Genomic DNA, 57,144 nt, shown 5'->3' on the forward strand with positions numbered 1-57,144 from the left:
AGCGCGCCGACATCACGCTGGCCCGTCCGCCCTACAATGTCGTTTCGATGGACCAGCGGGACCAGCTGCGACTCGTTTTCGAAGCGTTGGACGCCGATGATCGGGTCCGGGTCATCGTTCTTGCCGGTGAAGGGCAGCATTTCTCGTCGGGCGGCAACATTCGCGGCTTTCTGGAGGCAAGCCCCGAGCATGTTGCCCATCTGGCTTGGAATGTCGCAGCACCTGCGCGTTGTTCTAAGCCGGTCATTGCGGCGAACCGTGGCTACTGCTTCGGTGTCGGCTTCGAGCTTTCCCTTGCCTGCGATTTCCGCATTGCAAGTGACACGACGCTCTACGCGCTTCCGGAGCAGAAGCTTGGCCAGATACCCGGATCGGGGGGGTCGGCCCGCCTGCAGAAGATGGTCGGCATAACCCGGACGAAACACATTGTCATGCGCTCCAAGCGTATTACCGGGGAGCAGGCCTATGACTGGGGCATTGCTACCGAAGTGGTTCCGGATGCGGAGCTCGAGAGTACGGTCGATGGGCTGGTCGAGGAGCTGATCGCGTTCTCGCCGCTCGCCCAGCGCACTGCCAAGAAATTGCTCAACGACACGGACGACGCGAACCTGTCGACCGCCATGGAACTTGAAGGCCACTGCTACAGCCGGCTGCGCACGTCCGACGATTTCCGCGAGGGCGTGCATGCCTTTCATGAAAAACGCGAGCCGAAATTCATCGGCAGCTAGCGAGGCCGTGCCGCAGCCTGCGGTCCGGAGATCTTTTAACGGCCAGGATGTCGGCACGCGAAACAAGCCGGCCGCCTGGCAAAGCAGGGAGGAATGGAATGGAAAAGTCTTCAATCATCGAACCGGGGCCCGGCGTCGCCGCCGGATTGCGCGACCTGTTCAAGTATCTCAACCTGAAGACGGCGAGCGCGGGTCTTGTCGCGGCGATATTCGGCTGCTCGGGGCCTGCCCTTATCGTCATGGGCGGTGCGAACAAGGCAGGTCTCAGCAACGGACAGACGGTCGCCTGGCTATTCGCGATCTATTTCCTGGGCGGGCTCATCAGCATCTTCCTGGCATTGCGCTACAAGCAGCCGGTGACAGGGGCATATTCGATTCCGGGTGCCGCTCTCGTTGCCGGGTCACTCGCAACATTCTCGTTCGATCAGGCGGTGGGCGCGTTCATCATGGCCGGCGTCATTGTCTTCCTGCTGGGTATAAGCGGACTGATCGGACGCGTGATGCGCTGGCTGCCCATGCCAATCGTCATGGCCATGATTGCGGGTGCGTTGATTCGATTTGCGACCGGTGCGGTTTCCGCGCTTGGAACGGCACCCGTCATTGCCGGAGCTACGATTGTCGCGTTCTTTTTCTCGATGCGCTTTGTCAAGGCGATCCCGCCGGTGTTGGCGGCATTCGTCGTCGGACTGATCGTCGCCTTCGCAACGGGTTCGGTCGGCGGCGGTAGCGCGGAGATTTCCTTCGTGATGCCGGAATTCACCACGCCTTCGTTCACCATTGATGCGTTCCTGGCCATCTCCGTACCGCTTGCCCTGTTGGTCATCGGTGCGGAAAACGCCCAGGCAACCGGTGTCCTGATGGCTGAAGGCTACCGCCCGCCGATCAACATGATGACGATCATCTCCGGGATCGGCGGCATTGCGGCGGGTTTTCTCGGCGGTCACAACGCCAATATCGCCGGTCCGATGACTGCGATCTGTTCCTCCGAGCAGGCGGGCGAAGACAAGGAGGGGCGTTACGCCGCGACGGTCGTCAACGGAATCCTGTTCGGTGCGTTCGGCCTGGTCGCCGGGGCGGCTGTGCCCGTTGTCATGTCGCTTCCGCGCGCGCTGATCGGCACGGTTGCAGGTCTCGCCATGATCGGTGTTCTCCTTGCCGCTTTCCAGAACGCCTTCGGCAAGTCGCTAGGAAACCAGACCGGAGCCTTTGTTGCATTGGCGGTGGCCATGTCGAACATCTCGCTCTTCGGGATCAGCGCACCCTTCTGGGCGTTGGTGGCCGGCGTATTCGCATCGTTCCTGGTGGACGCCGAACGTTCGACGCCCGAAGTGGCGAAAGTGTCCGACACCGTTTGAACGAGAAATCCGGCTCCGCATGGCTCATCTGTACCGCAAGGAGCGAGCCATATCCGGACATGAAAAAGGCGGCGGGCAAATCCATTGCCCGCCGCTGCCTTGTTACCCTTTGTGCCCTTGACCGTTTTGACCATGGCAGCCAGGGGATCGGATGGCACCAAAGTGCGCCGGGCAAGCCCATGCAGAACGGCTTTGTCGAAAGCTTCAACGGACACCTGAGAGACAAGTGTCTCAACGAGCATCTCTTCACCAGCCATCGCCACGCTCGTGAGCTTGTGACCTGCGAGCGAACTTTCATCCAGCCGCGACCGAGCCCGGTTGGTATCTGCGCCTATCCGTGCGGTTTGCGCAATCGCCTGACGCGCGGTGCGTCCTGGCGCGGCGACCGGAGATTGTACTGTGAGCATTCCTTCGCAAGGGCACTGCACAAGTGCCGGGCACTGATTGATGAGTCGGAGTCTGCAGGTTCGCCGGATTTGCCAAATTCAGCGGGATATCCGGGCGACGTCTCCCTTTCCTTGTCGTGCCCATTGCCAACGTCGTCTTGATCGAATCTGTCTGCAGGGCATTGGAAACTCGTCGCGGAGGGGATAAACGTCGCATCCCTGTCGGGTACGGGTTCAGTCGAGTGCTCGCCGTTTCTTGCGGATCTGGCGGCAGGCTGGCTGGAGATGGTGTCGCAGAATGCTGAACCTCAGGTTCCTTGAAACTTTCGTTTGGGTCGCCCGGCTAGGGAGTTTCACCCAGGCGGCTGATCGGCTGAACACCACGCAGGCCGCCGTATCTTCCCGGATCGCGTCGCTCGAAGCGGAACTCGACGTCAAGCTGTTCAACAGGGAATATCGCTCGGTTCGTCTGACACCTGCCGGGATGCGGGCCTTGCCACAGGCGGAAGCGCTTGTGAATGCCGCCTGCAAGTTCGAGGAGGACATGCGTGGCACCGAAGGCTTGCGCGGAACGGTGCGCATCGGCGTAATCGATACGATTTCGCATACATGGTTGGTCGACCTGATCCGGCGATCGAAGCAGTTGTTCCCCCACATCAATGTCGTGGTGATCGCCAAGACCAGCCTGGACATGCTTGAGATGCTCGAGGAGGGCGGACTCGATCTCGGCATTCTCATGGGGCCGCTGCAGGACGAGGACTTCGTCAATATCGAGCTCTGCAGTTATGCCTGTCTCTGGACTGCGGCACCGTCATTGGGGCTCGGTGGCGGCTTCGTCGACATCGGTCGCCTGATGGATTTTCCGATTGTGTCCTTTCCCAGCGGATCTCAGCCACGAGCCGCGCTGGAGCGGTTTTTTGCCGGCGTTCCCTCGGACCGGACGGTTTTCTACGAGGGTAATCTCTCGACCATGATCAGGATGGCAGAGGACGGTATTGGTGTCGCAACCATCCCGCCTCCGGTTATCGCGCGGGAACTTGAGCGGGGTGCGCTGGAACTGCTGGACGCCGAGCAGCCAATACCTCCGATGCGTTTTCACGCGGTCTATCCCCGTTCTCCGGGAACGACTCTGGTGCCCTCGATTGCGGAACTGGCGCGGGATGTGGCGCTTGAGTTCTGCAACCGGAGCAATCCCGATTGGGCATGGCAGCGCAAGATCGGCCCTGGCGGGATGGAGCAGTGAGGTTCGCATAAAAAAATCTTGTCGGACCGAAAAAATAATCCCGTTGGACAGCTTGACCGCGGTTCCACATACCAGTGCCCCAACCGGAACAGGCACAATATGTGAGGCGCATGTGAAAATTTCCCTCGTTCAGATGAATTCGCAGTCGGACAAGTCGGCGAACATCGCCCAGGCCGAAAAGCTCGTGGCCGAGGCGGTTACCGAGAAGCCGGATCTCGTCGTTTTGCCCGAATACTGGGCAATGCTCGGCGATCAGCCGGCGGAATTTCATGCAAGCGCGGAAACCTTCCCCGACGGTGAGGCATATCGCGCGCTGCAGGGAATGGCGAAACGTCATGGTGTCACCATTCACGGTGGCAGCATGGTCGAAAAGTCCGGCAATTCCTTCTTCAACACCACGGTGGTGTTCGATCCGGAAGGTGAGGAGATCGCCCGCTATCGCAAGATCCATCTTTTCGATGTCGACCTTCCCGATGGCATCAGTCACCGTGAGAGTGCCACCATCGCGCCCGGTCGCGACTTGGTGACCTACGAATGCGCCGGCCACAAGGTCGGTTGCGCGATTTGCTACGACCTGCGTTTCCCCGAGCTTTTCCGGGCACTGCGCGATCAGGATGTCGACGTGATCGTTCTTCCTGCGGCCTTCACCCTTATGACCGGAAAGGACCACTGGGAAGTGCTTTCTCGGGCTCGTGCCATTGAGACGCAGACCCATTTCGTCGCCGTTGGCCAGACGGGCACTCATGCGGGCGGCAAGAAGGCCTGTTTCGGCCATTCCATGCTGATCAATCCGTGGGGCCATGTGGTCGCGCAAGTCGGTGATTTCGTCGGCGTGGCCGCCGGCGTGGTCAATGACGATTACACCCGGCAGGTGCGTACCAACGTGCCGGTCCATCTCCATCACGTTCTTTGAGGTGTCCGATGTTTGATATCCAACCTTTTCCGCAGCAGATAGACGCCTCGCTTCTCGAGAAGCTCGCGGGCGTCGAGACGGCTACCGTCGGGCATGTGCTGCATAGCCAGTTCGCGGATCGCGAACTGCGCGCGGTCCTTCCTGAAAAGCGTATCGCCGGTACGGCCGTGACGCTCAGGATCCCGCACGCGGATTCGACCCTTTTGCATTACGCGGTTTCCCAGGCGCGTCCGGGCGATTTCTTCGTCATCGACCGTGGCGGTGACACGATTCACGCCTGCTGGGGTGGCGTCGTGACCAATGTCGCCAAGCTGAATGGCGTGGTTGGTGCCGTGATCGACGGTCCGGCCACCGACTTCAACGAGATCCGCCGTTGCGACATGCCGATGTGGTGCCGCGGACCGTCCCCGATCACCACGAAGCTTCTTGGAATTGAGGGCGGCTTGAATGTGCCGGTTTCGGTCGGCGGCTGCGTCGTTGAGCCCGGTGATGCCGTGCTGGCCGACGAGAGTGGTGTGCTTTTTCTCAAGCCGTCGCAGGTGGAAGAGATCGCCGATACCGCACTCGGGATGCAGGCGCGCGAGCTCGAGCTCCTGAAGAAGCTCGAGGGCGGTGCGTCACTTGCCGAACTGACGGGTGCGGCCGGGCTGGTGGAAGCCAAGCGCCGCGCCTGATGAAGACCGTGAAGGGGCAGGTGGCGAAGGGCCCCTGCCCACGGGGAAACCAGTTGGCGCCGAGGAAACGCGCCTGAATATCGGGAGGAAGAGAAATGAAGTCTTGCAGCATGAAATTTGTGACACTGGCGCTCGGTCTGGCGCTCGTTGCCGGCGGCGCTGAAGCCGATACATGGAGAATGGCGCACAAGATGCCGGCGGAGTCGATCGAGGGGCAGATGTTTCAGGCCTTTGCCGACGCGATCGAGGAGAAGACCGGCGGAAAGATCGAGGTTCAGGTATATCCGAACGAGCAGCTAGGTTCGGACGACGCGATTCTGGAGCAGCTCCAGCTCGGCACGGTCCATATCTACCCCGAAGGCGACAGCTACCTGCAAAAGTGGTTGCCGGAAATGAAGTATGTCGGGGCTCCGTTCCTCTTCGATGACCGTGAACATTGGGCGCGTTTCATGAACAGCGATCTCGTTCAGGGTTGGCTGGAACAGATCGAGGACGAAGCAGGCGTCGCGGTGATTGGCGAGTCGTCCAAGATGGTTCGCGGGCCGTACAGGGTGATTGTTTCTTCTCGCGAAATCGGTGGGCTGGAAGATATCGAAGGCCTGAAGCTGCGCATGCATCCGGACGAGCTGGCGGCCGCTGCCTGGCGTCACCTTGGTGCCGAAGTGCGGACGCTGGCGTGGACCGAGGTATATGAGTCCATCGGCCGCGGCATCGTCGAAGCGGTCAACAGCCCGGTGTCGCTTGTCGAGCCCATGCGGTTCTATGAAGTCGCGCCTTACGTTGCGCGCCACAACGAATTCCCGCAGGGCCTCGCCTACATGACCAATGCCGAAGTCTGGAGTGGACTGGACGAGGAAACGCGAGCGCAGCTTCTGGAAGCCTATGATGAAGTCGCGGCGGAGTTCGAGCCGAAGGTGTCCGCGATCGCGACCGAGTCTCTGGAGAATATGGCTGGCGAGGGCGTGACCTATGTCGAGCTCGATACCGCGCCATTCGTCGCAAAGATGGCGGAGTTCTACGCCGATCTTGATGCCAAGGGCGAGTTGCCCGAAGGCTTCCTCGATGCCGTGAACGCGACCCGGGACGCGCAGTGAAGCTGATGGTGGCGCTCAACCGGCTTCTCGACGGCGCCGAGCGTGTTTTCCTTGCCGGGGCGAATGCGCTTCTGATGATCATGTTGGCGATTAACATCGCCAACATCCTTTCTCGCTTCGTCTGGGACAAGGGGATCATCTGGGTCTTTCCCTGGACGGGCGTTCTTTTCGTTTGGGCGATTTTCCTGGCTTTCTTCGTGATGTTTCGAAAGGGGCAGGACATTGCCATCGACGCCCTGACCAGGAGCTTCGCGCCGGCGGTTCGGGCCTGGACCGATATCGTGATTTCGATCCTTTCGATCGGGCTTCTCGTTATCATCCTTGCCCAGGTACCGACATTGCTTCCCAAGCAGGTTGGTAAACTCGATCTGGTCGGATTGCAGCGCTATTGGCTTTCCGTTCCCTTCTTCGTTTCGTGCCTGCTGATTGCCTTGCATTACGTGACAACGATTGCTGCGCGCATTGCCTTTCTGCGCAATGGGGAGGATGGGAAATGACCGCTGTAGTCCTTTTTGCGATTTTTCTCGCGCTGGTGGCGCTGAGAAGCTCGATCATCATTGCAATCGGCCTTTCTGTCGTCGCGGCGCTGATCGTGAGCGGGTTCTCGGGCATGCTCTGGATCATCCCGATGAAGGTGCTGGAGAACGCGACCAATGCCTCGCTTCTGGCCATTCCGTTCTTTGTCCTCGCCGGCAACCTGATGAATGCTATCGGCATTACGGAGCGGATCTTCAACCTCGCCAATGCGCTTGTCGGTCACATGAGGGCCGGTCTGGCCCAAGTGAACGTGCTGGCGTCGGTGCTTCTCGCCGGCGGTACCGGCGCTGCTGTTGCGGATATTGCAGGACTCGGCGCGGTCGAGATCAGGGCCATGCGCGAACGCGGCTACACAGCTTCCTTCGCTTCGGCGATTACCGTCGTGTCCGCGATCGTCGCGCCCTTCATACCGCCTTCCGTGCCCCTGGTCGTCTATGCGTTCCTGTCGAACACGTCAGTCGCCCGGATGTTTCTGGCCGGGCTCGTTCCGGGGCTTCTGGTCGCGGTCAGCCTGATGTTGTTCAATCGTTACCTGGCAACGCGCACGGACTTTCCCACGCAGCCTCGTGCCACCGGCGCCGAAGTGCTCAAGCATGCACGCTCCGGTCTCCTCGCGCTGGTTGCGCCGGGGATCATCATGGGCGGCATTCTGAGCGGGTTGACCACGGCGTCCGAAGCGGGGGCCCTGGCGTCCGGCTACATCCTTCTGCTCGGCGCGTTTTTCCGCACACTGAACTGGAAGGCAATCTATGCCGCGCTGACCGAGACGGTCCTGGTGACTTCGATGATCATGATCATCATCGGTTTTGCCGGAGCCATGGGGTGGCTGATGGCGATCGAGCAGATCCCGCAGGATCTCGCACGTGCGCTTCCCGAGCTCCTGGATTCGCGCTACGCGTTTCTGGCCGCCATCGGCGGACTGGCATTGGTCCTGGGGTGTTTCATCGACGGCGTGACGATCAAGCTCCTGCTGGTGCCGATCCTGTTGCCGCTTGTCGACGCCTTCGTGGTCGACCGGGTGCATTTTGGCATCGTCCTGGAGATGTCGCTGATCATGGGTATCGCCACTCCGCCGCTGGGCATCGGGCTGTTCGTCTCGGCGCGCCTGTCCGGTGCGCCGTTCGAGACGATCGTGCGGGACGTGTTGCCGTATTTCATTCCCCTTCTTCTGGTTTTGGCGTTGCTTGTGTTGGTTCCCGGTTTTTCGTTGTGGTTGCCGAATCTCGTACTGGGACCGGTCTGACAAGCATCGTGATTTCAGCCGCGGCGGTTCATGTTTTCCGCGCTACGCCGCCGCGGCCTGTCGTATTCGGCAATGACGCCTCAGTGTGACATAGGCGGTGAAAAAGTCGGCCACGGTAGCGGTGGGATAGTCCGGCCGCAGGCGGCGCAAAGACCGGCGATCTCAACTGCGCCAGTAACATTTGCGGCATCAGCCAAATTCTCCAATCCTTTCCCGATAATGCAAGGACCAATTCGAGCGCTGAAGCCAAGGCTTCAGAACGATTAGTTCTTTATTTTCGGCTTTTTCCTTTGCTGACAGCAGTATTGGCACGATCGCATCGAGTGCCGGTGATTTCGCTTCAATGATCTCGGCGAGATCGCGCGTCGTCAGCCGATGTTTCATGCCATATCGCGCGGGAATGTCTGATTTACGCGAGTGGCCCATCAGGCGCTTGCGTGTCACGTCCTTGATATCGGTGCTGTCCACCAGGTCAGCGAACCAGTGTCGGGTAGAGTAGAGCGTGACATCCTTTCGCTCGATCTTGAGAACCTTCTTGAGGTATTGCCAGCTTTTCGTGATCGGTTGCCCCCACCTCAACGCGCCATTGGGTTTCACATACGGTTCCCATTCGGGAAACAGATATGGGCATCCGATTTCTCTGAGTTCTTCAATCCGCTCCAACAGACCAAGATCCAGGATGAGCGGATGGAGCGGGACGACACGTTGTGAAGAGGGTGTCTTGAACCGCTTCAAATCCTTTTTCGCAATGCGTCCCTTGGATGGGTTAAAGCCGCGAAGATACAGGTAGTAAATGCCGTCCCGTTCTTGGATGTCGTTCAGTTCGAGCTGACCGAGTTCTCCCGGACGAAGGCCCGTCAAGAGAAGCAGCACGTATGCCCAATAGATGTGAGACTGGACGAAATAATTGCCCGGTTTCCAGATGTGCCGTGCGCTCTCGCAGCCAACGAAAAGCGGCTGCGAGAAAATGTGAGCGACTTCGGCGTCATCGAATGAGTCACGGGGAAGGGAAACGAGATTCTCGCCACTCACATGGCTGAATACAGGTTTGTCGTAGGGGTAATAGCCTTTCCCGATGAGCCATCCAAAAAATTTCGACAGAGAATTGTGATATCCGTTGCGCAACCGGGCTTCGGTAAGGCGCTCCAGACCTTCCCATCCGTGGAGTTTCGCATAGTTGTATCTACCGGAAAGCGTGCGGGCATAGGGTTTCGGGATATTCCGTCGGTTGGGAATGTCAGGCAGCATCCTGTCGAGCTCCTCGACCCGAGCTTTGTCAAAGTCGGACACGACCGGATCTCCCATCTGATCGATGATGAATTGGACGACCAGTTGGACATCGGCTCTCGCGTCAGCATTGCCGCCGTTTTCGGTATCCTCACGAACAAACTCCTCAAGGGCATCGGAAAACTTTTCGCAGTATCGGGAGTGGTTTGCTGCCGCGTATGTTTCGGTTTGTTTCGTCAAGTCCGAGCCAGAGGGCATTTTCGTAACCGGGACCGACATCGGGGGGAGGGGCGGCTCCGAAGGTCGTATCGGATATTGGCCGGGGCTATCGGAGTTCCCTTTGAGCGCCGAGAGGGCGCTATGGTGGTGCCGGAAACTCGCCGGTACGGCACCGACCTGGAGCGCCGCCTGCATGTCCGCCCTGCCTCGCTCATAAGCTTGGACCTTCTCGGCCTGGCGTAGATAGGCTTCGGCATCCACATTCTGAGCGACGAATGCCTTGAACAGATCAAGGTAATCGGGCTCAAGCATGGTCGGATCGCACCCGGCGGCCTTGGCTCGACGCGTCAGGTTTTTCAGCAGTTCCTCGTAGTTTCGTCGGGCTTGTAGCCGTTCTTCGGAGAGGGGCCAGGCGTCTTGCAGGTAATTGCGCAGTTCCCGGACATTTTTCTGGAAGAGGGATACGAAGTCCGTGCTGTCATTCATTCGATGAACCCAGCCAATCGTCTCGGCAAGCCTGATACGGGCCTGACGATAATCGGTGGTTCTTAACGAGACTCTATAAAGCTGCTTGCCGAGAAGACGAGCTACGGTCGGGTTGAGCCGGACTTGAAGATAATAGCGTCCCTCGCGCCGTGACAGATAGGAAGCACAGGCCATGGCATCTCCGCGTACATTGGTGCGAGATGTCTCACAGTCTCCGGAACCCCTGTTCCGTGTAACTGCTTGATTTCATTGCCTGGAAATCAATGGTAGCGGAGGAGGGACTTGAACCCCCGACACGCGGATTATGATTCCGCTGCTCTAACCAACTGAGCTACTCCGCCACGGCGGCGAGGCGTGCTGCCCGCCGGGTCGCGCGGATATAAGGGGCACCCATCGGAACTGTCAAGCGCACAATCGCAGCTTGCCGCCTTGTTTTGAATGTGCAAACGCGCTTAAAACGCGTCCATCCATCAAAACCATTCCGGACATTGTCATGCCCAGCAAAAACGGTCCCAGGCTCGCCGTCATCGGTTGCGGTTACTGGGGGGCGAACCACGTGCGCACGCTTGGCGAGATGGGCGCCCTCCATTCCGTGTCGGACATCCATCTCGATCGCGCGGAAATGCTCGCCCAGCCCTTCGGCGCACGGGCCTGCAAGCCGGACGAGATTTTCGCTGACAACGATGTCGATGCCGTCGTCCTCGCGTTGCCCGCGCATGTGCACGCGGAATATGCCCTGCGCGCGATTGCCGACGGCAAGCACGTATTCGTCGAGAAGCCGCTGTCCCTGTCATCGACCGACGGCGCCAAGGTCGTCGAGGAGGCGGCGACCGCGGGCAGGGTTCTGATGACGGGGCATATCCTGCGTTATCACAACGCGTTCGTGGCGCTTGCCGAACGCATCGCCGCCGGCGATCTCGGCGAGATTCGCTATGTTCAGAGCCATCGGCTCGGTTTCGGCAAGTTCCATGCCCGGTTCGACGCGTTGTGGGACCTTGCGCCGCACGATCTTTCGCTGATGCTCACGCTGGCCGGCGGCGAGCCGGAGCGGGTGCGGGGCGTCCATCGCGGCGTATCGATAGGTACGACGGATATCGCCCATGTTCATCTCGATTTCGCCGGCGGCATGGGCGCACATGTGCATGTGTCCCGCCACAGCCCCTACCGGGAGCGCCGGTTCACGGTCATCGGGTCCGAGGGCATGGCGGTGTGGGACGATCTCGAGGACTGGCCGCGCAAGCTGGCGCTGTATCGCCACTCGATCGACCCGAAGGGAACGAACTGGGATTTCTCGCTGAGCGAGCCGGAATACGTGCCGCTTGAACCGAACATGGCCCTTACCGACGAACTGGCGCATTTCATCGACTGTATCGAAAGCGGAAAGACGCCGCTGACCGACGGTCGGCAGGGCGTTGCCGTCCTGCGGATACTGGAGGAGGCCGGGAGCTAGCGCCCCGCCTGTTCACCGCAGGTTACAAAGGCGCAAACGGATTGATGCATGTCCCCTTTACGTCCGGCGCGCATCCGCGATAAGCGGCGGGCGGGCGACGAGGAAATGAGGGCCGCCGCACTGCTGCGGGCCCGGAAACTGGGGTAGTTCATGCAATTCATCGATCTCGGCGCGCAGCGGACGCGCATTGAGCACAAGATCACTGCCGCCGTCGACGCGGTCGTCAAGAGCGGGGCATACATTCTCGGACCCCAGGTCGGTGAATTCGAACGACGGCTGGCGGAATATGTCGGCGTGAAGCATGTCGTAGGCTGCGCCAGCGGAACCGATGCCCTGCTCATTCCCCTGATGGCGAAGGGAATCGGGCGAGGGGATGCCGTGTTCGTGCCGGGCTTCACCTTCGCGGCCACAGCGGAAGTCGTCGCGCTGGCGGGCGCAGAACCCGTGTTCGTCGATATCGATCCGGACACCTACAACATGGATCCGCGTTCGCTCGAGGAGGCGATCGCCATGATCGAGACCGAAGGCCGGTTGCAGCCGAAGGCTGTCATCCCGGTCGATCTGTTCGGTCTCGCTGCCGACTATACCGCCATCGGCAGGATTGCCGCCCGGCACGGCCTGATGGTCATTTCCGACGCGGCGCAATCGATCGGCGGCGAAGCCGACAACAAGCGATGCGGAAGCTTCGGCAATGTCGCATCCACGAGCTTCTATCCGGCAAAGCCGCTTGGGTGCTACGGAGACGGCGGCGCGGTGATGACCGACGATGACGAACTTGCCGAAGTCATGCGTTCCATCGCGTTCCACGGAATGGGCACCAGCCAGTACGACAATGTCCGGATCGGCCTGACTTCGCGCCTGGACACGATCCAGGCGGCGATTCTGATCGAGAAGCTCGCCATTCTCGAGGAAGAGATGGAAGCGCGCCAGCGCGTCGCGGCGCGATACCACGAAGGGCTTTCGGACCTCGTCAAGGCGGCGTCGAACCCTCCCGGATGCCGGTCGGCCTGGGCCCAGTATGCGATCGAGCTGCCGGAGCGCGACGCGTTGCAGGCGCATCTGAAGTCGCGGGATATCCCGTCGGTGATCTACTATGTGAAGCCACTGCACAAGCAGGTCGCCTACGAGCGGTTCCCCGTTGCGCCGAACGGCTTGCCTGTTTCGGAGGCAAAGCCGAAAACCATCCTTTGTCTCCCGATGCACGCCTATCTTTCGGAAGAGGGCCAGGAACGGGTGATCGGGGAAATACGCTCATTCGTTACGGCAAACCCCGAACGGATCCCGGCGGCCGAATGAGTCTCAGCCGGCCTCGGCCATGGCCGCATCGAGCCGGGCCAGCATGGCCTCGGTTTCCGGCGAGCGCTCGGTGCGGTCGATGAAACCGCCGCCGAGAACGCGGGCGCCGGCACCTTCGCCGTCATAGAGAACGCAGGCCTGTCCGGGCGCGACGCCACCTTCTCCCGACGAGAGACGGACCCAGGTGTTGCCGGCCTCGTGGAAAATCCGTGCCGGCGCAGGCGGCCTCGTGGAGCGAACCCGCGCCATCACTTCGCGTCCTTCAGCGGGAATGTCGTCGAGCGCGCCGTCCCCGATCCAGTTCGTCTCGCGCAAATGCACGATGCGTGTGTCGAGCGCTTCACGCGGGCCCACGATGACCCGGCGCGACCGGGCATCGAGCCTGACCACGTATAGCGGCTCCCCGGTGGCAACGCCGAGACCCTTTCTCTGGCCAACCGTGTAGCGAAGAATGCCGTCATGACGCCCCAGAATCCGGCCATCGACGTGGACGATGTCCCCGGAAAGAGCGGCATCTGGGCGCAGTCGGGCGATCACGTCGGCATAGTTGCCGTTCGGAACGAAACAGATGTCCTGGCTGTCCGGCTTGTCGGCTACCAGGAGACCCATTTCCGTCGCGTGCCGGCGGGTCTCGTCCTTTGTCATTTCACCCAGCGGAAAACGCAGGAAGTCGATCTGCGGCTGGGTCGTCGCGAACAGGAAATAGCTCTGGTCGCGATCTGCGTCGACCGGACGGAAGAGTGCGCGATGCTCGCCGACCTTGCGGGACCGGATATAATGTCCCGTTGCGAGCGCGTCGGCATCCAGGTCGCGAGCCGTCTTGAGCAGGTCGGCGAACTTGACCGTCTGGTTGCACGCAACGCATGGAATGGGGGTTTCTCCCGCCAGGTAGGAATCCGCAAAGTTGTCGATCACCGCCTCGCGGAACCGGCTCTCGTAGTCGAGAACATAGTGAGGAATGCCGAGCGTCTCGCAGACGAGACGTGCATCGTCGATATCCTGGCCGGCACAGCACGACCCGGTCTTGCGGACGGCTTCCCCGTGATCGTAGAGCTGCAGGGTGATGCCGATCACCTCGTAACCCTCGGCGTGAAGCAGACCGGCAACGACCGAGGAATCGACGCCGCCGGACATGGCGACGACGACACGGGTCTTTTCCGGCGGCTTGTCGATATCGAGCGAATTCATCGTGTCGCCTGGTTGTTGCGTACCGGGCGGATATAGCTTCGTGGAGCCGCCAGTACCAGACATGGAAACGAGATTCCGGCGCGGCGGCTGCCTGCCGCAGGCATTACCAAATGCCTACCGTTGCCTTAGGTGTTTTTTAAAGCTGTGGCCGTAATGTGGCATCGTTAATGGTCTTTGAGTGTGTAGTGAGTGCAATGACCGACCAGATTCGACCGCGCGTCAAATATGTGATTGGGCCGGATGGCAGCCCCTTGACAATCAACGATCTGCCGCCTGCTTCAACCCGGCGTTGGGTGATCCGCAGAAAGGCCGAAGTCGTGGCCGCCGTTCGCGGCGGACTCCTGAGCCTTGAGGAGGCATGCCAGCGCTACGCGCTGACGGTCGAGGAGTACCTGTCCTGGCAGGCTTCCATCGACGAGCACGGCCTTGCCGGGCTGCGCACCACGCGTATTCAGCAATACCGCCACTGAACCTGCGTCGTCCAGGCAGCAGCGTCATCCACGACACGCCATCTCGAAAACCTTGGGGGCCGTTCGCGGTCAGCGGAGCATCATCGTTGCTGCTGCTGCCGTGACGACGGAGGTGGCGTAAAACCACAGGCCCGGTTGGGTGAACGCATCGGCAAGTCCGGATGTCTTGGCGGCGAATATCACCAGCGCGACAAGCAGAACGTCCATCATCGACCATCTCGATATGGCGTTGAGCAGACGATGCATGCGCTCGCGGGCAGACGAATCCCGGTTTGCGGAAAGCAGCAGGGCTTGGGTGGCAAGGATCTTCCCGGCAGGGAACAGGACGGAAAACGCCGCTATCAGAAGTGCCAGGAACGCGTCATCGGACAACCACAGTTCGCGGATCATCTCGATCAGCGATGGCGTGCGACTGAAAAAGACAAGGTGCTCGAACCGGAGCAATGGCTGGGTGATCCCCAGCGCGAGGCTGAAGGCGGATATTGTCAGGAGCAGCCCGGTGACGACACGCATGCAGCGCTCGTAGTCGGCCCCGGTCGACAAGGCAAGCGCGCAGAGGGACGGATGCGCGACCTAGCCGATCATCTCCTTGCGCTGATCGTCGGCGCCGGAGGAGCTTCCGGCACGTGCTTCGCGCACCTCGAGGCGTTCCGCTTTCTGCAGTTCCGCCTCGGCCTCGAGCAATTCCGCCTCGGCAGCTTCCTTTTGCTGCTTGAGATCGCGGATCGAGGTCATCAGGTTGTCGCGGCGCGTGCGTGCGGCCTTGGCAAAGGTCGGATAGGCAAAATGGTTCTGATCCGTAATGCCGGATTTCTTTTCCTCCGCCACGATCTGCGCGTCCAGCTCGCTGGCCATCCGTTCGAATTCGGAAATCATACTCTCAAGCTGCATGACCTGGCGATGCTTCTCCGCAACCTTGAACTGGCGGAGACGAATCATGTTGTCCCTCGGTTTCATACGCAAAACTCCTAGAACCAAACGCTAGCGGTCACTCGAATTCGACGGACGCGGATCGTATCCGCAAGCCATAACCGGCTTTTGGTAACACTTCGTTTACGTCCTCCGTTAATGATAGGCCGCAACCTTTAAGGCAGAGTAAATCCAAACTGCCATCCGGGGTGAAAGTTTGGTGAGTCAATTGAATCGCTTAGAGACGTTTTTTCATGCGGAAAGTCCGGTAACGCCGTTGAAAAAATCTAGCGATTTCAGGTGCCTGAGAGAATGGATTAATAGAGAATGAAGTCTTGCGGAACCGGAATATGTTTTGTTAACCATTCCATGGCAGCCTAGACGCGGGCCAATGTGATTCTGCCTCAGGATCGGACGGACGCGATCATCGGGCAGGAGAAGGGGAAAGAAATGCGAGTTTTGCTCATCGAGGACGACAGCGCGATCGCACAGAGCATCGAACTGATGCTGAAGTCGGAGAACTTCAACGTCTATTCGACGGATCTTGGAGAAGAGGGTGTCGACCTTGGAAAGCTCTATGACTACGATATCATCCTCCTGGATCTGAATCTGCCTGACATGTCCGGCTACGAGGTGCTTCGCACGTTGCGCCTCTCCAAGATCAAGACCCCCATTCTCATCCTGTCCGGCATGGCCGGTATCGAGGACAAGGTGCGCGGTCTCGGGTTCGGTGCGGACGATTACATGACCAAGCCGTTCCACAAGGACGAGCTGGTCGCGCGCATTCACGCCATTGTCCGGCGGTCGAAAGGGCACGCGCAGTCGATCATCACGACCGGCGACCTCGTGGTCAATCTCGACGCCAAGACGGTGGAAGTCGGCGGCCAGCGTGTGCATCTGACCGGCAAGGAATACCAGATGCTCGAGCTGCTTTCCCTGCGCAAGGGCACGACCCTGACCAAGGAAATGTTCCTCAACCATCTCTATGGCGGCATGGACGAGCCGGAACTGAAGATCATCGACGTCTTCATCTGCAAGCTGCGCAAGAAACTCGACGCGGCGTCCGGCGGGGTCAATTACATCGAGACTGTATGGGGGCGCGGCTACGTGCTGCGCGAGCCGGAGCAGGTTTCGATGGCCGAAAGTGCCTGATCGGCCCTATTCTCTCTCATCCTGATCGAACAAGGCCCGGCCTGGATTGGCCGGGCCTTGTTCGTTTCGGCGTTGCCCATCCCCCGCGCGAGGACAGGCGGTTCAAGCCGCGTGCTTGACGGTCTGAAGACGGCTGATGAGCTGGTTGCGATCGAACGGCTTCATGAGATAGTCGTTCGCGCCGGCTCGTTTCGCCCGCGTCATCTGCGCCAGGTTCATCTCGGTCATCATCACGAAGATGGTCGGCTGCTGAACGGCGTGCATGGCGCGAATGTGGCGAATGAAATCGGTCACGTCCATGTCGGCCAGATCGTTCTCGACGATAACGACTTCGGGCGAATAGGATGAAAATGCGGACAGTCCGGAACTGCCGGTTTCGGCGTCGTAAACCTCATCCCCCGAGGTCGTCAGTATCCGTTTTGCCACCTTGCGAACAACGCCGGACCCATCGACTATCAAATAACGAGTCATTTGATACCATCCTTTCCATTCCTCCGCTCACGCGGAAAGTCCCCACAATCGCGAAGGACCATATCCGAAAAAATTGAAGGAAGCCGAAAGTCGCTATCCGGCAATTTCACCTTTGCCGAAACGATCGGTTAACCATGGTCCGATGGCCGATCAGGCCGCCGTGAAGACGATTTTCTCGTCGTCCGAGGCGATGTCGATCTTCATGCCCGCATCCGATGCCAGCAGCAGCGTGTAGTAGGCCTGTACGGAATGCGCATCCACCGGCTCGTCGAGCGGCGCGCCATATTGCATGGCGGTATGAAGTTCGTCGAACTTCGTGGGAACGCGAAGAAGCCTGCCGGCGGCCGTGACCGTGAATTTCAGCGAATCCGGCAGACCCTCCAGCACGATATCGAGATTGCCGCCGCGGGGTATCGCGGCATTGCCGATCAGGACGAGGTTCAAGAGCAACTTGACCTTGTTCTTCGGAAGGTAGCCGCGATCGCCTGTCCATGTGAACTCGGGCTTCTCGCCCTTCATGAACTCTTCGGCCACGGCCTGAGCGTCGCCCGTGTCTATTTCCACGCCGGCAGAACCGGCCGCGCCAAAGGCGATGCGCGCAAATTGCAGCCTGGCCGACGCGTTGCGTGCACTGGTCCGGATCAGGTCCATCGCCGCCTCGTCCGTGCCACCCTCGTCCAGCAGTTCGAGGCCATTGTTTATGGCCCCTACAGGCGAGATGATGTCATGGCAGACCTTGCTGCACAGCAGCGCTGCGAGATCCGACGGCGACAGCGTGAAAATCGACGGCATGGTCAGGCTCCGGTTTGCCGCTTCGCGGCGAATCAGTGTTTCGTCCATCGACTGGCGTAACATCGGCACTTTCGGACAGGCAAGAAAGCCGGGTTTTCACCATCGGTAGCGGGTGTCCCCGTTTTCCGCGGAAAAGCATTAATGATGCGTAAACTCTGGAGGCGTAAAACCAAGCCTGAAGAAAAGAGTCCGTTAAACGGACCGGGCATTCGCATTGCAGCGGCAGGCGGCTGACAAGGACGGCAGGAAGGGACAAGATTTTCCCGAGCGTTGGAAGGAACCCCCATGATCCAGCTTAGCAAATCCGCGCCAAATGTCCGCGTCGCCAGGGTCCCGAGATTCGTACCCCTTCTGCTGGCGATCGCGGTTTCCGTCATGGTCGCCGCGATGCCGATGAAGGCGCGTGCCCAGGCCGCGGACACCTACACGGTCCAGGAAATCATCGATGCCGGGCACACGTTCTTCGGCGCGACATCGGGCGGCCTTGCGTCGGTGATCGAGAAGATTTTCGCCAGCTACGGCCTGCCCAACGGCTACATCCTGGGACAGGAGGGCTCCGGGGCTTTCGTCGGCGGCCTGACCTACGGAGAGGGCACGCTCTATACGAAGAATGCCGGCGATCACACCGTCTTCTGGCAGGGGCCGTCGGTGGGCTGGGATTTCGGCGCCGACGGCAACCGGACGATGATGCTGGTCTACGACCTGCAGAGCGTCGACGGGCTCTATGGCCGTTATGGCGGCGTTTCCGGATCTGCCTATCTCGTGGCCGGAGTTGGGTTCCACGTGCTGAAGCGCGGCAATGTGTTGCTTGTGCCGGTGCGGACCGGCGTCGGCGCACGCCTCGGCGTGTCGGTCGGCTATCTCAAGGTGACGCCCATGCCGACCTGGAATCCGTTCTGAGTAGAGTTTCCCCGGATCAGGCCCGGCCAGCGAGAAAGGAATTCGCCGGCTCTCGCGGTGTACCTTTGCACTGGATTGTTGGCCCTTTCCGTGGCAGATGCTAGCCTGCCGCCCAAGGAAACAGGCCTTGATCCAATCGGTACTCATATTTTCGCTCGGCTTTCTTGCAGCCGTATTGCTGGCGCTCCTCGTCGCGCCGGCAATATGGCGTCGTGCTGTCTTTCTGACGCGCAAGCGCATTGAGTCGGCATTACCACTGTCCATCAACGAACTGAACGCCGAGAAGGACATGTTACGCGCTCAAAACGCAATCGCGTTGCGGCGCGTGGAGATGCAGGTCAAGTCACTGCGCGAGGAAAATGTCGCCCGGAAGGCGTTGACCGAGGAGCAGAATGCAAAAATCCATGACCTTGAGAAGAAACTCGCCGGCAGCGAGGCCGAGGGCGAGCGTCTGAAGGGCGAGGTCGCATCGCTTGTCCAACGGGTACATGAACTGACCACGGAACTCTCGGATGTTTCGGTCGCGCTGGAATCGACGCGTACCGAACTGGAAATTCGCACGGACGAGTTGAAGAGCGCCAAGGGCGAAACAGCAGACCGCGAGCGCGAACTGGAGGCGAGGAGCCAGGACATCAGCAATCTCGAATTGCGGATCAGTGCGCTTCAGGCGGAGATCGCCGAACGGGATATCCGCATAGGCGAGTTGAACGAGGACGTGGCAGGGCTGAAGGAGGTGCGCAGGGACCTGCAGCGGGAGATTCGCGAACTGGGCGCCGAAGGCCGGGCTACCGGCAGCACGTTGGCCGCCGAGCGCAAGCGGTTCGCACAGATCGAAGCGAAACTGGAACAGTCCATATCGCAGGTATCCACGCTGGAAGAGAAACTCGAACGGCGCAGCAAGGAGTTGCAACGTTCGCGCGAGGAAAATGATTCGCTGCGCATCGCTCTGCGCGATCTTGAGCAGAGGGCAGAGGCGGCAGAGCGCCAGAACGAGGCGCATGAAAGCCAGATCGCCGAGATGACAATACGCATCGACCGGTTGATGTCCGCATCGGAGGAGGAAAACGGGAACGAGGATTCGATGGGAGAATTGCAGCTGAAGTTGGCCCAGCAGTCGGTCGCGATCCGCTCCCTTGAACTGGAACGGGACCAGTTGAAGCGCGAACTGGCCGCGGCCAAAGCCGATGGTGACTCCGGAAACGGCGATACCGTCCTGCGCGACAAGCTCAACCAACTGGCGGCGGAGGTCGTTGCGATGGCGGCGCGGCTCGAGGGGCCGCAATCCAGGATCAATGCGCTGCTCGCCGAGGACGATTCGACATCTGCCGGTGAAGTCGTCAGCCTGGCGGATCGCATCAAGGCATTGCAGCGCGCGGTCGATGTTCAGCGCAACAGCGCATGAGTCCCGGTCAATCTCCCCGCGCCGTTCTCAGCTGATGAAGCGCGACGGCTCCGGCCGTGGCCACGTTCAGGCTGTCGAAGCCCGGCGCCATCCCGATCGACAACGTTTCCAGGCGGGTGAGCCATTCCGGCGCGAGTCCGTGGCCTTCGCTGCCGAGGACAAGAGCCTGGCGGCTGGCTGGTTTCCAGTTCGCGATGTCGATCCGGCCGGCAGGTGAAAGGGCGGCGACAGCGACGCCATTCCGACCGAGCCGTTCAACCGCGTCCTGCATCGATGCAGTCCGGAAGAACGGGACGCGCAACACGCCGCCGACCGATACGCGTACCGCCTTTCTGTACAGCGGGTCGCAACATTGCGGATCGAGAAGTACGGCATCGACACCGAATGCGGCGGCATTTCGGAATATGCCACCCATGTTGTCGTGGTTGGAAATGCCGGAGAGCAGCAGAACGGTTCTCCAGCTCGCGGGCAGCGGTTCCGGGGGGATGGCGATGTTGTCGGGAATGCGTGCGATGGCGAGTATGCCGCGATGAATGTGGAAGCCGGCAATCGCATCCATGACATCCTGCGCCGCGCAATAGACCGGCACGCTTTCGGGCATGGCCCCGATCAGGTCAGCGATCCCGCCAACACGGTTTTCGAGTACGAGCAGGGAATGGACAGGAAAGCGGTCCTGGGCGACGAGGACCTGCAGAACGGTCTTGCCTTCGGCAATGAAATGGCCGTGACGGCGCACGAGATCGCGTTCGCGGATATCGCGATAGGCCTCAATGCGCGGATCGGCGGGGTCGGTTATCCGCGTCAGGCGACTTTCGGAAACAGTCATGCGGAGGCGCCGGTTTTCTCGCGGGCTTCCCGTGCCATCGCGGCCAGGACGCTGCGCAGGTCCTCGGCCCTTTGCAGCGGGCTCGGAAACCAGATGCGGGCAATCCGATCGCCGTCGACGAGTTCCATGCCTTCGGCGTCGAGCGTGGCCAGCTTCCAGCGGCCGGCATCGGCTTTCGCGAAGACCCTGGCGTACAGGTCAATCGCTTCCCCGTGATCCTCGTTCATGTGGTTTATCGCACTTTCCTCGATCCCGGCGATGCCGGCGATATCGCCGCGTGGTGCAAGGTCTTCCGCTGTCAGCTCGTAGGCCTTGCCGAAACCGCCGTTCATACTGGCCCTGGAGATGGTAAGCCGGAAGAAGGCAAAGTCGCCGAAGTCTGCATAGAGTGCAGCTTTCGGATGACGCGCCAGATAACGGCGGCGAATCCGGTCGTGATCGGCCGTGCCGCGTTCGACCGGACGGGCACGCAGGAACAGCGATATGCGGGGATGGGCAAGCGGGTCGCCCTTGCCGACCTCGCCAACGAGGAGTGAGCAGTCCGGCGCCTCGACAATGGCGCGGGTGTGCCATGCCAGCGACGAGACGAGAATGACCGGGGTTCCGTCGAAGTCGGTCGCAAGCGCAACGCGGCTCGCTCCCGGAATGCCTTTCTCGCCCGGCATCATGACGGCAAGCGCGCCGTGACGAGCAGTCGCAACGAGCGTGCGAGCGAGCCGTATCGCCTCTTCGTCGGTTTCGCGGACGAGCTTCTGCTGTTTGTCGGGGCCGTTCTCGCTGGCACTCATGACATTAGATCTTTCTATCTGTTGATGTCGTGGTCCGGCGCATGGCCGCTTGCGCCGGGAGGGGTTATGTCATCCAAATCTGGATAGCGAAAGGCAAGCCGGAAACACATCCGATGGCGAAGCTCTATTTCCACTACGCGACAATGAACGCCGGCAAGTCGACCATGTTGTTGCAGGCGTCGTACAACTACCGCGAGCGCGGAATGCATACCTTGCTCTTCGTTGCCGGCCATTACCGCAAGGAGGAGGATCTCGGCTACATTTCCTCTCGCGTGGGGCTGGAATCGGATGCCGAGATGTTTCGTTCGGGCGACGATCTGTTCGAGCGGATCCGCGAGCACCACCAGTCGAAGACGACGCACTGTGTCTTCGTCGACGAGGCGCAATTCCTCGAGGAAGAGCAGGTCTGGCAACTGGCACGTGTCGCCGACCGTCTCGGCATTCCTGTCATGTGCTACGGACTCCGGACGGATTTCCAAGGCAATCTCTTTTCCGGGTCCCGGGCATTGCTGGCAATCGCCGACGAACTGCGCGAGGTTCGAACGATCTGCCGGTGCGGGCGCAAGGCCACAATGGTCGTTCGCCTGGGGCCGGACGGCAAGGTTGCCAAGGACGGCGACCAGGTGGTGATCGGCAAGGATGCCTATGTGTCGCTGTGCCGTCGTCACTGGGAAGAGGAGATGGGGCACATTCCGGCCGAAGACATGATCGGTTTTTCCAAGCCCTGACCTCGTCCCGCTTGAAACTTCCAGAGTCGGTCGCCACAGTCTATACCCGTATGACCTGAGGGAATCCGGCCGAACCGGCCGGGAAACGGAGACCGTGTACATGGCGACCTTGCAGAATTTTGATGCCGAGATCGAGAAGACCAAGCAGGTCGTCGAGGACATGCGCTCCAAGATCGAACAGTCGGGCGTTGTGCTCGACAAGTTCGCGAAGGCCGACAAGGCCATAGGCGACGCCGAATTCGATATCGAGAATGCCCGCATCCAGGACGTGCTGAAGCAGCAGAAGGTCATGGAGGCGAACATTGCCGACCTGATCATCGGCCTGGAGGACGCCACCAACGTATTCGGGACCGAATTCGAATCGATGAAATCCTATACCGGCTTCGAAAAGCTGGTCGGCCTGTTTTCCAAGCAGCGCATGCAGCGGATGCGTTCGGAACGCGTGCGCAACATGTCATTGGCCGGAAACCTGCAGGAACTGCTCGCGAAATCGGACACCATCGTCGGCATACTGACAGATCAGAAGAACATCCTCGATACCCGGTATGCCACGTCGGAGGACAGCCTCAGGACTGTCATCGAACGTCGCAAGAAGACCATGGAAGAACTCGAGACGACACAGAAACGGATTGAGGAACTGAATCCGCTGTTGCTCGATCTCGAAAACCGAATTGCGGCAACGACCAACCAGAAGGACCGGACGGAACTGGAAGGCGAACGCTCGAAGCTGGCAACCGAGTACAACGAGAAGCAGGCGCTGGAGCAGACGTTGCTGGCAGAGAGCCAGACACTTGAACGCTATACCTCGATGTTCCAGACCTTTGTCGATTCCCTGAACAACCAGATCGCGGCCCAGCAGACGCTGATCAACAAGCTGACCATCGATACCGAACAACGCATCGTCCTCTACAAGGCGCTGGAAGACTCGCTGAAGACGGCGGCGCAGCAGGATGTCGCGCACAAGATCAACACGCTTGGCAGCCAGGTCGATACCGCGGCCGAAACGACGATGGCCGGCATCGGCGCCGCGGCACAGAAGCATATCGGCGACCTGCTCGAGATGCACGAGAAGAACATGGTCGCGACGCAGGACATCCAGAGGCGCAAGAAGCTGGCCGACGACGCATTCGCCCGTCGCTTCGACGATGTCATGAAGAAGCACAACGCCGCGGACTATGTGCGCCAGTAGGGGCACGAGTTTGCCGCGGGAGGCATTCGAACCGTGAAAGCGCAACGATCCGCGTCGACGCCGGTCGACCGCTATTTCGCCTCCATCGGGGCGGCACTGGACGGGCTCGGCGTATTCCTGCGTGACGATTCTTCGCCGCTCTACAAGCACGGCCTCATCGCGAGAATCGTGACGGAATACGTCCAGCGACTGGCCACATCCTTCGACTGTTGGCAGCATCATCTCGACTACGCGAAATCCTTTCGGATCTCGCGCGCGGAAAGCGGGTTCCCGGTGTTCCAGAACGTGTTGGAGCTGGAGAACGACCGACGCACGGCCAAGGCGCGGCTCGGCGAGATTGCGGATCCCGCCACGCTGCGTGAAGAGATGGCGGACTTCATCCTGCGTCACAAGGCGTTTCCCGCGGAGTTGCAGCAATTGATGGCCGAGCGGCTCTACCTGGAAAAGGTCCAGGAGGGACACGTCTTCTCGCCGCTGGTGTTGCCGGAAACGGTGAAGGTCTCAGTCAATCCGAAGACAATGCGGCCATACTATCTCGTCCACTGGGGCGCTTTCGACGGCACGTCGAACCTTCCGCTGGTCTACAGCGTCATGGTCGAGGATTCTTCCACCGACCTGGTGAAACTTCTGGTCACGAAGGATGGCAAGCTCGATAGCTCGGTAGACATACCGCTTCCCGTAGGCGGGCTGCTCAACCCGGAGCTGGCGCGCGAGTTCGATGCCTTCGTGGAACGCAATTCCGCCTATTCGCTTTCGCCGTCGACAATCGCCACCAATCTGGACACGGATTTCGACGTGCTGCACCCGAAGCAGTTGCGGCGCATCGTGCTCGGGCCCTTCTACTCGGCCGGCATCACAGCGCACAACCAGCGGGTCAATCACATCCTCGAACAGGTTGCAGACCCGTTGAACGCCTGGCTGCTGACATGGACGATACAGGACGTCTATTCAAAGGCCGAGAAGCCGGCGCGCAAGGGGCTGTGGTCATCGGAACCGGCGCGGGAAGAGTTCCACATAGAGACGAGCGATCTCGAAGCTGCGCGGATGGGCGTATCTGCATACGAGAAGCACGCCCTGATTCCGCATGAGGCGTACCAGGCGCTCTATGCAGCAGGGGAGACCGAGAGCGTCTTCAAGGGCTACCAGACGCATATCATTTCAGGCGGGCAGGTGATTACCGATGTGTGACCGCAGCATGTCCGGAAAGCGAGCGGGAGAACCGGAATGGATATCGGCCTGACGCGGATCGACGAGGACGACATTGCGAAACATCGCGCGGTCGCGCAGTCGTTCGTCACGCGCATCGTCGTGATGGAGGAGAGCGGAGGCAAGTCCGACACGGCGCTTGCGGGAACCGGTCGGCGTTTCGTCTCCACGGTTTCCACCGGTGGCGTGCGGCGCACCCGCGAGGTGGAACTGGCCAGGCAGATCGCCGGGGTCAGGCCCGATGATCCGATGTTGTCGCCGGTGCAGCACGGCCTGCTCTACCGGACGCGACGCGGTATCGCGATCGCGCTTGCAGTCGCGGAGCTGTTCGCACGCCAGACGGAGCTGGAAAGCCTGCAGGCGCGCAACCTGTCGTCTCCGCTGCAGGGCGATGACGCGGAGCGGTTCAAGACGCTGGTCAATGCCTCGGCCTATATCGCGGCCTTCACGCTTTCGGCCTATCTCCTGCAGATGCTCGACGGAGGCACGGAGCCGGTCAACGATCCCGACGAGCCGGACTTCCTGTTCGACACGGCCCAGGATGCGCTGAAGTCGCTGGTCGCGGGACTGGCCAACGCCATCGACGGCGCGGCTGACGAGATGACCATGCTGCAGCGGGCGAAGGCATTTGCGCGGGTCTCCGTCGACGGACTGCTCGGACGGCGCGGTCGCTTCACCGGACTCGGTTCATTCGAGGACAGCCATATACGCATCGAGGCGGACGATTTCACCATCAACGGGTTCGACGTGGCGCCCGGCCAGCGCCGCAAGCCGCTGGCGATGCAGTTCAAGAAGCCGAACGAGATCATCGGCAACCATATTGCCAAATACCAGGCGACGCGGCTGGCCAAGATGCTGATGGCCTATGATTTCGAGCGGCAGCTCAATCCCTTCGTGGAACTGGGCGGTTTCCTGTTCACCTTCATCGGTGACGGCGCGCCGGGAACCGGCAAGACTATCCTGATCCAGATGATCGCCGGGCTGATCAACGACTACTGCGAGGTTGCGGGCTATCCCTTCCACTACGAGAATTTCGGCGTCGACCAGATCTCGTCCTACCAGGGCAAGTCGGGCCAGAACTGCAAGGAGTTCGTCAACACGATCGTCAACCCGAAGGCGATCGGTTTCGGCACGATCGACGATATCGACCAGGTCGCGGCGCGTCGCTCAGACGACCGGGCCTCGGCCGGGCAGCACGAAGTGACCGCGGTGCTGATGGAAAGCTTTGCCGGCGCGACAACAGTGGTGCGCGGCAACTGCTCCTTCGGCATGTTTTCCAACTACCCCGAGAACGTCGACGATGCGTTGCGCCAGCGGGCTGGCGCGCGCTGGCTGGTGGACGGGCCGCAGACGCTTGACGACTATATCGACATCTTCGTGCTGCTGGCCGGCAAGAACCATTCTATCCCGCTCGGCGATCACGACCTCTACGCGGCGCAGGTCATCAAGAAGGCGGTGGCGGAAGCCTATGAAGGCCATGACAGGCCAAAGGAGGAGGGGCTTCTGGCCGTCTACGAGCGCTTCATGGAGGAGCGCGGCGAACCGAAGACGATGGCCGATGTTGGCGACTACCTGCATCGCATCAAGCAGGCCGAGCCGCGCTTTACCGGCCGCGCGATCAAGAACATCACCGACGCGATCAAGATGCGGGCGATGGATTTCGACCTGCCGGACGAGTGGTTCGAGACGCCGGAGGCATTCATGCACAAGTCCTACGACGAGAAGAAGGCGATGATCGAGGAACTGCGCGGCCCGTTCACGATGAAGATGGTCATGCAGGAGATCAACCGCTACGCCGATTCCGAGTTCCGCTACACCGACAAGTCGGACGCGGCGGCCGTAGAGGCCATGATCCGTAATGAACGGCTGCGCGAGCGCGCAGCAAGGGAGATCGCGGACCTGAAGTCCAAGGGGCTGTGGAACGGCGCATGAAACGCCTCTACGACAACGACCTGATCTATGGCCGGCTGCTGAAAGTCAGCCAGCCGCACCTGATCGAGCGCTACAACAAGGCGTTGAAGGCGTTCGGCCTGCCGGAGACGAAGCTGGAGGTCTTCGACATCGACAAGACCGGTTTCTCGCCGCAGGTGGCAGACGAGCTGGGCGATCCGGACTACCTCGATCCGAACGGGATCAACCGGCGTTTCATCATCCTGACGCCGTCGCAATCGACGTTTCCGGTGGTGCATACGCATTTTTCCAACACCGAAGCGCTGATATACGAGTTCTTCACCGCGAACGCCCGTGCGATCAATGCGCTGACGATCAAGGACGTGATCTATGGCGAGATCGACGACAATGTCTCGCGGGTCAACGACATCGAGGACCTGCTGGGAATCGAGCAGGTCGAGTTCAACGTCCTGTCGGCCGACGACGTGCTCGGCAAGGCTGCAGAGCTGCGCACGCTGGTGGACCGGCTGAAAGGCGAGCCGGACGCCTGGCGCAACGACGCCATGCTGGAACGCATGGTCGAACTGGCGAGGATCGCCGGCGACATACGCGAAAACACGCTGGTGCCCGACCAGGTCGTGTTCCGGCACGACGCCTTCTGGACCAGCCATTTCGGTGGCTGCTACGTCTTCGTCGACGAGAAGATGACGACGGTGATCGCCGATCCGTCGGCGCCGGGCTTCCGCCGCTCCCGGCCGTGGCAGGTCGCCTATATTCCGATCCGGGACATGGCGCGGGTCCATGCCTTTCTGGCCGATACCGGCCGGCTCGACCCGCCGCGCGCCTCTTGGCTGGAACCGTCGGGTTTTCTCGAGCACCGTGCCGAGATGGCGATACGCGCGCTGTTGCGAAGGGCGGAGCCGGATGCCGACCTTGGGCGGATGGACGCGGTCTGGCTGCAGACGTGGATGCACAGAAATGCCGGGCTCATCAACGAGGATGGCGTCTATCCCTTCCTGAATGCGGTCAAACGCGACATTGCGCGGTCCGGTCATGTCGACATCCGAGATGTCGACAACCGATTCCGGTTTCTGCTGGCACGCGCGAAACCCGACCACAAGGACGCCTGGCTGGTGAACCGCCTTGTCACCGAATATGTCCCGAGCGACTTCGTTGCGCGTTATGTTTTCAACAAGCAGGGCTTCTACAAGGACTACGAAAGTTACGGTGATGCCTTCCGCCAGCACGTTGTGGAGATGCTGAAGACCACCTATCTGTCCGACAAGGCCGCGTTCCGCAAGCGGCTCTACGGCCTTTGACCCTTCCGGAGCGACACCATGCTTGACCCGATCATCGCCTTTTTCACCCGCCTCTTCGAGGTCATCGGCCGGGCGATCGGCACATTCGTGGCGTGGCTGGCGTGGCCGTTCATCGCGTTCAGGAACTGGCTGCGCGGGCGCGGCTGGTTCGTGAAGATCCCGGTCTTCGTCATACTGATCGCGATTGTCGCATCCTATGGCTATCTAATCTACATCACCCAGTTCTGGTCGATCGGCGATCCCGACTATCCGGAGCGCTATGCGTTCGAGACGGAATACGGAGCGGCGGGATCGCAGGCCGGCGACGGTGCCTGCTATCCGTCCGCGATGGTACAGGTGGCTGCGGACCTCATAGACAAGAACGTCAATCAGGAATACTGGGTTCCCTCGAACCCGCTGTCGAAGGCCGGGTTCCTGTTCATCATCGACTGGAAGGATACCCCGTTCTTCGACAACAAGGCCGCGTTCCAGCTTGGCATCAACCAGGCCGTCCGCAGAACGGCCGTCGAGCTGGTCGACCGGCTCGGACGCGTGCGCGGGACGTCTTCGATAAATCAGAATCTCCAGGATGCGCGCGAAGCCGCCAACTACCGGGAAGATGCCTGGTTCTTCACGCTGAGCCCGCCCTTCCTGCAGCCGTCGACACAGGCGCGGCTGCGCGATGCCCGCGACAGCCTGTTGGCGTTCAATCTGGAACTGCAGGAATGTCGGGCCGACTTCGATGCCCGCGCCGACAACCTGATGCAGTTCTTCGATCGTGTAACGGCCGATATCGGCTCGACCTCGGAAATTCTTCAGCGCCGGATGGAGCAGAGCAATTTCATGGGGTTCGACAGGCGCGCCGACGACCGGTTCTGGTTCACCTTCGGGCAGCTCTACGGCTATTACGGCATTCTCTCTGCGGCGCGCAGCGATTTCCGCGAGGTCGTCGCGCAGCGGAACCTGGACGCGATATGGGATCGGGTCGACGAGCAGATGCAGGACGCGTTGAACATGCGCCCGCCCTTCGTAGCCAACGGCAGCGCATCGAGTCTCATAAAGTCGCACCTGGAATCGATCGGTTTCGACCTTCTTCGTGTTCGCTCGAACCTAGTGGAAATGCGTGACGTGCTCGAGCGCTAGGGCGCGGTTGATACGCAGAATGTATTCATTCTCGTCGGATTGTGTATCTGTTTCCTAGCCGGCGGAGCGTTGTACCGGTAGGTGGGAGATCGACAGGCAGGCATTGCTGCGGACGCTGCGGTTGCATGCGCCGGCCGCCTGCGAATGCATTTTCGCGTCGTTGCCTACGCCCGCAGCAGACGGAAGCATGTTCCGAAGCAGGCTGAAATTCCCCTGAAATAGCGTTTCCATGTCAGGTTGCGACGGGTCTTGTCGCGTGTCGAACCGGGCGGAGGGAAGCGAAAGCATAGGCTCGCGAAAGCAAATCGGATTGCCTCGATGGCGTGTCTCTCGCGATTGGACGCTTCTCGGGATTGCTTTCCGAAATCATTTGTCGTGTATACATTTTTCGTCGGCAGCGTGATCCTGCCGGTGGGGCTACACGGAGGAGATCATGGCCGAATTCAAGACAGACATCGAAATTGCGCGTGCGGCAAACAAGAAGCCCATCCAGGATATCGGCGCAAAGCTCGGAATACCCTCCGAACATCTTCTGCCCTACGGGCACGACAAGGCGAAGGTATCGGCCGATTTCATCAAGTCGTTGCGGGACCGCCCTGAAGGCAAGCTGGTCCTCGTCACGGCCATCAACCCGACGCCAGCGGGCGAGGGCAAGACAACAACAACAGTCGGGCTCGGCGACGGGCTGAACCGCATTGGGAAGAAAGCGGCGATCTGCATCCGCGAGGCTTCGCTCGGACCGAATTTCGGCATGAAGGGCGGCGCGGCAGGAGGCGGCCATGCGCAGGTGGTGCCGATGGAGGACATGAACCTCCATTTCACCGGGGACTTCCACGCCATCACCTCGGCGCACAACCTGCTTTCGGCGATGATCGACAATCACATCTACTGGGGCAACGAGCTCGGGATCGACGAGCGGCGCGTGACCTGGCGGCGCGTGATGGACATGAACGACCGCGCGCTGCGCGACATCGTCGTGTCGCTCGGCGGCGTCGCCAACGGCTTTCCGCGCCAGACCGGCTTCGACATCACGGTGGCTTCCGAGGTGATGGCGATCCTGTGTCTCGCGAAGGACCTGGATGACCTGCAGAAGCGACTGGGCGACATCGTCGTCGCCTATCGTCGCGACAAGTCGCCGGTCTACTGCCGGGACATCAAGGCCGACGGGGCGATGACCGTCCTGCTGAAGGACGCGATGCAGCCGAACCTGGTACAGACTCTCGAAAACAACCCGGCCTTCGTGCATGGCGGGCCGTTCGCCAATATCGCGCATGGCTGCAACTCGGTGATCGCGACGACGACCGCGCTGAAGCTCGCGGACTACGTCGTCACCGAGGCGGGCTTCGGCGCCGATCTCGGCGCGGAGAAGTTCTTCGACATCAAGTGCCGCAAGGCCGGGCTCAAGCCGGCGGCGGCCGTGATCGTCGCGACGGTGCGCGCGATGAAGATGAATGGCGGCGTCAAGAAGGAAGACCTCGGCAGCGAGAATGTCGAGGCGGTGAAGAAGGGCTGCCCCAATCTCGGGCGCCACATCGCCAACACCAAGGGCTTCGGCGTGCCGGTCGTGGTGGCGATCAACCATTTCGTCTCCGACACGGAAGCCGAGATCCAGGCGGTCAAGGACTATGTCGCGGAGCAGGGCGCCGAGGCGATCGTGTGCAGGCACTGGGCGGACGGCTCCGCCGGCATCGAGGACCTGGCGCGCAAGGTCGTCGAGATGGCGGAAAGCGACGCGTCGAACTTCTCGCCGCTCTACCCGGACGACATGCCCCTGTTCCAGAAGATCGAGACCATCGCCAAGCGGATCTACCATGCCGACGAGGTCATCGCGGACAAGAGCGTGCGCGCGCAGCTGAGGCAGTGGGAGGAGGCCGGCTACGGACATCTGCCGGTGTGCATGGCGAAAACGCAGTACTCGTTCTCGACCGACCCGAACCTGCGCGGCGCGCCGACGGGCCACTCGGTGCCGGTGCGCGAGGTGCGGCTGTCGGCTGGCGCCGGTTTCATCGTGGCGATCTGCGGCGAGATCATGACCATGCCCGGCCTGCCGCGCAAGCCTTCCGCCGAGGTGATCGGGCTCAACGACGAGGGAAATGTCGAGGGACTGTTCTGACCGCGGGGCGGGCGCCCGGCCGGCGCCCGCCTCCTTCCCGCAGCCGGACGGTCGCCGGCTTCCGGTCCGAACACGGCCGGTGAAAATTTCCCGTTGCGCGGCACCCGCCGACGTTCTATTTTCCCGGCCATGGACATTCGCAGCGCAGTCAAGACTCTCTGGTGGTGGCCCCGCTTCTAGGCGGTGCTGACCCATGACTGCGCGTCAAGTTTCGGAACCGCCAAGTGCATCACGGCGCTTAGGCGGTTTTTTGCTGTCCGGCGCCGAATGAAAGGACAGGAAGAATGACCGGGAACAGGAAAGACGAAATCGAGATGGCGACGGACAAGGCAGACCTGACATACGTGACGCGCGGCGGCGTGACCGTGAGGCGCTATCGCCGCGACGCGGACTACGCGACGGCGATCGCCGACTACACCGAGCTGCTGGACAGCCAGCCGGGCGTGATCCTGTCGTCCAACTACGAATATCCCGGCCGATACACGCGATGGGACACGGCGATCGCGAACCCGCCGGTGCTGATCTCCGCGCACCAGCGGACCATGACCGTCGAGGCGCTTTCGGAACGCGGCCGTCCGATCCTGAAAATGATCGAGAAGGCGCTGACCGGCGCCGAGCACATCGCCGGGCTGGAGCCGGGCGACGGCGTGCTGACCGTGCGGATCGCCGAGCCGGCGGCGGTGGTCATGGAGGAGGACCGGACGCGGGCGGCCAGCGTTTTCTCCGCGCTGCGGGCCATCGTCGACCACTTCCATTCGCCGGAGGAAAACGATCTCGCGCTCTACGGCGCCTTCGGCTACGACATCGCCTTCCAGTTCGACCCGATCCAGCAGAAGCTGGAGCGCGATCCGGCGCAGCGGGACCTCGCGCTGTTCTTCCCCGACGAGATCCTGGTCGTCGACAACCACGCGGCCAAGGCCTGGATCGACCGCTACGAGTTCTCCGACGGCGAGACGACAACCGAGGGCCTGGACGGGACGGTGGCGCCGCAGCCCTTCGTCAAGACCGACACGATCCCGCCGCGCGGCGACCACGTGCCGGGCGAATATGCGAAGCTGGTCGAGAAGGCCAAGGAGAGCTTCGCGCGCGGCGACCTGTTCGAGGTGGTGCCGGGACAGGTGTTCCACGAGCGCTGCGACTCGAAACCGTCGGCGATCTCGCGCAGGCTCAAGGAGACGAACCCCGCGCCCTATTCCTTCTTCATGAATCTCTGCCGAAACGAGTTCCTCGTCGGCGCGTCGCCGGAAATGTTCGTTCGGGTGACGGGCCGGCGGATCGAGACCTGCCCGATCTCCGGCACCATCCGGCGCGGCGAGGACGCGATCGAGGACTCGGAACAGATCCTCAAGCTGCTCAATTCCAAGAAGGACGAGTCGGAACTGACCATGTGCTCCGACGTCGACCGCAACGACAAGAGCCGGGTCTGCGAGCCGGGCTCGGTGCGGGTGATCGGCCGGCGCCAGATCGAGATGTATTCGCGCCTGATCCACACGGTGGACCATGTCGAGGGCAGGCTGCGCGACGGCATGGACGCCTTCGACGGATTCCTCAGCCACGCCTGGGCCGTGACCGTGACCGGCGCGCCGAAACTGTGGGCGATGCGCTTCATCGAGAACCACGAGAAGAGCCCGCGGGCCTGGTATGGCGGCGCCATCGGCATGGTGAAGTTCGACGGCGACATGAATACCGGGCTGACGCTGCGCACCATCCACGTGCGCGACGGGGTGGCCTCGGTCAGGGCCGGGGCGACGCTGCTGTTCGACTCGGTGCCCGAGGACGAGGAGGCCGAGACCGAGCTGAAGGCCTCGGCCATGCTGGCGGCAATCCGCGAGGCGAAGCAGGGCAATGCCGGAACCGCCAAGCGGGAGACCGCGCAGGTGGGCCTCGGGGTCAGGATCCTGCTGGTCGACCACGAGGACAGCTTCGTCCACACGCTGGCGAACTACTTCCGCCAGACCGGGGCGGAGGTGCGCACGGTGCGCTCGCCGGTGCCCGAACAGGTGCTGGACGACTACCGTCCCGACCTGGTGGTGCTGTCGCCCGGGCCGGGCACGCCGGCGGATTTCGACTGCAAGGCGACGATCCGCAAGGCGCGCGACCGCGACATGCCGATCTTCGGCGTCTGCCTCGGCCTGCAGGCGCTGACGGAGGCCTACGGCGGAAACCTGCGCCAGCTCTCGCTGCCGATGCACGGCAAGCCCTCGCGCATCCGCATCAACCATCCGGGCCGGGTGTTCTCCGGCCTGCCGAAGACCGTCACCGTCGGCCGCTACCACTCGATCTTCGCCGACCCGTCGCGCCTGCCGGACGATTTCACGGTCACGGCGGAAACCGAGGACGGCGTGGTGATGGGCATCGAGCACCGCCACGAGCCGGTGGCGGCGGTGCAGTTCCACCCGGAATCGATCATGACGCTGGGCCACAATGCCGGCATGCGGATGATCGAGAACGTGGTGGCGCACCTGGCCGGCGACCGGGCACGCCGGGGCAAGGACGCCGCCGCCTGAGGCGGCAGGCGGTGACAGGCAGGGGACCGGCATGGCGGGCACGGCTCAACCGATTGTCAAGCGTCTCGCCACGGGGTCGATCGCGGTCGCCTTCGGCGTGATGGCGCTGAAGCTGGCCGCCTGGCACGTCACCGGCTCGGTGGCGCTGCTGTCGGACGCGCTGGAATCCACTGTCAACGTGATCGCCGCGCTGATTGCCTATTTCGCGGTCTCCTATGCCCAGAAGCCGGCCGATGCCGAGCATCCCTTCGGCCATTCCAAGGCGGAGTATTTCTCCGCCGTGATCGAGGGCGTGCTGATCGTCGTGGCGGCGCTGCTGATCGCCCACGAGGCTTTTGCCGCACTCTTCGCCCCGGTTCTGCCCGAGGCGCCGGCGCTCGGCCTCGGCATCAACATGGTCGCCGCGGCGATCAACGGGATGTGGGCCTTCCTGCTGATCCGCGCCGGGCGCGAGCACCGCTCGCCGGCGCTCGTTGCCGACGGGCGCCACCTGTTCACCGACGTGGTGACGTCGCTGGGCGTGTTCGCCGGGCTGCTGGCGGCGCTGGCGACGGGATACGCGATCCTCGACCCGCTGCTGGCCATCGGCGTTGCCTGCAACATATTGTGGGAAGGCTGGAAGGTGATCGCGTCCTCGGTCGACGGGCTGATGGACCGGGCGGCCGCGCCCGCCGACGAAAGCGCGATCCGCGCGGCGATCGCCGGCAATGCCGGCGGCTCGGTCGACGTGCACGACCTGAAGACCCGCCAGGCCGGCCGCATGACCTTCGTCGACTTCCACATGGTGGTGCCGGCCGAGATGACGGTCGCCGCCAGCCACGACATCTGCGACCGGATGGAGGAGGCGATCCGCGCCGCCATTCCCGGTGCGCGGGTGACCATCCACGTCGAGCCGGAAGGCGTGCGCGCGCACGGCGCCAGGGTCACCATCGACTGAGGCGAGCCGGACGGCGGGGGACTCCCGGCAAAAGGGACATTGGCAGGGATCAGGACGTGTCGGGCCGCATCGCCGCAAGCGCGAGGCGGTGGCACTCCGCCAGCACGCGGTCCACCTCGCCGGTGCCGTCGCGCGGCCGGCGCCGCCAGCCGGGCGGCGGGCCGTAGCGCAGGGGAAAGCGGTAGAGCGAGGGCACCTTGCATCGCTCCCTGCCGACCGCCCGCGCGGCCTCGCGGCGGGCGCGCAGCCGGGCGAGCCTCTTCGCCTGGGCGGGAAGATCCTCCAGCGCCGCTTTCAGCGCCATGACGCGGTTGCACAGCGCCCGCGCCGGCACCTCCTCGATCTCGCGGGCAAGCGCCTCGTCCGGCGGCAGCTCGGCGAAGGCGAGGCGGGCGCGTCCCGGGCGGGCCCAGAAATCGAAACGGCGGTGCGGATCGGCCAGCCGGAAGGCGGGCACGCGGCCGGAACCGGGCTCGGGCTCCTCGGGTGCCGGCGTCTCCGGCACCCAGCGGCGGGCAAGGCCGAGAAAGACCGGGCCGTGGCTGACCAGCAGGCCCCGGGCGCGCAGCAGCTCGACGGGCGAGGGCGCGGGCGGCGGGGCGACACGCGGGGGCGGGACCGCGATGCCGCGGGCAGCGGCGAGGATCAGGCGGCGGGCCGCCGACTCCGCCGGGCGCAGGAAGCGCAACAGGCGGCGCCTCGCGCGGCGCGGCACGGTCTCGGGAACGCCTCCCCCGAGCCCCAGCATGGCGAACAGCATCGCCGCGATGCGCCGCAGCGCCGCGCAATTGCGCTCGATCGCCCTTTCCCAGTCCCTTTTCGCGTCATCGTTCATGCGGACATGATGGCGCAGGCGGCGGGGAGGTGGATTACATTTTCATTTTGAAAGCGTTTCGGGCCGGTTCCCCGGCCTGGAATGAATGAAGCATCAAGGCGGCCGCCCTGATGCTTCGGGCTGCAGACGGGACAGCGGTGGATGGGCCTCTTGCGACGGCCGAAGCGGAGGCACGTTGCCATGGCATCTGGGAGGAGCCCGCCATGGCGGCGTCACTCAACCGAAACGGTTTCCGGCAAATCCGGCACGGTTCACTCGCTCCTGCACGGGATGCATATTTAGCTCGTTTGACTTGGTGGAGTTTCCTGTATGTGCGTAGGAGGCGGAGACTGATGGCACTGATTTTGGTAGTTTTTTGTTATTTCTTGTTTGCATGTCGTTGTCCATTCTGATCCTTCAAAATGGCTTTTCCAAACCAGTCCGGCACGGTCTTTATTTGTGACTCAAAGACGTCCTCCGGGACATCTTGCCAGAACGCTACGATAGCGTCAGAGAATCCCTGAAACTGCTTTTCGCTCACCTTGAGGTTGGTGTGATCGGGATATTTCGGTCCTGTAAAGACACTACCAGTACCTTTGAGCGGATCATCCAGATATTCAGGGTAGTTCTGTCTCAAATCAGTGAGGGATTTTCCCTCCCCGTGCTTGTAGACGTTGACAACCAAGCGGCACGCATCAAGGGCGCGGAAATAGGTGGTGGCGCGGATTTTCCAGCCAAAGCTCTCCAACAAGTCGGCTATTTGGTTGAAGTCGGCCGACCAGACCTTCAACCTAGTGTTATCACCGCTGTGCCAATGTTCAATTTCCCGCACGAGCCAATCTCGCAACTGCTTGTCCCACTCGTGGAACATACCTGCGGTAATGTTCAAACGGGTTTGCTCCCGCATATCACTTAGAAGTTCGTAGAACTCGATTCCCGCGTCGTTGGCCGCCTCGTAGAAGTCTTCTGGATTGTGATGATCAGGGTCAAACCGCGCATGGTTTTGTTCAAGCCATACCTTAGCGGCCTTGTTGGCGTCCGCCTCGATGTCTTCAAATTGCGAGAGCAGGCGCTTTCGGGCCTGCTCGACATAAAAGTGATGTCTCTTAATCAGCGACTTCCGGAATGGTTTCCACATCTGAAACAACACATAGTCACTCATGTCGTCGCTCCCGCCTTTTCTTTGGAGACCTTGCGTGGCGCGGATGTCATCTTGGTGCAGAAATCGAACAGCTTTTTCAGGCGCTCGGTATCGTTCCGAAACTGCCTGCCGATTTAGATACGCTCTAGCACCTCCTCGTTGCGGTAATGAGCTGTGCGAAGGTGGTCCGGCATATTTCGGGATCTTATAGATTGGCAATCCCCTACGCCCTGCGGGGGGCGAGGGCGTCGGTTTCGTGCGCGCGGGACAGGTGCTTCTCCACGCTCGCCGGGCGGCCGACGAGGTAGCCCTGGACGAGATCGACGCCAAGGTTCTCCAGTATCCGCAGCTGGTTGGCCGTCTCCACGCCCTCCACCAGAACGCGGATGCCGCGGTGGTGGACGAGGCCGATCATGTCCTCCAGCATCAGCAGCCCGACCTCCGACTGGCTGTCCTGCAGGAAGCCCTTGTCGATCTTGATCAGGTCGAACTCGTATTCGCGCAGGCAGGCAAGGCCCGCATAGCCGGTGCCGAAATCGTCCAGCCAGATCTGAAGGCCGAAGGAGCGCAGCTCCTCCACCGCCTTCAGCGCCTGCGGCTCCAGGAAGATGTCCATGCCCTCGGTGATCTCCAGCGCAAGCTGCGACGCGGGCATGCCCTCGCGCGACACGATCTCCGTCACCCGCAGCGGGAAGCCCGGCGCGCGCAGCTGCACGCCCGAGACATTGACCGAGACCGTTGCCTGCGGGTCCAGCCGCTTCATGTCGCGGATGGCGCGCTCGATGGCCCAGTAGCCCAGCTCGACAATGGCGCCCGAACGCTCTGCCTCGGGAATGAAGACCTGCGGGCTGATCAGGCTGCCGTCGAAATCGTGCAGGCGCATCAGGGTCTCGTAGCCGACCGTGCGGCCCGAAGGCAGGTCCCGGATCGGCTGGTAGGCGGTCGAGACCAGGTCCTCCGTGCGCGCCGTCTTGAGCAGATCCACCAGGTTCTGGCCGGACATGTCGTCGTCGGCGGCCTCGGGATCGAAAATCGTCCAGGTGGCGCGGCCGGAGAACTTGGAGGTGTAGAGCGCGCGGTCCGCCTCCTGCAGCAGGGCGTCGAGATCCATGCCCTGGTCGCGACGGCTCAGCGACGCGCCCGCGCTGATGGTGATGACATGCAGGCCGTCGCCGCGATCCGGGTGCTCGATGCCCAGCGACTTGACCGCGTGGCAGAGATCGGCGGCGACTCGGGCCAGCTCGTCGGTGTCGTTCACCTCGCACAGGAAGACGAATTCCTCGCCGCCATGGCGACCGACCACCGCGCCGTTGGCCTCCGCCGTGCGGGTGAACACGTCCGCCAGGCGGGTCAGGCAGTCGTCGCCCGCCTGGTGGCCCAGCCGGTCGTTGTATTTCTTGAAATAGTCCACGTCGGCGAGGATGACGCCGATCCGGCGGCCGTCCGCCGCGCGCGCCCGGCGCATCTCCTGGAACTCGCGCGCGATGGCGCGGCGGTTCCAAAGGCCGGTCAGGTGGTCGGTGTTGGCGATCTCGTGCAGCTTCTCGCCATACTCGATCGCCGCCTTCTCCTGGATGTGCGCCTGCTGGGAGTGCAGGAAGGCATGGTAGCGCTCCAGCGCAAGGCGCCAGGACAGGTAGAGCGACAGGGCCAGGCTACTGGCGAAGAACACCATGAGCGCCAGCTTGCCGCCCGGCGGGGCCACGAGGCCGCGCATGATGACGGTGCCGTAGGTGACGGCGATGATCGCCGACGCGATGGCCGAGACATGCAGCTTGAAATTGAAGAACAGGTTCGAGCCCAGGATGAATATGGTGCCGCAGACGATGTAGTAGGACAGGTTCGCCTGGTGGGTCGTGCCGATCGCCGCGAGAATCCAGGCCACGCCGCCGGCGACGATCGCCGACGCCGCGGCCAGGTGCAGGACAGACCGGCTGACGCGGCGCACGAGGCAGATCTCGAGTATGGCGAGAAAGAGCGCACCCGTGCCGATCCGCGAAGCCACGGCAAGGGGGGCAACGTCGGGGATCAGGAGGACGTCGAGAAGGCTGAAGGCGATGTGCGACAGAACGGCCGCCCAGATGCCCCAGCGCACGATACGGCGATTGCCCGCCGACTCGCGGTCGAAGAGCATGTCCCGAAGGACCGGATCAACAGGTTTCCACCAGGGTTGCCCGATCGCGGCCCCGACCCGCCGGGCGAAATCGGTGTCGGGAGGAGGGACGGCCGTCATTCACGGCCGCCGGAGGCGCGGGGGGTCATTTCGGGTCATCTTCCTGCGTCCGAGCGCAAAGATTGCCAGATTCATTCCAAAATCTTGCATGGCGCCTGCTAACCTAAGGTAAACAGCGCGCAAACAATGCCCCTTTCCGGGCGCGAGAATCGCCCGCCGAAGCGCCGTTGCGAGACATTGAGTCGCATGCGGGGCTTTTTGTTAACCATACGTTAACCAAGTTGTATCGCCGCCGCCCGCCCATCCCTATAGTCGGCCTGTCTCCCTCGGACAGGACCACCCATGGGCAAGTTTGCATTCGACCCCGACGCGCACAGCCTCATCACCCCGGAGGCGATCCGGCGTCACAATGCCGACGAGGCGGCCGGCGGGGACGCCGCGGAACTTGCCGCGAGGCGGACACAGCTGGCGCTGATGCTGGAATTCGCCCGGCAGGGCTTCGCCAAGGGCGAGGCGGCGGCATCCGTGGTGCGGCGGCTGGCCGCCCAGCTGCACGAGCTGCGCGGGCAGGCGGCCCCGGCGGTTTGGGAGGACCTCATACCCGCCGCCCAGCAGCATCCCGTCTCCGAATACCTCCTGCAGGACCCGTTCACCGCGTGGTCGTTCCGCAAGCCGCGCGGCTATGCGGGCGATGCCGGCCTGATCGACCTGATCTACAGGCATCCGAGCGTCGGCCACGTGGTCGAATCGGCGAGCGAGCTGGGCCGGGAGATCTATGCCTATACATGCGCCGTGGACAGCTCGGAGGCCGTGCGCGAGCGCCGGACGATCCTGGCGCGGAGCGTGGACGAGACGGCCGCCCGCGCGCCCGGCGCGGACGTGCTGGCGATCGCCTGCGGCCACATGCGCGAAACCGAGCTCTCGCAGGCCGAAAGCGACGGCACGCTCGGCCGATGGACCGGTCTCGACCAGGACCCGATCTCGGTCGCCACCGTCAATGCCAACAGGGCCGACAGCGCCGTCTCGGCCGTCGAGGGATCGGTGCGGGGCCTGCTGCGCGACGCCTACGATCTCGGGAGCTTCGACCTCGTCTACGCCGCCGGACTGTACGACTACCTGACGACGCGGATCGCCGTGCGGCTGACGGAAAAGGCGCTGGCGCTGCTGAAACCGGGCGGGAGCTTCCTGTTCGCGAACTTCAGCGACGAGCTGGCCACCGACGGCTACATGGAGACCTTCATGGACTGGCCGCTGATCCTGCGCACGGGCGACGACATGGCGGCCATCATGCGCGCGGCGGCGGACGGGAGCCGGTACGATCTCGACGTCTTCTTCGGCGAGAACCGCAACATCGTCTACGGCAGGATAACGCGGCCCGCCGAATAGGGCAGGGCGCCGGCGCAGCCACGCGTCGCGCGCCCCCTTGACCTGCGCTCCCGCCTGACGCTATCTCTGGCGACATGAACACGACCCGCGCGCATATCCGCCTCGCTCCCGCCGTTCCGGCCGGGACGCTTTCGCGCGCGCTTCTTCCGCTCCTTCTTATCGGCGGCTGCCGGGTCCGTTGAGGAGCGCCCGGCGGTCGGTTCGGCCCCGTCGGCGCCAGCTCCTCGCACGCTTTACATCCATTTTCGAATGACCGTATGAGGTCACAGCCGTTCGAGCCCGTGCCCGGTGCAGGACGGCCCACAGGACGAGAGACAAGCCAATGACCGTTCACACCCGTTCCGCCGCAGCCGGAATGCCGGAAGCAGCCGAGAAATACCGACCCTATCCGCCCGTGAACCTGCCCGACCGCACCTGGCCGTCGAAGATCATCGACAAGGCGCCGGTCTGGTGTTCCGTGGATCTGCGCGACGGCAACCAGGCGCTGATCGACCCGATGGGGCCCGAGCGCAAGTCGCGCATGTTCCGCCTGCTGCTCGAAATGGGCTTCAAGGAAATCGAGATCGGCTTCCCCTCGGCCTCGCAGACCGATTTCGACTTCGCGCGCTGGTGCGTGGAGGAGGGCGAGGTGCCCGACGACGTGTCGCTGCAGGTGCTCGTCCAGTGCCGGCCCGAGCTGATCTCGCGCACATTCGAGGCGCTCGAGGGCGCAAAGAACCCGATCGTGCATTTCTACAATTCCACCAGCGAGCTGCAGCGGCGCGTGGTGTTCCGCAAGGATGTCGAGGGCGTCAAGCAGATCGCCGTGGACGCGGCCAAGCTGATCACCGACATGGCGGCCAAGGCCGGCGGCGGGTACCGCTTCGAATATTCGCCCGAAAGCTTCACCGGCACCGAGCTGGAAGTGGCGCTGGAAGTCTGCAACGCGGTCATAGAGGTCGTGCAGCCGACGCCTGACAACAAGCTCATCATCAACCTGCCGGCGACCGTCGAGATGAGCACGCCGAACATCTATGCCGACCAGATCGAATGGATGTGCCGCAATCTCGACAACCGGGAGAACCTGATCATCTCGCTGCATCCGCACAACGACCGCGGCACGGGCATCGCGGCCACGGAACTGGGCCTGATGGCCGGCGCCGACCGCGTGGAGGGCACGCTGTTCGGCAACGGCGAGCGCACCGGCAACGTGGACGTGGTGACGCTGGCGCTCAACATGTTCACCCAGGGGCTGGACCCGAAGCTGGACGTGCACGACATCAACCGCATCCGCGACGTCTATGAGCATTGCAACCAGCTCGCCATCCCGGAGCGGCACCCCTATGTCGGCGAACTGGTCTACACGGCATTCTCCGGCTCGCACCAGGACGCGATCAACAAGGGCATGAAGGCGCTCAAGGAATCCGGCTCGCGGTTGTGGGAGGTGCCCTACCTGCCGATCGATCCGCAGGACGTCGGCCGCACCTACGAGGCGATCATCCGCATCAATTCGCAGTCGGGCAAGGGCGGCATCGCCTACGTGCTGGAGGCCGACTACGGGCTGCACCTGCCGCGCAACCTGCAGGTCGAGTTCCGCGACGTGATCCAGAGGATCACCGACCGCGAGGGCAAGGAACTCTCGTCCGAACGCATCCACCAGGAATTCCTGGCCACCTATGTCGACATTCCGAACCGGCGGCTGCGCTTCGTCAACCACACCACCGCGGCCGAGGGCGAGGAAGGCGGCATGCGCAAGGTCGAGGCGACCATCGTGGACGGTAACGAGAAGGTTACCATTCACGGCCGCGGCACCGGTCCCATCGACGGGTTCCTCGACGCGCTGTCGCGGCACCTGGGCCGGACGGTCACCGTCATCGACTATGCCGAGCACTCGTTGCAGCGCGGTTCCGACGCGGCGGCGATCTGCTACATGGAAATCGACATCGACGGAGAGCGCGTCTTCGGCGCGGCGATCAACAAGAACATTGTCGCCGCATCGCTGGAGGCCATAATCGCCGCCGTGAACCGGAAGATCGCGGGGTAAACCGCAGCGCCGTCATTGCAGTAGGTGTCGCCCTTACGTAAGATGCGCCCGAGCAATGAAACGATAACAACAACTAGCCGGGAATTGCGGCATTGGGGGACGCATCACGAAGCAAGGGTATCGACCCCGGGGCCATAAGGGCTGCGCTTGACGACATCCTGCGAAGCGCGACGTTCTCGCGATCCGAAAGGTCGCGGGAACTGCTCAGATATATCGTCGAGCGCGACCTGGAAGGCGAAGCCGACCGGCTGAAGGGCTTTGCCATCGCGCTCGACGTTTTCGACCGCGAGGACAATTTCGATCCCTCCACCGATGCCGTGGTGCGCGTGCAGGCCGGACGCCTGCGCGACCTTCTCGAAACATACTATTCCGGAGAAGGCGCCGACGCCCGGATACGCATAACGATTCCGCGCGGCACCTATGTGCCCGTCTACAACATGATGCTCCGCGTCCCGCCGCTGTCGCGCAGCGCGGACAAAGGGAGTGAACCGCCGCCGGTGCAGCAGCCCGAGAAGGAGCCGCTTCCGCAGATCGCGCTGGCGGAGCCCAGGAGCGGGCGCAGGATGTCCGCCGATCCGGATGGCATGATCCATGTCAGCACGCGGCTGTTCTGGGGCGCGACGGCGACGATCGTGGGCCTGCTGGTCGTGATCCTCGTCCTGCTGGGCAGCATCTTTCTCGGCGAGGTGAAGCCGCTTCCCGCCGCGGCATCGCGCCTGGCATCGTCGGATGCGGCCATGCTGCGGGACGCGACGCTGCCCTCCGTCGCGGTCGCTGCCGACACTGACGGCGAATTGCGCCTCATGCTGGAGGATGCCATTCCCCGCTTCGGCAGCGTGGTCTATCGAAACGACAGATCGGTCACGCTCGACCATCCGCTGGCCGACTTCTACATCAAGACGGTTCAATCGGGCCGCCGTTCGCTCAACGTCCAGTTCTTCCACCGCGAAAGCGGAATCATGATCGGGACGGATCACATTCCCGGCGGGCAGAGCGAAAGCGAGATGGCCGATCATGTCTCGCGGATATTGAGCCGCTTCCTGCCGGTCGGCGGCGCGATCTATGCCTTCCTCGAATCGGAGGGCGGGCTCAATCCGCTGACCAGTTGCCTTGCGACCAGCTCCGCCTATTTCAACAGCCAGTCCGCCGAGCGCCACCGCGCGGCGCAGGACTGCAACGCGAAGTTGCTGGAAGATGGCGTGAATTCCGCCCTGGTCTATGCCAATCTCGCCTCGCTGGCCGTGGAATCGGTGACCGACGGCTACGATTATCCCGAGGGCACGACGCTCGACGACGCCCTGAGGCTTGGACGCCGGGCGGTCGAACTGGCACCGCTTTCGGCCACGGCGCACCGGTCACTGGCCTGGGTGCTGCAGGCTTCCGGCGAACATGCGGCGGCCCTGCAGGAAATCAGCAATGCACATGCCTTCAACAGCTACGATCTCGGCATTGCGGCAAGCTATGGCTACACGCTGGTCGCGGTGGGTGATTTCCCGACGGCGGTCTCGGTGCTGGAGCGGGCGACCGAGGCCGCGCCGGTGCATCCCAGCTGGTGGGACTATGCCCTGTTCCTGGCGGCATTCCAGACCGGGCGGAATGATCTCGTTTCCTACAGCGCGCGCAAACTGGCGGTCAGCGACCGGTCCCATTACTGCGCCGCCCGGCTGATTGCCGCCTATATCGAGGGCGACGAGGTGCTCCGCAAGAAGATGCTGAGCGAACTGGCCACCGAGGACAGCATCATCACGCGCGATCCGCTGGCCTATTATTCGCGCCTGATGCCTCGGCAGGCGGCGGAGAAATTCGTCGCCGTGCTGGCCAAGGCCGGCCTGCAGGTACGGTCCAGCGATGAAGGGTGAGCCCGTTCCGGTGCTTTCCTTCCGCGAGGCGGGGGCGGCCGGCGGACCGGATTTCATGCTGCTGCACGGCTTCGGCGGTTCGGGGGCGCATTTCAGGCCGGTTGCCGAGGACCTGGCGGCGCGGGCACGCGTGACAATGCCTGACCTGCCGGGCCACGGGGCATCCTTCGACGTGGCCGGGTCGCGCCATCCGCGCGCGGCGGCCGAAGCGGTGCTGGCGACTGCCGACGCGGCCGGCATCGGGCGGTTCCACCTCGCAGGTTTCTCGATGGGCGGTGCGGTGGCCTGCCTGATCGCCCTGGCCGCGCCGGAACGGGTTCTTTCCCTCACATTGCTCGCACCCGGCGGGTTCGGAACGGAGATCGCCGCCGGCACGCTGCGCGAATTCGGCATCGCACGCGAAGCCGATGCCGTGCGCCGCGCGCTCGCGAAAATGATGGCGCCGGGCGCGACGCCGCCGGAGCGCGAGGTCGCGCTGATTGCCGCGGAGCGGGAAAACGAAAGGCTCGCCGGCGAGATCGCGGCGATAGCGGAGGCGATTACCCGCGACGGCAAGCAGGGCGAGATCCCGCGGGCGATGCTGGCGGGAATCCGTTGCCCGGTGCGCGTGGTGTGGGGCACGGCCGATCCGGTCCTGCCCGTCTCCCAGTGCCGCGACCTGCCGGAAAACTTTCGCGTCGATCTGGTCGAGGGGGCCGGGCACATGCTGGTGGCGGAGGCGCCGGAGGCCGTGCGCGCGGCGCTGGCGGCGCAACTCGCCTGATCGCGAAACCGCGTTTCCAGGCGGCGCAAAAAGAGTCGCTTCGGCCCGCGTTTATTGTTAACAAAACATGAACGCGACGCGAACGGGAACTGCCCATGAGCATGGATAACAGCAAACCAGGTGAACCGGCGACAGGCCGGCTTGTCGATGCCGTTCGCAAGGTGCGTATCGCCTCTGCGGACAAGTCGGACGTGGTCGTCGAGATGCGCGATGCCACGCTGACGCGGCTGGAACTGCTGGCGCAGGACCTGCAGCCGGTCATCGACGAGGTGCCGGAGGACGACGACCGTTTCGACTTCGCCCTGTCTTCCGGCCTGCAGCCCCGCTTCTGGATCGATGCCACCGCGCATGTGGCCATGGCACCGGACCGGCGGACCTATCGCTTCGTGCGCGACACCCGGCTCGGCCGGATCGTGCTGGCCGAGTCCGCCGACCGCGCGGCGATCGTCGATGCGGTGATCGATCATGTCGCCATGCGTATCCACGAGCGCGAACTGGTGCTGGCCGGCGAGACCGTCTCCTATCGCGGACTGCGGACCGGGCGGGAAAGCCCGGCGAAGGCGGCAGACGCGGAATTGCCCCCGGACGAACAGGTCAGCCGCATAGAGAGGGCCGTCGAAGCGCTCCACAAGGACGAAGACGGATCGACGGAGACGGTGCACGGATCGGCCGCGCAGCAGGATGGGACGCACGCCGCATCCGCAATACGGCCGCGCCGGCGCGGCATCGCCCGGACGATCGCCGGCGGGTTGGCCTGGATCCTGTTTGGCGCGGCGGCCGGCGGCGCGATCGTTCTCTATCTCTACCGCCAGTTCCCGTTTCAGCCGTAGAGGACGCGGCGGTCCGTCACCGCGACGGTGCCCGTTCTCCCGGTCAGCGAATGCGCTTCCAGGCTGCATTGCCAGCGACCGGGCTCTCCCGCGATCGCGAACAGGTTGAACGCTGCGGCGGGGCGCCTGCCGCCCGGCTCCTCGCCGGCGGCCGGAACGCCGATGACCGGAACCGCAAGATCGCCGGGGCCGGGGATCTCGTTGCGCTGGGCCAGATGGGTATGGCCGTGCAGGACCAGTTCCGCGCCGTGCTTGCGGATGGTTTCCTGGAACAGGCCGATACCGTAGAGGCGCTTGTGCGCCGCTGCCGCGCGGCGCACCGGCGGGTGGTGGATCAGGACGACGCGGAACAGGCCCTTTTGCCGCGCGTCTTCCAGGACCTGCGAGAGACCGTCCGCCTGCCTTCGCGTGAACACGCCAGAAGCCATGAAGGGGCCGGTCGCCACCGCACTGTTGACGCCGATGATCGCGGCCGGTCCGCGCTCGCGCAGGAAGGGGAAACCGTGACGCGTCAGCGGGATGGCGGCCGCATCGGATGTCATGTTGGCGTGCCAGGCGGCGACCGCGCGGGCGAGCGCGCCCGGCACATAGGCATCGTGGTTGCCCGGCACGACGCTGACGGCTGCGGGGTCGCCGAGACCCCGCAGCCAGGCGGCGGCATTGGCTATCTCTGCATCGAGGGCGAGATTCGTCAGGTCGCCCGTGACGGCGACATGGTCGGGCGCGCTGCCCTTCATGGCGGCGACAAGGCGGTCCAGCGCGTCGCCGGCCATGTGGCGGGCGCGGTTGCGCTTCCAGTTGATGTAGCCGGTGATGCGCTTCGAGAAGAGCTCGCGCCGGCGCACGGGCGGCAGCGGCGCGAGGTGGGCGTCGGATATATGTGCGAGACGAAACGTCATCACCCTTTCGTAAGGCAGCGCGGGCGGATTACAAGCGGGGAAACGCCATGTTCCCAACCCAGGAAGCGACCGCACCCATGAAACCCGATCTTCGCACGAGGCTCTTCCATGCCTGGTTCCTGCTGACGCGGCCGATGACGCTGGGCGTGCGCGCCCTTGCGCTGGACGAGGGCGGCCGCGTGCTGCTGGTCAGGCATACCTATGTCGACGGCTGGCACCTGCCCGGCGGCGGCGTGGAGACCGGCGAGACGGTCCACGATGCGCTGGAGAAGGAACTGCGGGAGGAGGCCAATGCCGAACTCGGCGCGCCGCCGCGGCTGCATTCGATCCACTTCAACCGGCAGGCAACGCGGCGCGACCACGTGGTGCTTTTCCATTGCGACAAGGTGCGCCAGTTCGCGCCGAAAAGCCGGGATCGCGAGATCATCGCGGCAGAGTTCTTCGATCCCGATGCCCTGCCGGAGGGGGTGACGCGCTCAACCGCGGCGCGCATCCGGGAATTCAGGGAGGGCATCGCCCCCGATCCCTACTGGTGAGCCGGGAAGCGGTCGCGGTCGTGCGGCGCGGCATAGTCGATGTCCGGACCGGCGGGCACGATGCGCGTCGGGTTGATGGTCTCGTGGCTGCGGTAATAATGCTTCTTGATGTGCTCGAGATCCACGGTTTCCGCGACGCCGGGCACCTGGTACAGGTCGCGGGTGTAGCTCGACAGGTTCGGATAGTCGGCAATGCGGCGGATGTTGCACTTGAAGTGACCGACATAGACCGGGTCGAAGCGCACCAGCGTGGTGAACAGGCGCCAGTCGGCCTCGGTGAGGCGGTCGCCGACCAGGTAGCGTTGGCGCGACAGGCGGTCCTCGAGGCGGTCGAGCGCGTCGAAAACATCGGCAACGGCCTCGTCATAGGCCTCCTGCGTGGTGGCGAAACCGGCGCGATAGACGCCGTTGTTGACGTTCGGATAGACGAGGTCGTTGATGGCGTCGATCTCGGCGCGCAGGCCCTCCGGGTAGAAGTCCGCGTCGTCGCCGGTCAGGCCGTCGAAGGCCGAGTTGAACATGCGGATGATCTCGGAGGACTCGTTGGAGACGATGGTCTCGCGCTTCCTGTCCCAGAGAACCGGCACGGTGACGCGGCCCGAATAGTCCAGCCTGGCCCTGATATAGAGATCGCGCAGGAACTCGAGGCCGTAGAGATGATCGCCGGTCGAGCCTTCCTCCGTGTCGAAGGTCCAGCCGTCATCGGCCATGAAGTGGGAGACGACGGAGACGGAGACGAGATCCTCGAGCCTTTTCAGCCTGCGGAAGATCAGGGTGCGGTGCGCCCAGGGGCAGGCGAGCGAGACATAGAGATGATACCGGCCCGCCTCGGCCGGAAAGCCGCCCTCCCCGGAGGGGCCGGCGCTGCCGTCAGGCGTCACCCAGTTGCGGAACTGCGAATCCGTGCGCACGAAGCGGCCGCCGGATTTCTCCGTGTCGTACCACTGGCTGCTCCATTTGCCGTCGATCAGAAGTCCCATTCCCGCATCCTTTCCGTTCCACCGTTCACCTAGTTGCTGCAGGGCGTCCCGTCAGGTGGCAAAATGTCGAACGATGCGTCACCACGCAGGAATCTCGCCTCGCGGCTGCAAAAAAAGGTTGGACCGCCGGCCCGTGCTTTGCTAGGCGGAAAACATGAGCACCGCGATCAGGGCAATTTCCCTCCGACGATGAACCGGGACGGCTTCGCCGCCACCGGACATTCCTGCCGTTTTCATCGTCGTTCCAGCCTGGTGCCAACATGACCGCCTTCACCATCCTGCCCGAAACGGGCGAATTCGACCCTGCCATCGAGCAACTTCACGCCGAGGCCTTCGGACCGGGACGCTATGCGCGCGCCGCGTTTCGCGTGCGCGAGCAGGGGCCGCACGACCGGGCGCTGTCCTTCGTGGCGGTGGCCGAAAACGGGGGTACGCTTCTCGGCTCGGTGCGGCAGACCCGCATCGAGACGTCGGGGACGGGCGCACGCGGCCTGCTGCTCGGCCCGCTGGCGGTGCGCGAGGGGCTGAAGGGCAGGGGCATCGGCAAGGCGCTGATGCGCAGGGCGGTGGACGCCGCGCGCGAGGCGAAGGCGCCCTTCATCCTGCTGGTCGGCGACAGACCCTATTACTGGCCGTTCGGCTTCGAGGCCGTGCCGGCCGGCAAGGTGCAGATGCCCGGCCCGGTGGACCCGGCGCGGCTTCTGGTTTGCGAACTGGTGCCGGAGGCTGCCGAGACGCTGGGCGGGATGGTCCGGTGGCGGGGCGGAAGCTGACCGGCCGCTACCTTCCTTCTCTCACCCACGTCCCGGCGAGGACGAGCAGCAGCAACGCCAGCCCGAGGAAACCCGAGAAGAGCGAGTAACGGCTGACGCCGAGCAACTCGGTCTCCTCCGTCGCGCGCAGGCCGATCCAGTTGCCGCCGGCGGCACTGGCAGTGGCGCGGACGGGGAGTATTCCCGGCACGTCCAGCGATCCGGAATCGTCGAGCAGGCGGCGGATCGAGCCGCCGCTGGCCTCCGCCACCGGGCGCAACACGTCGAGGGTGGAAATCATGGAGCTGAACTCCGGCGCGTCGACCGGGCCGGCATGGGCCAGCGTCGAGAACTCGCCCTGGGAAATTTCGTAGAGGCCAACCTCGCCGACCTCGACCTGTGCCGAGAATATGCCGTTGCCGTTGTTCTCAAGCGCCACTTCCATTTCCTCGCCGGATGGCGAGCGGATGATCGCGGGCGCTGCCTCGTCGGCCATGGTCTGGCGGCGGATGGAAAGGGTCTGGCCGTCCGTCGAGGCGGTCAAAGCCTCCTCCTCCAGTTCCGGCTCCTTCATCAGCCAGTGGGCCATGCGGCGATAGAGCCCGACATGGGGCCCGCCGCCCTCGAAGCCGCGGGCCCACAGCCAGCCGTGATCCGACAGGATCATGCCGACGCGGCCCTCGCCGAAGCGGTTGAGGACCAGCAGGGGCTGCTCGTCGGGACCCTGCATGGCGACGATGCCATCCGGGGTGTCGACGTCGATGGCGCGGAACCAGCGTCCCCAGTTCGGCGGTTCGCTGGTACCGCCTTCCAGATCGCGGGTGACCGGGTGGCGCCGTCCTTCCTCGGAAATGCGCGGGAAATAGCCCCTGGCCGTGACGACACCGGTCGGCGTGGCGGGCAGGGCACTGACCAAGGGCGTGTTGGCGATGGAGGTCTCGCCGGCATATTCGGGACCGGCCGCGACCAGCAGCGCCCCGCCGCCGCGCACATATTCGGCGATGTAGTCGTAATAGAGCGACGGCAGCACGTTGCGATACTGGTAGCGGTCGAAGATGATGAGGTCGAAATCCTCGATCTTCTCCACGAAAAGCTCGCGCGTCGGGAAGGCGATCAGCGAAAGCTGGTTGATGGGCGTTCCGTCCTGCTTCTCCGGCGGGCGAAGGATGGTGAAGTGGACGAGATCCACCGAGGCGTCCGACTTCAGCAGGTTGCGCCAGGTGCGCTCGCCCGAATGGGGCTCGCCGGAGACCAGCAGGACGCGCAGGTTCTCTCGGATGCCCTGCAACTCGGCGACGGCTCGGTTGTTGGACAGCGTCAGCTCGCCGTCCAGCCCGTCGACCGCGAGCTCGACGATATTGGTGCCGGCGCGGTCGAGCTCCAGTTCCAGCGGCGTCTCGACGCCGGGAATGGCGGTTTCGGTCGCGACGAGTTCGCCATTGAGGAATATCTGCACCCGGGCAGCACCGGATTCGTCCACATTGGTGTCGGTGATGCGGTAGGTCATGGCGACCGGCTTGCCGGTGATGGCGAAACGCGGCGCCTGGGCGAACCCGATCTTGCGGTCGAACTCGTCCGGGCGGCCGGTGGCCAGAACGTGAAGCGGCGCACCCGCCGGAAGGCCGGTCTCGTCGCCGGACGGCACGTCGTGAACCTGCCCGTCGGTGATCATGATCGCGCCACCGAGCCGCGATGGCGGCACGTCGCGGATGGCGGCGGACAGGGCCTCGAAAAGCCGCGTCTCGGCGCCGGCGCCGGCACCCTCCGTCACGCCCGCATCGACCTCGCGCAGCTCGAATTGCGGGAAGCGGGCAAGCCGGTCCTTCAGCATGTCCAGCGCGCGGTCGGTGGTTTCGGGCCGGCCGTCGAGCTTCTGGCTCTGGCTGCGGTCGACGACCAGCGGAACGACGGTGGAAAGCGGCGCGCGCTCTTCCTCGTTGATCACGGGATTGGCGATGGCGAGCGCCAGCGCGGTGGCCGCGCCGGCGCGCAGCGCGGCGCCGCGGGTGCGCGAGACCAGCGCCCAGACGACCAGTGCCGCGACAGGCAGGCAGACGATCGCGAGCAGCCACCAGGCGGCTAGCGGAGCGAAGTCGAGCGAAAGCGTCACCATGCTATTGTCCCAGCCTTTCGAGCAGCGCGGGCACGTGGACCTGGTCCGCCTTGTAGTTGCCGGTGAGCATGTACATCACGATGTTCACGCCGGCGCGGAAGGCATAGATGCGTTGCATCGGGTCGGACGAGATGGTCGGGAAGACCGGCCGGCCCGTCTCGTCGAGCGCCCAAGCGGCGACGAAATCGTTGCCCGTGATCATGATCGGCGTCACGCCGTCGCCGGAGCGCACCGGGCGGTCCGCCGCCTCGTCGCCGGTCACCGAGGCCTCGACCCAGAGCGGCGAACCGTCATAGCGGCCCGGGAAGTGATCGAGGATGTAGAACGCCTTGGTCAGGACATGGTCCGGCGGCACCGGCTCCAGCGGCGGGATGTTGAGGCCGCGCAATATGTCACGCAGGCGCTGGTTCTCCGGCGAGGACGCGCTGCCGGAAAAGGAAGCGGTAAGCTGGTCGCGGGTATCGAACAGCACCGTGCCGCCGCCCTGCATGTAGGCATCAAGACGCGAGATGGCCTGCTCGCTCGGCATCGGGCCGGTGGCGTCGATCGGGTAATAGATCAGGGCATAGAAGGCCAGCTCGTCGGTCTCCAGGTCGAGGCCGACCGGCTCCGCCGGCTCGAGCGCGGTGCGGCTCTGCAGGAAACGGCTCAGCCCCCACAGGCCGGCGGCGCTGATCTCGTCCACCTGCGGGTTGCCGGTTACCACATAGGCCAGCCGCGTTGTCTCCAGTATCTCGATGATCTCGTCGTCGCCGGGGCGCTCGTCGGATTGCTGTGCCAGCGCGGCCACGGGCGACAGCATGGCCGCGACGGCGAACAGGGCCATTGCCGTGGCCGTCGCCCGGCCGATTGCACCGCGTCCGGGCGGACGCAGCCGGCCATTGATCCAGAGAACGGCCAGCGTATCCAGTGCAAGAAGCGCCAGCGCGAGCAGGAAGAGCGGGCCGCGCAGGTCGCTCTCCTCGCCGGAACCGTATCCGAAGGTCGCGCTGCCGGCGTCGAATTCCGGCGTTCCGATCGGCGTGAGCGTGTCCCCTTCGCCGAGAACGTTGCGGGCGATGAAGCCGTCCGCGGTGCCGTAGAGGCCGGCGGGGTGATCGTAGCCGGCGGGCGCCTGCAGGGCGGCCTCGTCGAGCGGGCGGACATGGGCGGGCGGTGAGGCCAGCTCGCCGTCGGCGCCGAGGATGCGCCAGGGCGGAAGCGACTCGACGACGGTGCTGGCGTTGCCGGACCGGATCGTTCCGGTGTTGCGCGACAGGTTGGCGATGCGGCGCAGCATCTCCACGAAACTGCCGGAGATCGGCAGGTTGGACCAGGTCGCCTCGGCGGTGACATGGAACAGGACGATGGTGCCGCGGCCGCGCGCCGTGCCGGTGACCAGCGGCGTGCCGTCTGCGAGATTGGCCCAGGTCCGGCTTGCGAGATCGAGATCCGGCTCGGCGAGAACCTGGCGGCTGACGGATACGTCCTGCGGTGCGGCAAGGCCCCCGAAGGGCCCGTTCTCCGGGAAGGGAGCGACCGGCTGCGGCTCGGTCCAGGACAGGGAGCCGCCGAGCGTGCGCTCGCCGAGCCGAAGCCTGACGGGCAGAAGCGGATCGTCGCCGGCGGTCGCGGCAAGGCGCGGCCCGGCGAAGCGGACCAGCGTGCCACCCTTCCCGACCCATTCGTCCAGCTCCTCCAGGGCGGCATCGGGCAGAACGCCGATATCGGCCATGACGATCATTGCCGGGCCCTGTTCGATGAGCGCGGGGATGTCGACGGCGAGATCGCCGGTGCGGCCCTCGACGAGATCGGCGAAGGGCTGCAGGGCACGGCGTATGTAGAACAGCGGCGACAGCAACGGCTGGTCGAGATCGCCGGACTGGCCGCTGACGAGGCCGACGCGGCGGCGGCGCGTGTTCTCGTCGATCAGCCAGACGCCGCCGGCATGTTTCTGGCCGGCGATCCTGACCGCGGCGAAATCGTTGCGCAGCTCGAAGGGCACGTCGAAGCGGGCGACGGCCTCGCTGCTGCCGGCCTCGAACAGGGCCGCGGTCTCGGCAAGCAGGCGGCCCTTCTCGTCATAGGCGGCGAGGGAAACCGGATCCGGCGTGCCGTCACCCTCGGGCGCGACAACGCGGACATCGAAGCTGGCGGGCGTGTTGCTTATGCCGCGAATGGCGCGCAGCGCCGCAATGCCGCCGTCGAACAGCAGCACGCGCGAAGGCGCGAGCCCGTCAATGGCCGCGACGACTTCCTCCGCGTCGGGGCCGGCAATGCCGTCGCTCAGCCATGCGACGGTTGGCGAACCGGCATCCGCGAGCGCATCCGCCAGGCGGTCGAGCGCGGCCATGCGGTCCGGCCGGGCGGCGAGAGGCCGCGCGGCGGCCAGGGCGGGAAGCACGTCCTCCGCGGCGGCGAGCGCGACATTCGCGTTGGCCGGGGCGACGGTGAAGGCCACGACCACCGGCCGGCCGGCCTCGCCGGCGTCGCGCACCAGCCGCGTGGCCAGGGCCATGCGGTCGTCCCAGTCGGCGCCGGTCGACCAGGTGTTGTCGACCAGGAGTGCCAGCGGTCCGTCGCCGGAGGCCACGTCGGCGACCGGATTGAGCACCGGGCGAGCGAGGGCGAGGATGACCAGGGCCGCCATGAGGAGACGAAGCAGGGTCAGCCACCACGGGCTGCGGGCCGGGGTCTCCTCGTGCTTCATCACCTCGGCGAGAAGGCGCAGCGGCGGGAACAGCTCGGTGCGCGGCTTGGGCGGGGTCAGCCGCAGCAGCCACCAGATCACCGGCAGCGCCGCAAGGCCGAACAGCAGCGCCGGAGCCGCAAAGCTGAGGGGCAGTCCGAGCATCAGGCTGCTCCTCGCCGGGCCGGCATCGCGCCGGGCTGGCCGGTCAGGCGGCCGTGCAGCGCCACGAGTGCCTCGGAAGCCAGCCGGTCGGTACGGTTTACGGTGTAGCTCCAGTCGAGCCTGCGGCAATAGTCGCGCAACGCATCGCGGCGGGCATGGTAGATCGTCTTGTAGGCGGCGCCCCAGGCCTCGGCACGCCCCGCGGTCAGGCGAACGCCCGTTTCGGGGTCCTCGAACTCGGTGCGTCCGGCATAGGGAAATTCCTCCTCGGCCGGATCGGCGACCTCCAGCAGGTGGGCGCGCGCACCGCGACCGGCGATTCTTTCAAGAAATTCGATGGTCTCTTCCGGCGGGTCGAGAAAGTCGCTTACCAGCACGATGTCGCTGTGACGCTGGATCGAGTCGATCCGCGGACGCGCGGGAAGGGCAAGGGCCGCCGGGCTCGCAAGGGCAATGGCAAGGCGCTCGGCGCCGTTGTGGGCGGCCACCGGCTTCATAAGTCCGGGATAGCCGACGCGCTCGCCGGAGCGCGCCAGCAACTCGGCGAGCGCGAATGTCAGCACGAGGGCGCGCGATTCCTTGGACACCTTCGCCGCGCGCGACCTGAACAACATGGACAAGCTGGGATCCGCCCATAGCCAGACAGTGTGCGCGGCTTCCCACTCCATGTCGCGGACATAGGTGTGGTCGTCGCGGGCGGAACGGCGCCAGTCGATGCGCGCGAGCGTCTCGCCCGGCACGTAGGGACGGAACTGCCAGAACGTCTCGCCGATGCCGCGCTTTCGCCGGCCATGCCAGCCGGCGATCACGGTCGAGACGATGCGGCGCGCGTCGATCAGGAGGTCGGGAACGAGCGCGGCGCGCAGACGGGCGCGCGTCAGCGCATCGGTGCGGTCCTCGCGATCCTGCCGCGTGCCGATCGTCGCCATCGGCATCAGCTCCTGTCCAGGGTGTTCACGATGTCGGAAATGACGTCGCGCACGCTGATACCCTCGGCCCTCGCGGCGAAGGTGAGCGCCATGCGGTGCTGCAGCACCGGCTCGGCCAGTGCCTTCACGTCGTCGATGGAGGGCGCGAAGCGGCCGTCATAGAGCGCGCGTGCGCGCGAGCAGAGCATCAGCGCCTGGCTGGCGCGCGGGCCGGGACCCCAGGCCACGTGGGCGTCGGTCGTGGCGTGGCCGGTGCCGGGACGGGCGGAACGGACGAGTTCGAGGATCGCGGTGACGACGCTTTCGGGCACCGGCATCCGGCGGACCAGCTTCTGGAGCTCCAGCAGCCTGTCGCCGGTGAACACGGCGCTCGCGTGCTGTTCGCTCATGCCGGTCGTCTCCAGCAGGATGCGGCGCTCGGCCTCCAGGGAGGGGTAGTCGACGTCGATCTGCAGCAGGAAACGGTCAAGCTGCGCCTCGGGCAGCGGGTATGTGCCTTCCTGCTCCAGCGGGTTCTGGGTCGCCAGCACGTGGAAGGGAGCGGGCAGGTCGTGCCGCTCGCCGCCGAAGGTGACGTGATATTCCTGCATTGCCTGAAGCAGTGCCGACTGGGTGCGCGGGCTGGCGCGGTTGATCTCGTCGGCCATCAGGAGCTGGGTGAAGATCGGTCCCTTGACGAAGCGGAAGGAGCGGCGGCCGTCCTCGGACTGCTCGAGAACTTCCGATCCAAGGATGTCCGAGGGCATGAGGTCCGGCGTGAACTGGATGCGGCCCGCCGATATGCCCAGAACGGTGCCGAGCGTCTCCACCAGCTTGGTCTTGGCAAGGCCCGGCACGCCGACCAGGAGCGCGTGACCGCCGGACAGGATGGCCACGATGGCGTTCTCGACGACCTCTTCCTGACCGAAGATGACCTTGCCGATCTCGGCGCGCATGGCCTCGATTCCGGCCAGCGCCGCTTCGGCTTCGGCGACCACCTCGCTTTCGTTGAGTGTATCGGCGGGGTTGGTGGTGCTCATGCGCGCTCTCCGTTCAGATGCCGTATAGAGAAGGTAATTCAGTGTGGGGTACTGACAAGCCGATGACGACTGACTAATTCGTGAGGGTAACAGATTTATCCACACCGATTTGCCGGCAGGACAAAAAGAATGACCAAATCAGGCGAGGAGAAGGCACCGGGCGCCCCGGGCGACGACATTTCGGGCCTGCAGGCCCTGCTGTCGCGGGCGACGCAGGGCGCGAAGGGCCTCCCGCCGGTGGAAAAATGGAATCCGCCGGATTGCGGCGCCATCGACATGGTGATCCGCGCCGACGGCACGTGGCACTATCTCGGCACGCCGATCGGCCGGCAGCCGCTGGTGCGGCTGTTTTCCACGGTGCTGCGCAAGGACGAGGACGGCAAGACCTATCTCGTCACCCCGGTGGAGAAGATCGAGATCACCGTCGAGGACGCGCCCTTCGTGGCGGTGGAACTGCATGTCTCCGATCCGGGCCCCGACCAGGTGCTGACCTTCCGCACCAATGTCGGCGACGTGGTCGAGGCCGGGCCGGACCATCCGCTGCGCTTCGAGACCGAGGAGGGCAGCGGCGGTCTGAAGCCTTACGTGCACGTGCGCGGGAGGCTGGAGGCCCTGGTCAGCCGGGCAGTGATGTACGAACTGGTCGAACTGGGCGATACGGTCGAGATCGACGGGGAAGAGGTGTTCGCGATCCGCTCCGGCGGCACGGCGTTCACCGTCATGCCGGTGGACGAACTGGAAAAGGCGGTGAAGTGAACCAGGCGGGAACGAGGATCTCACGGCGTCTCACGGTGGACGATTTCCGGGTCCGGGCGACGGAACGCGCCAATCCGCAACGCAATGGCGATTTCGGCGACCACCGGCTCAATCCGGAGGCCGCAAAGGAGTTCGCGCGGTTCAAGTGGCGGGACGCGGCGGTGCTGATACCGGTCATCGACCGGCCGGAAGCGCCCTCGGTCCTGCTCACCCAGCGCGCAGCGCATCTGCGCACCCATTCCGGCCAGATCGCCTTTCCCGGCGGGCGGATCGACCCGGAGGACCGCGATGCCGAGACGGCGGCGTTGCGCGAATGCGAGGAGGAGACCGGCATCGCGGCGGAGCATGTCGAGATCGTCGGGCGGCTGCCCCACTACATGGCGGGTTCCGGGTTCCGGATCGCGCCGATCCTGTCGGTGGTGCGGCCCGGGTTCTCCCTGGCGCCCAATCCCGAGGAAGTGGAAGCGGTGTTCGAGGTGCCGCTGGCCTTCCTGATGGACGAGGCGAACCATGCGCGCGGCAGCCGCATCGTCGGCGGGCACCTGCGCCACTATTTCGAGATGCCCTACGGCGACTGG

Annotated in this window: 49 protein-coding genes, 1 tRNA gene and 1 pseudogene (2 of these 51 only partly in view); 33 read left to right on the forward strand and 18 right to left on the reverse strand. The window is 63.7% G+C overall.

Going from position 1 to position 57,144, the window contains the following annotated elements; translation table 11 throughout:
- The 9 genes and pseudogenes from HTY61_RS00460 to HTY61_RS00500 form a co-directional block, all read left to right on the forward strand.
- Positions 1-728, forward strand: the 3' portion of a protein-coding gene (locus HTY61_RS00460; RefSeq protein ID WP_175274942.1) for an enoyl-CoA hydratase/isomerase family protein. Its footprint begins 79 nt before the window's first position; 728 of the gene's 807 nt are visible here — the last part of the coding sequence; the start codon falls outside the window, past its left edge; the stop codon is at positions 726-728.
- Between the two features lie 98 nt (positions 729-826).
- Positions 827-2,083, forward strand: a complete 1,257-nt coding sequence (locus tag HTY61_RS00465) for a benzoate/H(+) symporter BenE family transporter (RefSeq protein WP_175274943.1) — start codon at positions 827-829, stop codon at positions 2,081-2,083.
- A gap of 146 nt (positions 2,084-2,229) precedes the next feature.
- Positions 2,230-2,361, forward strand: a pseudogene (locus HTY61_RS00470) (integrase core domain-containing protein); the annotation flags it as partial.
- A gap of 406 nt (positions 2,362-2,767) precedes the next feature.
- Positions 2,768-3,712 carry a LysR family transcriptional regulator gene (locus tag HTY61_RS00475; RefSeq protein WP_175274944.1) on the forward strand — a complete coding sequence of 315 codons (945 nt, stop codon included), beginning with the start codon at positions 2,768-2,770 and terminating at the stop codon, positions 3,710-3,712.
- A 133-nt stretch (positions 3,713-3,845) separates the two neighbouring features.
- Entirely contained in the window at positions 3,846-4,625 is a 780-nt protein-coding gene (locus tag HTY61_RS00480; protein ID WP_246272868.1) for a carbon-nitrogen hydrolase family protein, read from the forward strand.
- 8 nt (positions 4,626-4,633) lie between these two features.
- Positions 4,634-5,299, forward strand: coding sequence for an RraA family protein (locus HTY61_RS00485; protein WP_175274946.1), 666 nt, complete (start codon positions 4,634-4,636; stop codon positions 5,297-5,299).
- A 110-nt stretch (positions 5,300-5,409) separates the two neighbouring features.
- Positions 5,410-6,393 (forward strand): TRAP transporter substrate-binding protein, encoded by a 984-nt coding sequence (locus HTY61_RS00490; protein ID WP_246272869.1) that lies wholly within the window; start codon positions 5,410-5,412, stop codon positions 6,391-6,393.
- A 5-nt stretch (positions 6,394-6,398) separates the two neighbouring features.
- A complete protein-coding gene (locus HTY61_RS00495; RefSeq protein WP_246273080.1) occupies positions 6,399-6,890 on the forward strand; it encodes a TRAP transporter small permease in 492 nt (163 codons plus the stop codon).
- Positions 6,887-8,173 (forward strand): TRAP transporter large permease, encoded by a 1,287-nt coding sequence (locus tag HTY61_RS00500; RefSeq protein ID WP_175274949.1) that lies wholly within the window; start codon positions 6,887-6,889, stop codon positions 8,171-8,173. Before HTY61_RS00495 ends, HTY61_RS00500 begins: the two co-directional genes overlap by 4 nt.
- Before the next feature lie 189 nt (positions 8,174-8,362).
- Here HTY61_RS00500 and HTY61_RS00505 read toward each other — a convergent pair whose 3' ends face one another.
- On the reverse strand, positions 8,363-10,279 hold the full coding sequence (locus HTY61_RS00505) for a site-specific integrase (protein WP_175274950.1): 1,917 nt from the start codon (positions 10,277-10,279) through the stop codon (positions 8,363-8,365).
- A 90-nt stretch (positions 10,280-10,369) separates the two neighbouring features.
- Positions 10,370-10,446, reverse strand: a tRNA-Met gene (locus HTY61_RS00510).
- A gap of 152 nt (positions 10,447-10,598) precedes the next feature.
- On the opposite strand from HTY61_RS00510, the gene HTY61_RS00515 reads away from it, so the two are divergent.
- Both HTY61_RS00515 and HTY61_RS00520 read left to right on the forward strand, forming a co-directional pair.
- Entirely contained in the window at positions 10,599-11,555 is a 957-nt protein-coding gene (locus HTY61_RS00515; RefSeq protein WP_175274951.1) for a Gfo/Idh/MocA family protein, read from the forward strand.
- A 150-nt stretch (positions 11,556-11,705) separates the two neighbouring features.
- Positions 11,706-12,851 carry a DegT/DnrJ/EryC1/StrS family aminotransferase gene (locus HTY61_RS00520; protein ID WP_175274952.1) on the forward strand — a complete coding sequence of 382 codons (1,146 nt, stop codon included), beginning with the start codon at positions 11,706-11,708 and terminating at the stop codon, positions 12,849-12,851.
- A 3-nt stretch (positions 12,852-12,854) separates the two neighbouring features.
- On the opposite strand, the gene mnmA is transcribed toward HTY61_RS00520, so the two are convergent.
- Positions 12,855-14,039 carry a tRNA 2-thiouridine(34) synthase MnmA gene (mnmA, locus tag HTY61_RS00525; RefSeq protein ID WP_175278352.1) on the reverse strand — a complete coding sequence of 395 codons (1,185 nt, stop codon included), beginning with the start codon at positions 14,037-14,039 and terminating at the stop codon, positions 12,855-12,857.
- 194 nt (positions 14,040-14,233) lie between these two features.
- Between mnmA and sciP the strand changes: the two genes are divergently transcribed.
- Positions 14,234-14,509: a CtrA inhibitor SciP gene (sciP, locus tag HTY61_RS00530; RefSeq protein ID WP_175274953.1), complete on the forward strand. Its 276-nt coding sequence runs from the start codon at positions 14,234-14,236 to the stop codon at positions 14,507-14,509.
- 69 nt (positions 14,510-14,578) lie between these two features.
- Here sciP and HTY61_RS00535 read toward each other — a convergent pair whose 3' ends face one another.
- Both HTY61_RS00535 and HTY61_RS00540 read right to left on the reverse strand, forming a co-directional pair.
- Complete coding sequence (locus HTY61_RS00535; protein ID WP_175274954.1) at positions 14,579-15,022, reverse strand: paraquat-inducible protein A; 444 nt, start codon at positions 15,020-15,022, stop codon at positions 14,579-14,581.
- A 60-nt stretch (positions 15,023-15,082) separates the two neighbouring features.
- Positions 15,083-15,466: a flagellar export protein FliJ gene (locus HTY61_RS00540; RefSeq protein WP_175274955.1), complete on the reverse strand. Its 384-nt coding sequence runs from the start codon at positions 15,464-15,466 to the stop codon at positions 15,083-15,085.
- Positions 15,467-15,868: 402 nt separating this feature from the next.
- Between HTY61_RS00540 and ctrA the strand changes: the two genes are divergently transcribed.
- Positions 15,869-16,570 carry a response regulator transcription factor CtrA gene (gene ctrA, locus HTY61_RS00545; RefSeq protein WP_175274956.1) on the forward strand — a complete coding sequence of 234 codons (702 nt, stop codon included), beginning with the start codon at positions 15,869-15,871 and terminating at the stop codon, positions 16,568-16,570.
- Between the two features lie 102 nt (positions 16,571-16,672).
- Here the strand turns inward: ctrA and HTY61_RS00550 are convergent, their stop codons facing one another.
- Positions 16,673-17,041 (reverse strand): response regulator, encoded by a 369-nt coding sequence (locus HTY61_RS00550; protein ID WP_175274957.1) that lies wholly within the window; start codon positions 17,039-17,041, stop codon positions 16,673-16,675.
- A gap of 150 nt (positions 17,042-17,191) precedes the next feature.
- Positions 17,192-17,833: a histidine phosphotransferase ChpT gene (gene chpT, locus HTY61_RS00555; RefSeq protein WP_428978298.1), complete on the reverse strand. Its 642-nt coding sequence runs from the start codon at positions 17,831-17,833 to the stop codon at positions 17,192-17,194.
- Positions 17,834-18,208: 375 nt separating this feature from the next.
- Between chpT and HTY61_RS00560 the strand changes: the two genes are divergently transcribed.
- Together HTY61_RS00560 and HTY61_RS00565 are read left to right on the forward strand one after the other, a co-directional pair.
- Entirely contained in the window at positions 18,209-18,733 is a 525-nt protein-coding gene (locus HTY61_RS00560; protein WP_246273081.1) for a DUF1134 domain-containing protein, read from the forward strand.
- Between the two features lie 127 nt (positions 18,734-18,860).
- A complete protein-coding gene (locus tag HTY61_RS00565; protein WP_175274959.1) occupies positions 18,861-20,135 on the forward strand; it encodes a coiled-coil domain-containing protein in 1,275 nt (424 codons plus the stop codon).
- 7 nt (positions 20,136-20,142) lie between these two features.
- Here the strand turns inward: HTY61_RS00565 and HTY61_RS00570 are convergent, their stop codons facing one another.
- Positions 20,143-20,961 (reverse strand): TrmH family RNA methyltransferase, encoded by an 819-nt coding sequence (locus HTY61_RS00570; protein ID WP_175274960.1) that lies wholly within the window; start codon positions 20,959-20,961, stop codon positions 20,143-20,145.
- Positions 20,958-21,749 (reverse strand): HugZ family pyridoxamine 5'-phosphate oxidase, encoded by a 792-nt coding sequence (locus HTY61_RS00575; protein ID WP_175274961.1) that lies wholly within the window; start codon positions 21,747-21,749, stop codon positions 20,958-20,960. Before HTY61_RS00575 ends, HTY61_RS00570 begins: the two co-directional genes overlap by 4 nt.
- A 113-nt stretch (positions 21,750-21,862) precedes the next feature.
- On the opposite strand from HTY61_RS00575, the gene HTY61_RS00580 reads away from it, so the two are divergent.
- The 9 genes from HTY61_RS00580 to HTY61_RS00620 all read left to right on the forward strand — a co-directional run bounded on the left by HTY61_RS00580 (position 21,863) and on the right by HTY61_RS00620 (position 34,760).
- Complete coding sequence (locus tag HTY61_RS00580) at positions 21,863-22,477, forward strand: thymidine kinase (protein ID WP_175274962.1); 615 nt, start codon at positions 21,863-21,865, stop codon at positions 22,475-22,477.
- A gap of 100 nt (positions 22,478-22,577) precedes the next feature.
- Positions 22,578-23,666 (forward strand): hypothetical protein, encoded by a 1,089-nt coding sequence (locus HTY61_RS00585; RefSeq protein ID WP_175274963.1) that lies wholly within the window; start codon positions 22,578-22,580, stop codon positions 23,664-23,666.
- Between the two features lie 33 nt (positions 23,667-23,699).
- Positions 23,700-24,854 carry a hypothetical protein gene (locus HTY61_RS00590; RefSeq protein WP_175274964.1) on the forward strand — a complete coding sequence of 385 codons (1,155 nt, stop codon included), beginning with the start codon at positions 23,700-23,702 and terminating at the stop codon, positions 24,852-24,854.
- A gap of 36 nt (positions 24,855-24,890) precedes the next feature.
- On the forward strand, positions 24,891-26,804 hold the full coding sequence (locus HTY61_RS00595) for an AAA family ATPase (RefSeq protein WP_175274965.1): 1,914 nt from the start codon (positions 24,891-24,893) through the stop codon (positions 26,802-26,804).
- Positions 26,801-28,081: a DUF6638 family protein gene (locus HTY61_RS00600; RefSeq protein WP_175274966.1), complete on the forward strand. Its 1,281-nt coding sequence runs from the start codon at positions 26,801-26,803 to the stop codon at positions 28,079-28,081. Before HTY61_RS00595 ends, HTY61_RS00600 begins: the two co-directional genes overlap by 4 nt.
- 18 nt (positions 28,082-28,099) lie before the next feature.
- Positions 28,100-29,203, forward strand: coding sequence for a DUF2333 family protein (locus HTY61_RS00605; RefSeq protein WP_175274967.1), 1,104 nt, complete (start codon positions 28,100-28,102; stop codon positions 29,201-29,203).
- A gap of 433 nt (positions 29,204-29,636) precedes the next feature.
- Entirely contained in the window at positions 29,637-31,316 is a 1,680-nt protein-coding gene (locus tag HTY61_RS00610; RefSeq protein ID WP_175274968.1) for a formate--tetrahydrofolate ligase, read from the forward strand.
- Positions 31,317-31,630: 314 nt separating this feature from the next.
- Complete coding sequence (locus HTY61_RS00615; RefSeq protein WP_175278354.1) at positions 31,631-33,823, forward strand: anthranilate synthase; 2,193 nt, start codon at positions 31,631-31,633, stop codon at positions 33,821-33,823.
- A 31-nt stretch (positions 33,824-33,854) separates the two neighbouring features.
- Positions 33,855-34,760 (forward strand): cation diffusion facilitator family transporter, encoded by a 906-nt coding sequence (locus tag HTY61_RS00620; protein WP_175274969.1) that lies wholly within the window; start codon positions 33,855-33,857, stop codon positions 34,758-34,760.
- Positions 34,761-34,809: 49 nt separating this feature from the next.
- Here the strand turns inward: HTY61_RS00620 and HTY61_RS00625 are convergent, their stop codons facing one another.
- The 3 genes from HTY61_RS00625 to HTY61_RS00635 form a co-directional block, all read right to left on the reverse strand.
- Positions 34,810-35,595, reverse strand: coding sequence for a hypothetical protein (locus HTY61_RS00625; protein WP_175274970.1), 786 nt, complete (start codon positions 35,593-35,595; stop codon positions 34,810-34,812).
- 358 nt (positions 35,596-35,953) lie between these two features.
- Positions 35,954-36,736: a hypothetical protein gene (locus tag HTY61_RS00630; RefSeq protein WP_175274971.1), complete on the reverse strand. Its 783-nt coding sequence runs from the start codon at positions 36,734-36,736 to the stop codon at positions 35,954-35,956.
- A gap of 202 nt (positions 36,737-36,938) precedes the next feature.
- Complete coding sequence (locus HTY61_RS00635; protein ID WP_175274972.1) at positions 36,939-38,948, reverse strand: putative bifunctional diguanylate cyclase/phosphodiesterase; 2,010 nt, start codon at positions 38,946-38,948, stop codon at positions 36,939-36,941.
- A 282-nt stretch (positions 38,949-39,230) separates the two neighbouring features.
- On the opposite strand from HTY61_RS00635, the gene HTY61_RS00640 reads away from it, so the two are divergent.
- From HTY61_RS00640 to HTY61_RS00660, 5 genes are all read left to right on the forward strand, one after another.
- On the forward strand, positions 39,231-40,274 hold the full coding sequence (locus HTY61_RS00640; protein ID WP_175274973.1) for a class I SAM-dependent methyltransferase: 1,044 nt from the start codon (positions 39,231-39,233) through the stop codon (positions 40,272-40,274).
- Between the two features lie 322 nt (positions 40,275-40,596).
- Positions 40,597-42,297: a 2-isopropylmalate synthase gene (leuA, locus tag HTY61_RS00645; RefSeq protein WP_246272871.1), complete on the forward strand. Its 1,701-nt coding sequence runs from the start codon at positions 40,597-40,599 to the stop codon at positions 42,295-42,297.
- A 92-nt stretch (positions 42,298-42,389) separates the two neighbouring features.
- Positions 42,390-44,156, forward strand: coding sequence for a tetratricopeptide repeat protein (locus tag HTY61_RS00650; RefSeq protein WP_175274974.1), 1,767 nt, complete (start codon positions 42,390-42,392; stop codon positions 44,154-44,156).
- Positions 44,146-44,919 (forward strand): alpha/beta fold hydrolase, encoded by a 774-nt coding sequence (locus HTY61_RS00655; protein WP_246272872.1) that lies wholly within the window; start codon positions 44,146-44,148, stop codon positions 44,917-44,919. The genes HTY61_RS00650 and HTY61_RS00655 overlap by 11 nt, the downstream gene beginning before the upstream one ends.
- 95 nt (positions 44,920-45,014) lie before the next feature.
- Entirely contained in the window at positions 45,015-45,749 is a 735-nt protein-coding gene (locus HTY61_RS00660) for a hypothetical protein (RefSeq protein WP_175274975.1), read from the forward strand.
- Here the strand turns inward: HTY61_RS00660 and HTY61_RS00665 are convergent.
- Positions 45,740-46,648, reverse strand: a complete 909-nt coding sequence (locus HTY61_RS00665; protein WP_175274976.1) for a metallophosphoesterase family protein — start codon at positions 46,646-46,648, stop codon at positions 45,740-45,742. The genes HTY61_RS00660 and HTY61_RS00665 overlap by 10 nt on opposite strands.
- A 77-nt stretch (positions 46,649-46,725) precedes the next feature.
- On the opposite strand from HTY61_RS00665, the gene HTY61_RS00670 reads away from it, so the two are divergent.
- Positions 46,726-47,184: an NUDIX domain-containing protein gene (locus tag HTY61_RS00670; RefSeq protein WP_246272873.1), complete on the forward strand. Its 459-nt coding sequence runs from the start codon at positions 46,726-46,728 to the stop codon at positions 47,182-47,184.
- On the opposite strand, the gene HTY61_RS00675 is transcribed toward HTY61_RS00670, so the two are convergent.
- Positions 47,175-48,164, reverse strand: a complete 990-nt coding sequence (locus HTY61_RS00675; RefSeq protein WP_175274978.1) for a glutathione S-transferase family protein — start codon at positions 48,162-48,164, stop codon at positions 47,175-47,177. The two genes, HTY61_RS00670 and HTY61_RS00675, sit on opposite strands and share 10 nt — an antisense overlap.
- 260 nt (positions 48,165-48,424) lie before the next feature.
- Between HTY61_RS00675 and HTY61_RS00680 the strand changes: the two genes are divergently transcribed.
- The gene (locus tag HTY61_RS00680) at positions 48,425-48,937 is read left to right on the forward strand and encodes a GNAT family N-acetyltransferase (protein ID WP_175274979.1); all 513 of its coding nucleotides are present in this window, start codon (positions 48,425-48,427) and stop codon (positions 48,935-48,937) included.
- Positions 48,938-48,944: 7 nt separating this feature from the next.
- Here HTY61_RS00680 and HTY61_RS00685 read toward each other — a convergent pair whose 3' ends face one another.
- From HTY61_RS00685 to HTY61_RS00700, 4 genes are read right to left on the reverse strand one after another with little or no spacing between them, the layout of a single operon-like run.
- The gene (locus tag HTY61_RS00685; protein WP_175278357.1) at positions 48,945-51,026 is read right to left on the reverse strand and encodes a hypothetical protein; all 2,082 of its coding nucleotides are present in this window, start codon (positions 51,024-51,026) and stop codon (positions 48,945-48,947) included.
- A 4-nt stretch (positions 51,027-51,030) separates the two neighbouring features.
- On the reverse strand, positions 51,031-53,862 hold the full coding sequence (locus tag HTY61_RS00690) for a DUF4159 domain-containing protein (RefSeq protein WP_175274980.1): 2,832 nt from the start codon (positions 53,860-53,862) through the stop codon (positions 51,031-51,033).
- Entirely contained in the window at positions 53,862-54,791 is a 930-nt protein-coding gene (locus tag HTY61_RS00695) for a DUF58 domain-containing protein (protein WP_175278358.1), read from the reverse strand. Before HTY61_RS00695 ends, HTY61_RS00690 begins: the two co-directional genes overlap by 1 nt.
- A gap of 5 nt (positions 54,792-54,796) precedes the next feature.
- Complete coding sequence (locus HTY61_RS00700; protein ID WP_175274981.1) at positions 54,797-55,810, reverse strand: AAA family ATPase; 1,014 nt, start codon at positions 55,808-55,810, stop codon at positions 54,797-54,799.
- Between the two features lie 129 nt (positions 55,811-55,939).
- Between HTY61_RS00700 and HTY61_RS00705 the strand changes: the two genes are divergently transcribed.
- Together HTY61_RS00705 and HTY61_RS00710 are read left to right on the forward strand one after the other, a co-directional pair.
- Positions 55,940-56,566, forward strand: a complete 627-nt coding sequence (locus HTY61_RS00705) for a DUF1285 domain-containing protein (RefSeq protein WP_175274982.1) — start codon at positions 55,940-55,942, stop codon at positions 56,564-56,566.
- Positions 56,563-57,144, forward strand: the 5' portion of a protein-coding gene (locus HTY61_RS00710) for a CoA pyrophosphatase (RefSeq protein WP_246272875.1). 60 nt of this gene lie beyond the right edge of the window; only the first 582 of its 642 coding nucleotides appear in the window; it begins with the start codon at positions 56,563-56,565; its stop codon lies off the right edge, out of view. The genes HTY61_RS00705 and HTY61_RS00710 overlap by 4 nt, the downstream gene beginning before the upstream one ends.

The sequence above is a fragment of the Oricola thermophila genome (assembly GCF_013358405.1).
GTDB classification, from domain to species: domain Bacteria; phylum Pseudomonadota; class Alphaproteobacteria; order Rhizobiales; family Rhizobiaceae; genus Oricola; species Oricola thermophila.

What these genes read in the sequence shown, in the direction of transcription:
- HTY61_RS00465 (WP_175274943.1), top strand. Translation starts at nt 827, where the DNA reads ATGGAAAAGTCTTCAATCATCGAACCGGGGCCCGGCGTCGCCGCCGGA.
- HTY61_RS00475 (WP_175274944.1), top strand. Translation starts at nt 2,768, where the DNA reads ATGCTGAACCTCAGGTTCCTTGAAACTTTCGTTTGGGTCGCCCGGCTA.
- HTY61_RS00480 (WP_246272868.1), top strand. Translation starts at nt 3,846, where the DNA reads ATGAATTCGCAGTCGGACAAGTCGGCGAACATCGCCCAGGCCGAAAAG.
- HTY61_RS00485 (WP_175274946.1), top strand. Translation starts at nt 4,634, where the DNA reads ATGTTTGATATCCAACCTTTTCCGCAGCAGATAGACGCCTCGCTTCTC.
- HTY61_RS00490 (WP_246272869.1), top strand. Translation starts at nt 5,410, where the DNA reads ATGAAATTTGTGACACTGGCGCTCGGTCTGGCGCTCGTTGCCGGCGGC.
- HTY61_RS00495 (WP_246273080.1), top strand. Translation starts at nt 6,399, where the DNA reads ATGGTGGCGCTCAACCGGCTTCTCGACGGCGCCGAGCGTGTTTTCCTT.
- HTY61_RS00500 (WP_175274949.1), top strand. Translation starts at nt 6,887, where the DNA reads ATGACCGCTGTAGTCCTTTTTGCGATTTTTCTCGCGCTGGTGGCGCTG.
- HTY61_RS00505 (WP_175274950.1), bottom strand. Translation starts at nt 10,279, where the DNA reads ATGGCCTGTGCTTCCTATCTGTCACGGCGCGAGGGACGCTATTATCTT.
- HTY61_RS00515 (WP_175274951.1), top strand. Translation starts at nt 10,599, where the DNA reads ATGCCCAGCAAAAACGGTCCCAGGCTCGCCGTCATCGGTTGCGGTTAC.
- HTY61_RS00520 (WP_175274952.1), top strand. Translation starts at nt 11,706, where the DNA reads ATGCAATTCATCGATCTCGGCGCGCAGCGGACGCGCATTGAGCACAAG.
- mnmA (WP_175278352.1), bottom strand. Translation starts at nt 14,039, where the DNA reads ATGAATTCGCTCGATATCGACAAGCCGCCGGAAAAGACCCGTGTCGTC.
- sciP (WP_175274953.1), top strand. Translation starts at nt 14,234, where the DNA reads ATGACCGACCAGATTCGACCGCGCGTCAAATATGTGATTGGGCCGGAT.
- HTY61_RS00535 (WP_175274954.1), bottom strand. Translation starts at nt 15,022, where the DNA reads ATGCGTGTCGTCACCGGGCTGCTCCTGACAATATCCGCCTTCAGCCTC.
- HTY61_RS00540 (WP_175274955.1), bottom strand. Translation starts at nt 15,466, where the DNA reads ATGAAACCGAGGGACAACATGATTCGTCTCCGCCAGTTCAAGGTTGCG.
- ctrA (WP_175274956.1), top strand. Translation starts at nt 15,869, where the DNA reads ATGCGAGTTTTGCTCATCGAGGACGACAGCGCGATCGCACAGAGCATC.
- HTY61_RS00550 (WP_175274957.1), bottom strand. Translation starts at nt 17,041, where the DNA reads ATGACTCGTTATTTGATAGTCGATGGGTCCGGCGTTGTTCGCAAGGTG.
- chpT (WP_428978298.1), bottom strand. Translation starts at nt 17,833, where the DNA reads ATGCCGTCGATTTTCACGCTGTCGCCGTCGGATCTCGCAGCGCTGCTG.
- HTY61_RS00560 (WP_246273081.1), top strand. Translation starts at nt 18,209, where the DNA reads ATGGTCGCCGCGATGCCGATGAAGGCGCGTGCCCAGGCCGCGGACACC.
- HTY61_RS00570 (WP_175274960.1), bottom strand. Translation starts at nt 20,961, where the DNA reads ATGACTGTTTCCGAAAGTCGCCTGACGCGGATAACCGACCCCGCCGAT.
- HTY61_RS00575 (WP_175274961.1), bottom strand. Translation starts at nt 21,749, where the DNA reads ATGAGTGCCAGCGAGAACGGCCCCGACAAACAGCAGAAGCTCGTCCGC.
- HTY61_RS00580 (WP_175274962.1), top strand. Translation starts at nt 21,863, where the DNA reads ATGGCGAAGCTCTATTTCCACTACGCGACAATGAACGCCGGCAAGTCG.
- HTY61_RS00585 (WP_175274963.1), top strand. Translation starts at nt 22,578, where the DNA reads ATGGCGACCTTGCAGAATTTTGATGCCGAGATCGAGAAGACCAAGCAG.
- HTY61_RS00595 (WP_175274965.1), top strand. Translation starts at nt 24,891, where the DNA reads ATGGATATCGGCCTGACGCGGATCGACGAGGACGACATTGCGAAACAT.
- HTY61_RS00600 (WP_175274966.1), top strand. Translation starts at nt 26,801, where the DNA reads ATGAAACGCCTCTACGACAACGACCTGATCTATGGCCGGCTGCTGAAA.
- HTY61_RS00605 (WP_175274967.1), top strand. Translation starts at nt 28,100, where the DNA reads ATGCTTGACCCGATCATCGCCTTTTTCACCCGCCTCTTCGAGGTCATC.
- HTY61_RS00610 (WP_175274968.1), top strand. Translation starts at nt 29,637, where the DNA reads ATGGCCGAATTCAAGACAGACATCGAAATTGCGCGTGCGGCAAACAAG.
- HTY61_RS00615 (WP_175278354.1), top strand. Translation starts at nt 31,631, where the DNA reads ATGGCGACGGACAAGGCAGACCTGACATACGTGACGCGCGGCGGCGTG.
- HTY61_RS00620 (WP_175274969.1), top strand. Translation starts at nt 33,855, where the DNA reads ATGGCGGGCACGGCTCAACCGATTGTCAAGCGTCTCGCCACGGGGTCG.
- HTY61_RS00625 (WP_175274970.1), bottom strand. Translation starts at nt 35,595, where the DNA reads ATGAACGATGACGCGAAAAGGGACTGGGAAAGGGCGATCGAGCGCAAT.
- HTY61_RS00630 (WP_175274971.1), bottom strand. Translation starts at nt 36,736, where the DNA reads ATGAGTGACTATGTGTTGTTTCAGATGTGGAAACCATTCCGGAAGTCG.
- HTY61_RS00635 (WP_175274972.1), bottom strand. Translation starts at nt 38,948, where the DNA reads ATGACGGCCGTCCCTCCTCCCGACACCGATTTCGCCCGGCGGGTCGGG.
- HTY61_RS00640 (WP_175274973.1), top strand. Translation starts at nt 39,231, where the DNA reads ATGGGCAAGTTTGCATTCGACCCCGACGCGCACAGCCTCATCACCCCG.
- leuA (WP_246272871.1), top strand. Translation starts at nt 40,597, where the DNA reads ATGACCGTTCACACCCGTTCCGCCGCAGCCGGAATGCCGGAAGCAGCC.
- HTY61_RS00655 (WP_246272872.1), top strand. Translation starts at nt 44,146, where the DNA reads ATGAAGGGTGAGCCCGTTCCGGTGCTTTCCTTCCGCGAGGCGGGGGCG.
- HTY61_RS00660 (WP_175274975.1), top strand. Translation starts at nt 45,015, where the DNA reads ATGAGCATGGATAACAGCAAACCAGGTGAACCGGCGACAGGCCGGCTT.
- HTY61_RS00665 (WP_175274976.1), bottom strand. Translation starts at nt 46,648, where the DNA reads ATGACGTTTCGTCTCGCACATATATCCGACGCCCACCTCGCGCCGCTG.
- HTY61_RS00670 (WP_246272873.1), top strand. Translation starts at nt 46,726, where the DNA reads ATGAAACCCGATCTTCGCACGAGGCTCTTCCATGCCTGGTTCCTGCTG.
- HTY61_RS00675 (WP_175274978.1), bottom strand. Translation starts at nt 48,164, where the DNA reads ATGGGACTTCTGATCGACGGCAAATGGAGCAGCCAGTGGTACGACACG.
- HTY61_RS00680 (WP_175274979.1), top strand. Translation starts at nt 48,425, where the DNA reads ATGACCGCCTTCACCATCCTGCCCGAAACGGGCGAATTCGACCCTGCC.
- HTY61_RS00690 (WP_175274980.1), bottom strand. Translation starts at nt 53,862, where the DNA reads ATGCTCGGACTGCCCCTCAGCTTTGCGGCTCCGGCGCTGCTGTTCGGC.
- HTY61_RS00695 (WP_175278358.1), bottom strand. Translation starts at nt 54,791, where the DNA reads ATGGCGACGATCGGCACGCGGCAGGATCGCGAGGACCGCACCGATGCG.
- HTY61_RS00700 (WP_175274981.1), bottom strand. Translation starts at nt 55,810, where the DNA reads ATGAGCACCACCAACCCCGCCGATACACTCAACGAAAGCGAGGTGGTC.
- HTY61_RS00705 (WP_175274982.1), top strand. Translation starts at nt 55,940, where the DNA reads ATGACCAAATCAGGCGAGGAGAAGGCACCGGGCGCCCCGGGCGACGAC.